This window comes from Vibrio coralliilyticus ATCC BAA-450, from assembly GCF_000176135.1.
Classification (GTDB): Bacteria; Pseudomonadota; Gammaproteobacteria; order Enterobacterales; family Vibrionaceae; genus Vibrio; species Vibrio coralliilyticus.
In genome coordinates this window covers 403,701-452,132 of record NZ_ACZN01000013.1, presented here as the reverse complement: position 1 = coordinate 452,132, position 48,432 = coordinate 403,701, and the positions used below count along the sequence as shown (strand labels likewise).

Here is a 48,432-nt window from a genome sequence, read left to right as displayed (position 1 = left end):
AAGAATTAATTGAAATCTTGCACTTTTCTTCATTTATGAAGAAAGCGCATCTAGAAAAAGAGAAGCTTCGGCTTCTCTTTTTTGATTTTTGGTTATAAAAAAAATTGTCCGATAACTTCACTCACTCACCAATTCCTCTTTTCTTTATCCTTTAAAACAAACAGTTATCAAGGCTTATTTCATTACCATTTTTATGGTTAAGTGCGTAAGTGTTTTGTGCAGGCTTTTTCCTATTTTTGATATAACAAATCAGTCTTAATACCTCCAAAAATGCAACTGGTAATAAGAACAATTATTGTTTATATTTTTCTCCTAGGTTGTATTACGGGTTTCATTTATGTACGTTTGTTTGTGTCACGGAGTTTCTGACAAGAAAATCAAAAAGTTAGCTTTAGAAGAAGGCATAACTGATATCAGAGGCATAAAGAAATGTACCGCGCTTGGCAGCCAATGTGGCAAATGTGTCAAGATGGCGAAGGAAATCCTTAATGAAACAGGCGTAGTACAGTACCAAAAAGCGAGCTAAAACAGTCTCGTGGCTTTTTGACACCTTCTCAATTGGTTCTACAGTTTAATTGGAGCCAAAGAGGAGGTTTTTGTCATGAAAGGCGATCCAATCATTATTCAACATCTCAATAAAATCCTTGGCAATGAGTTAGTTGCCATTAATCAATATTTCCTTCATGCACGAATGTATAAAGACTGGGGCTTAAAGCATCTAGCCGATAAGGAGTATCACGAATCCATCGATGAAATGAATCATGCGGATCATTTGATTGAACGTATTCTGTTTCTTGAAGGCGTCCCTAACTTGCAAGATCTTGGTAAGTTAATGATAGGCGAAGATACCAAAGAGATGCTGGAGTGCGACCTTAAGTTAGAAATGGCCGCGATACCTGATCTAAAAGCTGCCATTGCTTACGCAGAAGACACACACGATTATGTATCCAGAGATCTGTTTCAGGATATATTGGAAGATGAAGAAGAACACGTAGACTGGCTTGAAACGCAACTTGGTTTGATCGACATGACAGGTATTCAAAATTACTTGCAGGCTCAATATGTTGATGAAGATGATGACTAGTCAGAATTAGAACAATCCCGGGCAGCGTGCGATACGCTGCTCTATTCCTACCAGCTTACCTCCACTTGTATCACATTTTTCTTGCTTAAATTGCATTCATTCTGTACTATTCGTGCTCCTTAAAACTCGGTCAATTATCTTTAGTTCCTTGCTTCCTCTGGACGACCGGGCCAATTGTGGAAGCTGAATAATCCGTAAGGAGCAACCAATGCGTCATTACGAAATCGTATTCATGGTGCACCCTGATCAAAGCGAGCAAGTTGCTGGCATGATCGAGCGTTACACTGGTTCTATCACTGAAGCTGGCGGTACTATCCACCGTCTAGAAGACTGGGGTCGTCGTCAACTGGCTTACCCAATCAACAAGCTTCACAAAGCTCACTACGTTCTAATGAACGTTGAAGCTGACCAAGCTGTAATCGATGAGCTAGAAACTGCTTTCCGTTTCAACGATGCAGTTCTACGTAACATGATCATGCGTACTAAAGCGGCTATCACTGAGCAATCTATCATGCTTAAGCAGAAAGAAGAGCGTGCTCCTCGTCGCGAAGAGCGTACTGAAGCTAAGCCAGAAGCAGCTGCTGAGTAATTACTACTCAGAATTAGTACTCAGTCTAGATAACTCACGAGTTTACTCGGATGTGTTTATTTAGGCAGACAACTTTTTTAAATTTAAGATCAGGAGATAGCCCATGGCTCGTTTCTTCCGTCGTCGTAAATTCTGCCGTTTCACTGCAGAAGGCGTACAAGAGATTGATTACAAAGACGTAGCAACTCTTAAAAACTACATCACTGAAGCTGGTAAAATTGTACCTAGCCGTATCACTGGTACAAGCGCTAAGTATCAACGTCAACTAGCTCGCGCTATCAAGCGTTCTCGCTACCTAGCTCTACTACCGTACACTGACAAGCATCAGTAATCGGTCGTTTTATTAAGAAAGAGGATTAAGCAATGCAAGTTATTCTACTTGATAAAATCGGTAACCTAGGTGGTCTTGGTGACACTGTAAACGTTAAATCTGGCTACGCTCGTAACTTCCTTATCCCTCAAGCTAAGGCAGTTATGGCAACTAAAGCTAACGTTGAAATGTTCGAAGCTCGTCGTGCTGAACTAGAAGCTAAAGTTGCTGAGCAACTAGCTGCTTCAGAAGCTCGCGCTGAGAAAGTTAACGCTCTAGAAGCTGTTGTTATCGCTTCTAAAGCTGGTGACGAAGGTAAACTGTTCGGTTCTATCGGTACTCGTGACATCGCTGAAGCAATCACTGCTGCTGGCGTTGAAGTTGCGAAAAGCGAAGTTCGTCTTCCAGAAGGCGCACTACGTAACACTGGTGAGTTCGAGATCAGCGTTCAACTTCACTCTGAAGTTTTCGCGACAGTTAACCTACAAGTTGTTGCTGCTGAGTAATTCAGTATCAAGACGTATTTTAAAAGCACCTCTTAGAGGTGCTTTTTTTATGTCTGGTGTTTGGAGAGTAAGACTAGAATAAGAACAGCAAGTTGACAGAAAAAATGCTGTCTGCTTTTTTCAGCCCTTCTGGCACTCGGTCGTGATATTGACGAGTGTAGGCGAGTTTAAGGGCGATATCTTCTGTGATGTTGTTGGTCACGTTGATATCGGTATCCGCCCTTAGGTTACTGTCACCGGCGACGAGAGTGACGCCTGCTGCTACGCTGAGGTTTTTCAGTACCTGCCAGCTTGAATTGACGTTGCCTCGGAAAATCGCTTCTCTCACCGTTTCTTCGAACACGATATCACTGTCGCCAATCTCATCGGTATTTGGTTCCTGATAGCGAAAACCTGGACCCAGTTCTAACTCCAGTACAAACACCTCGGTATTGGAAAACTGATAACCCAAACCGCCTGAAAGTGTGTAGTCCTTAAAGTAGGCACTGTAGCGAGAATCTACGCCTTTGAAACTGCCATAAAGATAAGTCTTAGGGCTGAGTTTGTAGTCGCTTTGCGCAGTGTAGGTTGACTGACGTTTATCTTCTTCCCCATCTTTATAGAGTAGGTAGTACTTCCACTCACCGCTGGTTCTGTAGCGGCCAGAGAGGTATTCAGCACTGAGTCTAGAGTTGAGAGAGCGCGAGTCTGAGTTTCCGGTGTGCGACTGATAACCGAATTCGACTTCGGTGTCCCAGGGGGAGGGTATCTCAATATCGGTTTGACTTTGTACCGCCTCATCCGCATAGACCACGGAACTGCACAGCAGGCCTGCACTCATGAGCCAAAGTTTCGCCACTCATTACCTCTTATTTGATGGGAAAATTGGGGGGAATAGTAGAGGGTATTCACTCTAATTCCGTCAGTTCTAAGTTAATTCTACACGAGAAGCTTTCAAACTCCTTGTTTATTACAGACATCCGTCTCATTCTGGCTATAATGAGCGGCACAAGTAAGTTGTTGAGCAAGAGCATGGCAGATTCCAGAACAGACAATCGTAATCAAAAACCAGCAGACGCCCAAGTGGATGCAATCAAGGTTCCTCCGCATTCGTTGGAAGCTGAGCAGTCCGTTATTGGTGGTTTGTTGCTTGATAATGAGCGCTGGGATACGGTCGCCGAACGCGTGGTAGCAAAAGACTTCTACAGTCGTCCGCATCGTTTGATGTTTGAAGCGTCGCAGGCGATTTTAGAAGAAAGCCAGCCTCTTGATCTTATTACGCTTTCCGAATTCTTAGAGCAGCGTGAGCAACTTGATGATGTCGGTGGTTTCGCCTATTTAGCAGACTTGGTCAAAAACACCCCAAGTGCAGCGAACATTAACGCTTATGCGGACATTGTCGCAGAACGTGCTCTGACGCGTGAACTGATTGGGGTCGCGAACGAGATTGCTGATGCGGGTTACGATCCTCAGGGACGTACATCGGAAGATTTGCTCGACATGGCAGAAAGTAAGGTTTTCGCTATCGCCGAATCACGCACTACTGAAAGCGAAGGCCCACAGAACGTTGACAACATTCTGGAAAAGACGCTTGAGCGTATCGAAATCCTGTATAAGTCACCGCAAGATGGTGTCACAGGGGTGACGACTGGCTTCACTGACCTGAATAAGAAAACCGCAGGCTTGCAAGGCTCGGATCTGGTGATTGTTGCCGCGCGTCCGTCGATGGGTAAAACGACCTTTGCGATGAACTTGGTAGAAAATGCGGCCATGGCACATGATAAACCTGTTCTAGTATTCTCTCTTGAGATGCCGTCTGAACAGCTGATGATGCGTTCCTTAGCATCGCTTTCCCGTGTTGACCAAACCAAGATTCGTACCGGTCAGCTGGATGATGAGGATTGGGCGCGTATTTCTTCTACTATGGGACTGTTGATGGAGAAAAAGAATATCTTCATTGATGATAGCTCTGGCCTGACGCCAACCGAAGTCCGCTCACGAGCACGACGCATTGCGCGTGACCATGGTGGCTTGTCGATGATCATGGTCGACTACCTTCAGTTGATGCGTGTCCCTTCCCTTGCTGACAATCGTACTTTGGAAATCGCTGAAATTTCCCGTTCACTGAAAGCGCTGGCTAAAGAGCTCAACGTGCCAGTGGTCGCACTGTCGCAGCTCAACCGTTCCTTGGAGCAACGTGCCGATAAACGCCCAGTTAACTCTGACTTGCGTGAATCAGGCTCGATTGAGCAGGATGCCGACTTGATTATGTTCATCTACCGTGACGAAGTGTATCACCCGGACAGCCCGATGAAAGGCACGGCGGAAATCATCCTAGGTAAGCAGCGTAATGGCCCGATTGGTTCGGTACGTTTGACCTTCCAAGGTCAGTGGTCTCGATTTGATAATTATGCTGGTCCAGCGTTTGATGTGGATGAAGAGTAACGCATGAGTTATATGAAAGCGGCAACCGCCTTTATCGATTTAGATGCGTTGCAACACAACCTGAAACAGATTAAATCTCAGGCACCAAACAGCAAAATCATGGCGGTGGTGAAAGCCAACAGTTATGGTCATGGTTTGAGACATGTTGCTAAGCATGCTACGGATGCGGATGCGTTTGGCGTTGCGCGGATTGAAGAGGCGTTGCAACTTCGTGCTTGTGGCGTGGTGACTCCGATTTTATTGCTCGAAGGTTTTTATTCTCCGGGCGATTTACCTGTCTTAGTGACCAACAACATTCAAACCGTTGTGCATTGTGAAGAGCAGCTTGAAGCTCTTGAGCAAGCCGAGCTGGATACCCCTGTTGTGGTCTGGCTTAAAATCGATAGTGGCATGCACCGTCTCGGGGTCAGACCGGAGCAATACACGGACTTTGTCTCTCGCCTCAAGGCGTGTCGTAATGTCGCTAAGCCACTGCGTTATATGAGTCATTTTGGTTGTGCTGATGAGTTGGATAAGTCCACTACGACAGAACAAACTGAATTGTTCTTGGCCCTTACCGATGGTTGTGAAGGAGAGCGTTCACTGGCGGCTTCTGCGGGCTTGCTGGCTTGGCAGAACAGTCAACTCGATTGGGTTAGGCCTGGAATTATCATGTATGGTGTGTCGCCTTTTAACGATAAAACGGCACAGCAGATGGGCTATCAACCAGTCATGACGCTAAAGTCGCATCTCATTGCGGTGCGTGACGTAAAAGCTGGTGAGAGCGTCGGCTATGGCGGGATGTGGACCAGCCAGCGTGACACCAAAGTCGGTGTTATTGCTATTGGCTACGGTGATGGTTACCCGAGAACCGCGCCTAATGGCACCCCAGTGTTAGTCAATGGTCGCAAAGTACCGATTGCGGGAAGAGTGTCGATGGACATGTTGACGGTTGATCTCGGTCCAGATGCCAATGATAAGGTAGGGGATGAGGCAATCCTTTGGGGACAAAGTCTTCCTGCTGAAGAGGTGGCCTGCCATATTGGCACCATTGCTTACGAATTGGTGACTAAACTGACATCGCGAGTTGAAATGGAATATTCCAAATAGCTCACATCGAACCTTTCGTTTTAGGCTGGCTTATTAAGCCAGCCTTTTTATTATTCGCCCTGAATCGTCGCAACTAGGGTGCGGCTTCCGCCATAATCACGATGCTCTCCAAGGTATATTCCTTGCCATGTCCCTAAAGCTAATCGTCCGTTGCTAATGGGTATCATCACGCTGCACCCTAAGGTCGACGCTTTTATGTGGGCGGGCATGTCATCATCACCTTCATAGGTATGCTTGTAGTAAGGGGCACGCTCCGGTACAAATTGGTTAAAGTGCTTTTCCATATCATGACGCACCGTTGGGTCGGCGTTTTCGTTAATGGTCAGGCTTGCAGAAGTATGTTGGATAAATAACTGTAATATTCCGACAGGAAAATCCGCTATTTCTGGAATTTGTTGTTCTATTTCATCGGTGATGAGATGAAATCCGCGTTTTCTCGCGCTCAATTGAATACTCTTCTGAGCCCACATATGGCATCCTCTATAATCTATTTGGCAAATTCAACCTAAGGCGGTAAGGTGAGTGCCAATAGCTAGTCATGGGTTTGAGTGTAACTAAATCACTTAACGTGACTTAACTCAATGATGGTGCAGCCACACTGGTTCATAATTGCACCTTGAAAATTTATTACAAAGTTCTGGCTGCTTGTTGCAATGCGAGAACCGAACTATTTTTGCTTAATCGGGGATTCTACTGGCTGTCGTTTATCTTATTATCCAGCCAACCAATGTAGAATAAAACCTACTGTAACATCGGGATAGTAACCATGTTGAAAAATATCAATCCAACGCAAACATCAGCTTGGAACGCGCTGACTGCGCACTTCGAATCGGCTCAAGATATGGATCTTAAAGAGCTGTTTGCTCAAGACGCTGCGCGTTTTGACAAATTCTCTACGCGTTTCGGTAGCGACATTCTTGTTGATTACTCTAAGAACCTAATCAACGAAGAAACTATGAAGCACCTATTCGCATTAGCTGGCGAAACTGAGCTTAAAGCAGCAATCGAAGCGATGTTCAGTGGTGAAGCAATCAACCAAACTGAAGGCCGCGCCGTACTCCACACAGCACTGCGTAACCGTAGTAACACTCCTGTTATGGTTGATGGCGAAGATGTCATGCCTGCTGTAAATGCCGTGCTAGAAAAAATGAAGTCTTTCACTGAACGTGTTATCGGCGGCGAGTGGAAAGGTTACACTGGTAAAGCGATTACTGATGTCGTGAATATTGGTATCGGCGGTTCTGATCTTGGTCCTTACATGGTGACTGAAGCTCTAGCTCCGTACACAAACCACCTAAATCTACATTTCGTTTCGAACGTTGATGGTACACACATCGTTGAGACGCTTAAGAAAGTAAACCCAGAAACGACACTATTCTTAGTCGCGTCTAAGACGTTTACTACACAAGAGACTATGACCAATGCACACAGTGCTCGTGATTGGTTCCTCGAGTCAGCAGGTGATGAAGCACACGTAGCGAAGCACTTCGCAGCGCTTTCTACCAACGCACCAGCAGTGTCTGAGTTTGGTATCGACACCGACAACATGTTCGAGTTCTGGGACTGGGTTGGCGGTCGTTACTCGCTATGGTCAGCTATCGGTCTTTCAATTGCCCTTGCGGTAGGTTACGACAACTTTGTTGAGTTGCTAGATGGCGCTCATGAAATGGATAACCACTTTGCATCTACTGAGCTAGAAAGCAATATCCCTGTGATCCTAGCGCTGGTGGGCCTGTGGTACAACAACTTCCATGGTGCTGAGTCTGAAGCGATTCTTCCATACGATCAGTACATGCATCGTTTTGCAGCTTACTTCCAACAGGGCAACATGGAGTCTAACGGTAAGTACGTTGACCGTGACGGCAATGCAGTGACTTACCAAACAGGCCCAATTATCTGGGGTGAGCCTGGTACTAACGGTCAGCACGCTTTCTACCAGCTGATTCACCAAGGCACTAAGCTGATCCCTTGTGACTTTATTGCACCTGCTATCAGTCATAACCCTGCAGGCGATCACCACCAGAAGCTTATGTCTAACTTCTTTGCCCAAACTGAAGCGCTTGCTTTTGGTAAGTCGGAAGAGACAGTTAAAGCGGAATTTGCCAAAGCAGGTAAGAGTGAAGAAGAAGCAGCGACGCTAGCACCATTCAAAGTGTTTGAAGGTAACCGACCAACTAACTCGATCCTAGTCAAGCAAATCACACCACGTACGCTAGGTAATCTGATTGCAATGTACGAGCACAAGATCTTCGTCCAAGGTGTTATCTGGAATATCTTCAGCTTCGATCAGTGGGGTGTTGAGTTAGGTAAACAATTGGCTAACCAAATCCTACCTGAGTTAGCTGATGAGTCGGAAATCAGTTCTCACGACAGCTCAACGAATGGTCTGATTAACGCATTCAAAGCTTACAAAGCATAAGCTGATCCGAACTAAGTAAAAACGCCAACCTGTCGGGTTGGCGTTTTTGTTTTGGAGGGATGTCAGATCACATTCGATCTTATTGGTCTACTAATCTGAATTCTTATACTGTGGTATCGATACTAGATTTAGTATCCGTACTCGCGGTGAATTTCTGGCTGAGCAAAGCGACCATCTGATCGTAATACTGCATGTTTGGCTTGTTTCCAAGTAGCTTACACAATTCATTGCCAGTTGGGCTAAAGCGGTAGTAGAGAAGTCGAACCCCTTTGCTGTGCGCTTGAAGTGACAACTGCTTGCCCTGATAGTTAAGCGGTAAAGGGGAATCGAGCTCAATTTCACCTGACTCCAACTCAGTACCATGCATCAGGCCAAGTTCAAATAAGACCAACAGGCTGGAGTAGGGAAGCTGAAAATTACCAACGTTGATATTGCCAGTAATATTACGCTTACCGAAGCTGAAAATCCCTCCTTGTGCCCGATAACCAATCAACAGCTTACGACTGGTATCGCCACCAAAACTGCACGCTAAAGAGGCGGCACGCTGCAACGTCTGCGCTTCTTTTGGAGACATATCCTGTAGCACCTTTAACGCTTTCATTGAGGTTGAGCCTGGGTTAGTGACTTCGCGCTTTAACACTTGTGCCCATAGTCGCTGCATTGAGGAGTTGTGTACTTCCTGAGCCATATTGAAGAAGCGGTGTAGCCAATCCTGATCGGGGTCGCCCGCGGTTTCATCTTTACAGGACAGATGAGCGAGCTTAAGGATTTGTTCGAGGTTTTTCTGTTTCTGCTCTTTGTAACGGCGCTCGCGAATGAGAGCGCGTTCTAATGCGGTTTTTTCTGGTGAGTCTTTTTGTAATAAGGCATCCAAACCATGGGTTTGCGCAATGTTCATCACCCGGCTGGCACTATCTTTGATATAGGTTTGCTTTTTCTCATGCCGTGATTCAGCGCTGGACTCGTGCTCTATAACCACTGGCTTTTGCTTTTCCGACATGTGAATTCCTTGCCCATCAAAGTGTTAAACGTATTTATTAAATTTACCTCTTAACCTGATTGGCTGCCAGAGGAACTATGTGAGCAAGCTTTGAAAATTGGCGCTATGCCAAATGATAATAAGTTGTTAAAATTGTTATCGATGTTTTTGAGGGGCTTATGAAGTTTTTAAATGAGAATAAACTGAAAAAGCACCTGTCAATTGCCCTACTATTTCTGGTTTATCTAGCCGTCTTGGTATATCTCTCTAGATACATATAAAGAAAAGCGGATAATTAACAGGTTGCTTTTATGTTAATCAATATTAGTAGTCATCGTACTCTTCGATAGCGGTGCCTTCTAAAACGTAACCTGTTTCAGCCAGATCATGGTTGATGGTTTCCGTTTTCAGCGTACCGACCACGTAAATAACATCCCACAGCTCTTGCACTGGCGCCCCTTTAGGGAACTTCACGTAGATGATCTGGTTCGGCGGTGGTGGTGGCACGTGAATACATGCACCAAAGTATGGCACCAATAAGAATTCGGTGACTTTGTCCTCATCCCCTTCTAACGGAATGACAAAGCCAGGTATTTTAACCTTACTGCCGTTGAGTTCCTGGCGAACCTTACCCACCAAGGATTGCTTGGCTGCCTGACCAGAGTGATCAGTCACTGGCATACCGTACGAATCGAACTGTTTTCGTTCACTCTCCGGGATCAGATCGATCCAGTCCAGTTTGAGAATATCTTCTTTAGCACTAACCAGAGAGGGCGTCATGAAGCTCATGGCTAGCATGACGACTAAGATTATCTTTTTCATGTTTAAACCCGAATTGTCATCCCATCACTAAGGGATTGTCTGTATGCACGGAACGCTGGAATAAAGCCGATTACAGTACCTGCTAACTGCACAGCTGCAAGCAATATCCACTCATAATGGGATATGGCTACCATCTCAATATTAATTCCATACTGTTGTTGAATTACTGGTGCAACGGTGGCCAATAGCGCATATAAACCTACTACACCCACAGCTAAGCCAACTAAGGTTAAGGCACTGGCTTCGAGAATTAACAGCGACAATACATGCCGTGGCCTCGCTCCCATCGCCCTTAGAATAGCCATCTCTCGACGTCGTTCCTGCAAACTAGTCAGCAAACTCGACAACATTCCCAGAAGTCCGGCGATAACGACGAATACTGAAACCGCCATCAGGGCTTGTTCTGCTACTGACATCATGCCCCACAATTCGTGCAGCGCAACACCCGGCATAATGGCACTCAGTGGCTCTTTAGGGTAGGTGTTGATCTGGCGCTGTAGAGCAAAAGTCTGAATTTTAGAATTCAGGCCAAGAAGCATGGCAGTGATTTGTTTTGGCTGGAAGTTCTGTTTTTCAAGATGCTCAGCACTTGGTGTATTACCTAAGTGGGCGCCAGACTCCCAGCCAACGTGAATCGCCTCAATCGCCTCGAGTGATACATGTACGGTTTTATCTACCGGGGTGCCTGTCGGGGCTAGGATACCAACAACTTTAAATGGCAGGTTGTCATGGCGACTGAATCCAACGTCACTGATGCCGTGGGCAATAATGATTTCTGTGCCTATCTTGTACCCCAGAGAGCGGGCGACATCAGAGCCAATGACGGTCTCAAATAAACCTTCAAATTCGCGTCCCTCAGCGATGGCAATGTTTTGTTTTTTGCCATATCGATAGTGCTCAAAATAGCTGTGGTTGGTGCCCATCACGCGGAAACCTTTGTGTGAGTCTCCGAGTGAAATAGGGATCGCCCACTTCACAGAACGATGATGGCTGAATTCCTGATAACTCTTCCAGTCAATGTTATTGGTGGCGTTGCCGATGCGAAACACTGAGTAGAGCAGCAAGTTTACTTGACCAGAGCGTCCACCGACGATCAGGTCAGTCCCTGAGATAGTATTGGCAAAGCTGCTTTTGGATTGGGTACGGATTCTTTCTACCCCCAGCAGTAAGATGACCGAAATAGCGACGGTTAATATGGTCAGAATGGCAGTGACACGGCGGTTACGGACACTCTTCCAGGCAAGCATAAATGTTGGGGTCATTGTTGAGCTCCTGCCTGATTGATTTGATTAAGGTTTAAGGTACGGTCGAACAGGCTTTCCAGTGTCGGATCATGGCTGACAAACAACAGGGTTGATTGAGCCTGATTGACCTGCTCAAGGAGCAACTCGATAAATGCGGTGCGGTTGTCGTAGTCGAGCGAAGATGTGGGTTCATCGGCAATGATCAGAGCCGGTTTGCCAATCAGAGCACGAGCGGCTGCGACACGCTGTTGCTGACCAATACTCAGTTCTACGACAGGTTTATCCATCAGATGTGCAGGCAGATGAAGTTTTTCCAGAAGTTGAGTGGCGTCTTCAACCAGCGATGTATCGACCTGTGATTTGCGCTGTGCGGAAAACTGGCAGGGCAGGATGACATTTTCAATCACGTTGAGATAGGGCAATAAATTAAATTGCTGAAATATATAGCCAATATGATCGGCACGGAACTTGTCGCGCTGGCTACCTTTCATTTGATTGAGATCTTGACCTAAAACACGTAACTGACCGCTGCTGGTGGTGTTAATACCAGTAAGCAGTCCGAGTAAGGTGGATTTGCCACAGCCACTGGGGCCTTTAATAAAGAGGTGCTCGCCTTTAGTGATATGCAGTTGTTTGATATCGAGTGTCGGAGTTTGATTCCCGGGCCAAGTAAAGGTTACCTGCTCCAGCTCAACAACGCTGTTACTTCTGTTTTCTACCATCGGATCAACCTGAACGAATAGACCTGATAGCCACAAGCTATCAGGTCTTTTTAGACTTAAAGCGAAATCTTAGTGTTGTCTGCAGACAGTTCAAGTGCTGTTTGCACTTTATCTGTCAGTAGGTTAACGCTGATAGATTCTGTCGTTGGGAAAGCCTTGAACCATTGTGTATCGATAGAAGAAAGGGCGTTGATGTCGTCACACTTGAAGTGATATTCGACAGTAAACTCGCCATGGCCACCTTGATGTTCATCATGGTGTTCGTGACCTTCGTGACCTTCGTGACCTTCGTGACCTTCGTGATCATCATGGTCATCGTGGTGTTTGTGCTCATCATGATGCTCGTTATGCTTTTCGTGGTCGTGGTCGTGGTCGTGGTCGTGGTCGTGGTCGTGGTCGTCAGCACCTAATGTGTGGGTTACTGACTGATGCTCAACCTTACAACCTGCTGCTGATGCAAGAGTGAAAATAGAATCTGCATTTTCTAGTTTAGTGACTGCGTCTTTTAGGGCTTTTTCTTGTTCTGCTGTTTTTGGAGCATGTTCAAAGCCCACAACATCAGCACCAGGAGCTGTAATTTCCATTAGAAGCTCTTTACCATCTTGAGCGATGTTTAGCTCAACGTGGCCGTGCACGTGAGCTTCGTGTTGACGGAATCCTTCTTCAGCGAAAGCGGTAGTACTTAGGGCAAGACCAACCAGTGTTGCAATTTTTGTCATTGAGTTCATTGTGAATCCTAATAAAGTGTTTTGATAAAATATATGGCTATTGATATGAAACAGCACGTAAAAAATCTGGGTTAACTGATCAATCTCATCGGGGGAGATCGTGCTTGATAGGCAAAGGCTGGCTGCTGGTAGAAGTGGTAATCATCCCGCACGACGAATACATCTGGTAATGAGGTATCGATGAGTGCCAGAGATAAATAGCTCATGCCGTGTTGTGCGCAAGAGAATAGCTGGCAGTGATGATCACTGTGATGTGCAGACGAGATATCGTATTGGTGGTCGATGTAGGCGAAACCCATCCATAGCATCAGCACAATGCCACACAAGGCAAGCGCGGCTGAGCGTCTGGTTAGATTAGGATGAGTTGGAATCACAGCGTTTCATTCAATACGAAAAAAGAGCTGTTATGTTATAACAACTCTTCGGGAAACGCTAAGATCAAATGAGATTAGATATTATCTTTAATCAGGGTCAGAACCTGTTGAATTTCGTCACTATTTAGTGCGCCTTCTTTAACAAACAGGACGTTACCTTGCTTGTCTTGCACTACGATAGCAGACGATTCTTCCTGAAGTTCCCAAGCACCGGCAACCACACCCTCTTCATCAAGTACCATTGAAGACCATGGGAATTCTTTTTTGCTGTCTTCTGCTGAGGATTTTACAAACGAGCCTGTTCCCCAGATAGCATCATCTTGGTTAATGATGGACGTGGTCTGGTAGCTTTCCGCTGGGAATTTAGCCGCTGTAATGGCTGACATGAGTGGTGCATTCAGCTCTTTCGAACTGCTGCGTCCGGCGATGGCTTGGATCACACGTACCTTGCCTAACATGTCCTGAGAAGACCATTGTTGATAAGTCGTATCATTGTCCTTGACCATAATTTCACCATAGCTGGCCACTTCAACGGTCGGAACTGCCTGGCCGACAGTGATGTTATGCGCCAGTGCAAACATGGGAGAGCATGCTACTGCCAAAGCTATTAGAGTCTTGTTTTTCATTATTTTGTTCCTTCTTAGTAAGCGGAAAAAGTATATACCGAAAAATTCTCAGTCGCTGAAGAAAACCAATTGTGTTAATGATTTGTTGTTTATTTGTGATCTTGCTTCTTGTTGGTCTTGGATTAATGTGTATGATGTATTGTAAGCCTATCAGGAAGAGAGGCTGAACCAAGGAAAGGTTCATATCGCAAATGGATATTGAGGTAGTTATGCTGCGCGAATTTACGAAATATCGACCACGTCAGGTGGCACGCTTTGTTAAGACGTTATTCAAGGGACAGTTTGTCATTTCAGGAATTGGTGAGTTTAGATTTGATAACGGTAAAGTCCTGATGCCGGACATAAAAGATAAAAAGAAAATGAATACCTTCAAGGAAATCAATCAGGCCATTACGGTGTTACCTGTGTAGGAAAATAAAAAGTCGCCCAATTGGGCGACTTTTTGCTTTATAGCGTTTAGTTTTCTGGCGGGAAGCACACGCCAGTGCCGCCTAACCCACAATAGCCATTTGGATTCTTGGCTAAATACTGCTGATGGTAGCTTTCCGCATAATAGTAGCGACCAGCAGGCAGGATTTCGGTGGTAATAGACGAGGTTTCTTGTCCGAGCAACGCTTGATATTCGTCTCTTGATTGTATTGCTGCCTGATATTGTTCGTCGCTATGCACGTAAATAGCAGAACGGTACTGGGTGCCTAAGTCGTTGCCCTGACGCATTCCTTGAGTTGGGTTATGACGCTCCCAAAATTTTTGCAGCAGTTGGTTAAGGCTAATGACTGCAGGGTCAAAAACAATCCGCACCACTTCAGTATGACCTGTCTGACCTGAGCAGACTTCTTCGTAGGTTGGGTTAGGTGTAAAGCCACCAGCGTATCCCACCGAAGTACTGATCACGCCCTCAAGTTGCCAAAACAGACGCTCTGCGCCCCAAAAACATCCCATGCCGAACACGATTTCTTCGCAGCCTTCAGCAGGTGGTGCGGTTAAACTGGATTGATTGACAAAGTGTGTGTCGTCAATAGCTAGTGGCTGCTCACGCCCCGGCAAAGCCTGCTGAGCAGTGATCATGGTTTGTTTGTCGAGCATAGTGAATATCCTTAAATTAACAATCTTGAGAGTAGACCGCCTAATTGACTGTTTTCGTACAGACTTATTTTATGAGTGGCGTTATTATTCCGTTACGATTTTGAGGTAGTAAATAGAACATGATAAGAAAGTCATTACCAGCCCTTCTCCTTCTCAGCAGTTTTCCTGTTTTTGCACAGGAGATCGATGTGTCCGTCGAGGGCTTGTCAGGTGAACTGGAAAAGAATGTTGACGCTTATCTTTCGTCTATACCTGCCGAAGAGTATAACACCAGCCTTCGTTTTCAAGCCCGATTAGAAAAGAGCCTGACCGAAGCGCTCAACGCGCTGGGCTACTACCATCCTGATTTTTCTTTTCAGATCGTTGATGAAGACAGTGAGCTGATTGTTACAGTCACTCCGGGTGAACCCGTCACGATCAAAGAAGTCGATATCCAAATCACTGGTGAGGCCAGCGACGATCGATCATTTAAGGCCTTGATTCGCAAAAGTGGCCTTAAGGAAGGCCAAATCCTCAACCATAGTCAGTATGATGGCCTGAAGTCTGGGATTCGCAATCTGGCTTTGCAGAAAGGCTACTTTGAGGGCGATTTCACCGCCAGTCGTCTTGAGGTTGCACCTGATCTCAATCAAGCCTTTATACGTCTTCATTTTGATAGTGGCATACGTTACTCGTTTGGCGAGAACCTGATCACGGGCAGTCAAATCGAACAAGATCGGGTTAACTCTTTATCGCCTTATCAGCAAGGCGACCCTTATCAGGTTTCTGAGGTCGGCGCTTACAACCAGAACCTGTCAAACACAGACTGGTTCTCATCGGTATTTGTGGAACCAGACTTGTCTATGCTGGGCAAGAGCAGAGAGCTACCAATGAAAGTGTCTTTGGCACCACAGGCAAAAAATAAGTTGGAAACCGGCCTTGGTTACTCTACCGATGTGGGCGTTCGAGGCTCTCTGAAATGGAAGAAGCCTTGGGTCAACTCTCGTGGTCATAGTTTTGACAGCAGTTTTTCTCTCTCTAACCCAGAACAGACCATTACGGCCGGCTATCGGATTCCGCTTGAAGATGCATTAAATGAGTACTACCGCATTCGCTATGGTATGAAAAACGTCGACAATCGAGATACGAAAAGTCTCGAGTCCAATCTTGCGCTGGAGCGGCATTGGGCCTTGGACAATGGTTGGCATAGAACCGTGTTTGTTCGTTACCTATTGGAAAACTATGAGCAAGGTCTGCAAGATGACTCTGGGCAATTCCTTTTACCCGGGATCACATACAGTCGTAGTCGTATTCGTGGTGGCGCGATGCCACGCTGGGGGGATCGCCAAAGCCTGACTATCGAATATGGTGATGATAGCTTGATATCAGAAACACGTGTACTGCGCCTCCAGGCGGGCACGTCATGGATCCGTAGTGCAGGGCGCAACCATCGCGGTATTTTGCGTCTAGATGGAGGCGCTAACTTAGCAGATGATTTTGATAAATTGTCTCCGTCACTGCGCTTCTTCGCTGGTGGTGACAACAATTTGCGTGGTTATGGATATGAGTCTATTTCCCCGAAAGACAGCAGCGGCGCATTGACGGGTGCCAAATACATCGCCACCTCATCTTTAGAGTATCAATACCGAGTGTATGGTAACTGGTGGGGGGCGGTGTTTTATGATTACGGTGACGCTTTTAATGATAACCCCGACTTTAAACGTGGCACTGGTTTTGGTGTCCGCTGGGCCTCGCCTGTGGGTCCAATCCGTCTTGATTTTGCCTGGGGCCTTGATGCCACTCCGGGTGACGAATTTAAAATCCATTTCACGTTAGGGCCTGAACTATGACCAAGGTTGTTTTTAAATGGTCTAAGTGGCTGTCTATCTCATTGATCAGCTTATTGGTGGCGATTGCCATTGCCTTAGCGGCAGTACTGTTTACAACTCCGGGGCTTAAACTGGTGCTGTGGGGAGCAGAAAAGTTTGTGCCTCAGTTGAAAGTCGAGTCCTATTCAGGGGCGATTTTTCCGCGCTTTACACTTAATGGTGTTGTGTTTAAAGATGACTCATTTAACGTCGATGTGCAGGCTCGCTCAATCACGTTGGCGGTTAATGCTGCTTGCCTGACAGAGCCTAGCGTTTGTGTCGATGAACTCGCGGTAGATGGCCTTAAATTTGATATGCCGGAATTGCCGCAGAGCACCGCAACGCCGGGTGAACCTGTGGCTGAAGAAAATGGTCCAGTGACAGCGCCTGTACCCATTAAAGTCAAACGCGTTGCCTTGACCGACATATCTCTGGATATTCTAGGTAATCAGGTCAACTGGCAGTCTTTCACCACTGGATTAGCGTTTCAGGGCAATCGTCTACGAATCAACAAAACGGCGCTCGACTCCATTCGCGTCGCACTGGCACCAAGTGATACCAGTGAAGCAGCCCCTGCTGCAAGTCCTTCTACGGATGCTAACGCACCGATAGCCTTACCAAACATTACCTTACCGCTGCAAATTGAAGTAGTGCGATTGGATGTGAATGATTTTGAGCTGCAACAACCCACTCCTGTAGTCGTGAACCATCTGGGGTTGGAGGCGAGTGCGGCCCGCTCCCAAGTTAAGGTTGATACTCTTGAGTTGGATATGCCTGAAGTCGAAGGTCATCTGAGTACAACGGTGACCCTAGCAGACGACTATCCGTTGGTTCTGGAGCTGAATGCCAAAGTGAAGCAGGAGATAGCGGATGGACAGACAGTCAAACTGCATGCGACCGGAAGTGTTGCTGACTTGGCGCTAAAGGCAGACTTCGGTGGTTTAGCGAAGGCACATCTTGAAGCGGCACTGCAGCCACTAAATGCTGAACTTCCTTTTGAACTGACTTTGCGTGATGGTGATCTTCAATGGCCGTTGAAAGGGCAAGGTGATTATTTTGCCACAATACGCAACTTGCATACTCAAGGTTCGCTAAACGGCTACAGTGTTGAGCTCGATTCGGCTCTGAAAGGCAAGCAAATACCTGATGTTGACCTGACTCTACAGGGCAAAGGGGATTTAAACCAAATCGATCTTCAGTCCCTCTCTATACAAACTTTAGGTGGGGAGGTGAGTGGTACGGTGATGGCCAATTGGCAAGCGCCGATTAACTGGGCAGCAAACCTTTCACTGAAGGACATTCAACCGGGCCTACAGTGGCAGCAGGCGGAAGGTAATATTAGCGGCAAATTAGCCACTACAGGTTCACTGACAGAGCAAGGTGGTTGGCAGGTTGAGTTACCAACATTAGATATTGACGGCATTTTGCGAGATTACCCGCTGAACATAGAAGGTGCGCTGTCTGCTTCCGATAAAGCGGGCACTGGTGAGCTCAAGATTGATACGCCACGCTTAGTCCTATCTCATGGACCGAATAACCTGACGGCTAAAGGTGATGTTGAACAAAACCTAAACATGCAGCTAGCCGTTGATTTTCCGGATATCGCTAAGTCCGTCCCTGATGTAAAAGGCAGTGCACAAGGTCAGATTAAGCTTACTGGTAAGCTGGATAAACCTCTGGTTGGTGTTGATCTCAATGTGAAAGCTATTAAGTGGCAGCAAGATGTGCAGGTAGAGGGTGTTTCGCTGCAAGGGCAGATCTCTCCAATGCCTTTACCTTCCGGCGAATTGCAGCTCAACGTTGCCAACGCCAAGTACCAAGATTATCTGATTGATAAAGTGTTATTAAATTTTGATGGCGAGCAACAGCAGCACGCATTGACTCTGGATCTTGAGTCAAACATCGCCTCAACGAAATTGGCGATTAAAGGTGCGTTGCAAGATAAGCCTGAGTTGATGTGGAAAGGTGCGTTAGAGCGCATGTCATTGACCTCAGAGCAAGGTACGTGGAATTTGAATCAACCGACTCAGTTAGAGTTTCTCATCGACTCACAACAAGCTTTCGTTGCGGCCCATTGTTGGTTACAAGCTGATGCTTCGATTTGTCTCGATCAGGATGTGAACGCGGGTCAAAGTGGCGAAGCGCATCTTTCCATCAAACAATTCGATTTTGAGCAGGTTAAAGCGTTTGTGCCTCAAGCGATTAAATTAGAGGGTGGTGTTAATGCCACAGCGATGGCGAAATGGGCACCAGAGCAAGCGCCGCAAGTCGTGATGAAGTTAGAAATGCCAAAAGGGTCGGTCACGCAAAATAATGAGCAACCTGTGCACCTTGGCTGGGAGTCACTTAAGCTCAATGCTTCTCTGGCAGAAAATTCCTTACACGCTGATTGGCTGCTCGATGTGGCTGACAATGGAGACATTTCAGGTGAGCTGAATATTCCGGATGTGCTAGCGAAAGATAAGCAAATCGACGGGCGGCTTGGGTTAACCACATTTAACCTCGACTTTCTTGCGCCTATTCTTGGTGATTACAGCAAGCTTAAATCAAACATTGCCACTGAACTGACTTTCTCAGGACCAGTCATGCAGCCTAAGGTGCAAGGTCAGTTTGTAGTGGATGATATTTTGCTCAAAGGTGAAATTACTCCCGTTGAGATTGATTCGGGTAAATTGACCGTTAATTTCTCGGGTTACGATGCCACGCTGGCCGCTGCGATCGATACACCTGATGGCAAACTAGAAGTTGCGGGCGATGCCGACTGGCGAGACCTGAAAGATTGGCAAACCAATGTGCGCGTGTTTGCCGAAGAGCTATTGGTTGATGTACCACCTATGGCAAAAATAAAGGTGGTGCCTGACATGACCATATCCGCTTCGCCTAAGCAGGCTCGCATTGACGGTAACATCTCTCTGCCTTGGGGACGGATAGTGGTAGAAGAATTGCCACCAAGTGCGATTGGGGTGTCTAAAGATCAGGTGATTCTTAACGATCAGTTAGAGCCAGAGCAAGAAACTGCCAGTGTTCCATTCAGTGTCCAGACCAACATCAATATCAAAATTGGGGATGATTTTAAGCTGTCTGCGTTTGGTCTTGAGGGGGGACTGTCAGGTAACCTCAATGTTGCTCAGCGTGATAAAGGGCCATTTGTAACCGGAGAAGTGAACATTGTTGACGGTTCGTACCGTTCCTTCGGTCAGGACCTTTTGATTAAGCAAGGTAAGATCCTGATGAACGGCCCGGTTGACCAACCTTATGTCCAGATCACCGCGATCCGAAATCCGGACAATACTCAGGATGAAGTGACGGCTGGTGTCAGGGTGACGGGGCCTGCTGATGAGCCAAGTGTGACCATTTTCTCTGAACCTGCGATGCCGCAGGCTAATGCACTGTCTTACTTACTACGTGGGCAGAATATTGATGGTGAATCTGGTGGCAACTCAATGACGACCACGCTGATAGGATTGAGTCTGGCACAAAGTGGTCGTGTCGTGGGTCAAATTGGTGAAGCGTTTGGTGTTCAGGACTTGCAAGTTGACACCGCGGGCTCTGGTGATGACTCGCAAGTGACGGTCAGTGGTTATGTTCTACCGGGTTTGCAGGTTAAATATGGTGTTGGCATCTTTGACTCAGTGGGTGAGTTCACGGTGCGTTATCGTCTGATGCAGGATCTGTACGTGGAGGCGATGTCAGGTCTGGACAGTGCTGTCGATCTGCTGTATCAGTTTGAGTTCAATTAATCATTAAGTTAGGTGGCAGGATGCAACATTTACTCTTTGTGTATGGAACCCTACGTCAGGGCGAAAGTAACCATAATTTTTTGGCTGATAGCCAATGCTTGGGGCATTTTGAAACACCGCCGCACTACGCTTTGTATGATTTGGGCACCTATCCAGCAGTAATCGAAGGTCATGATACGATTCTAGGTGAAGTGTACCTGATTGATGATGAGACTCTGGCTAGGGTGGATAAACTCGAAGACGTGCCCGTCGAATATCGACGCGAGCAGATTGAGACACCTTTTGGTGAAGCTTGGATATACTTGTATCAAGACGGTAGCATGCTCGATACCATCATTTCATCAGGGGATTGGTGTCAGAGGGTTTAGCTGCTATAGCCATGGAAAAAGAGCCAGCATTGCTGGCTCTTTTTATTATTTCTGTGCGCGTTCGTAAGACTCTAGAATCTCTTTGCGAGCTGACTCTACGTCTTCCCAACCGTCGACTTTTACCCACTTGCCAGACTCAAGCTCTTTGTAACGCTCAAAGAAGTGCGTGATCTGTGCTTTTAGCAGCTCAGGCAGGTCGTTTACGTCTTTGATGTGATCGTATTCTTTTGACAGCTTAGTGTGTGGTACCGCCACTACTTTCGCATCTTCACCAGACTCATCCGTCATTTTTAGAACACCGACTGGACGGCAGCGGATTACTGAACCAGGCATCAGAGGGTGTGGTGTTGGAACCAAAACGTCTACCGGATCACCGTCTAGAGACAGAGTGTGGTTTACGTAACCATAGTTACATGGGTAGAACATAGGTGCAGACATAAAGCGGTCGACGAACACAGCACCTGAATCTTTGTCTACTTCATATTTGATTGGATCAGCGTTAGCTGGGATTTCAATCACTACATAGAGGTCATCAGGAAGAGACTTACCTGCTGGTACGTTGTTTAAACTCATTAAGAAAGTTCCTTTTTTAGTTTGTACCTCAATGAGGCACACGGGCTGAATATAAGACCGGAATACCTTACTGCTAAACTCGGTTTTATGTAAACCAACTAAGGCGAGATTTTGCTCAAGAAAATGTGAAAAAGGCGCTCGAAAGCGCCTTTATATTTAATCTTCTGGATGGCGTTCTAAGAACTCTTCCACTTTTTTGACCATGTTTTTTGAGCCAACAAAGAAAGGCACACGTTGGTGCAGTTCGGTTGGTTTGAGGTCCATGATACGAGTTTTACCATCAGACGCTACACCGCCAGCTTGCTCAATGATATAAGCCATTGGATTGCATTCGTATAGCAAACGCAGCTTACCGTTTGGATGGCTTTGCGTACTTGGGTAGAGGTAGATACCACCCTTAAGCAGGTTGCGGTGGAAATCGGCAACCAGTGAACCGATATAGCGCGATGTATATGGGCGATGCTCACTTGGCTCGTTTTCCTGACAGTATTTGATGTACTTCTTCACACCCATCGGGAAGCGAATGTAGTTACCTTCGTTGATCGAGTAGATGGTACCGTCTTCAGGAATCATCATGTTTTCATGAGACAGGCAGAATGTGCCCAGAGATGGATCGTAGGTAAAGCCATTGACGCCTTTACCAGTTGTGTACACCAACATCGTTGAAGAGCCGTAGATTACGTAACCGGCAGCGACCTGCTTGTGGCCTGGCTGAAGGAAATCTTCTTCTGTCGGTGGGGTGCCAATAGGTGACACACGACGGTAAATCGAGAAGATGGTACCGACTGACACGTTGACATCGATGTTTGAAGACCCATCTAGCGGATCCATCAGGACCACGTATTTCGCGTTTTTGTTCAGCTCTTTATTGAACGCAACGGCTTCGTCTTCTTCTTCACTGGCAACACCACAAACTTGATCACGGGCTTCTAGCGCTGCTTTAAACTTTTCATTCGCGTAAACATCCAGCTTCTGCTGGTCTTCACCCTGTACGTTCTCAGTACCGACTGCACCGGTAATGTCACCAAGACCAGCTGCGTTGATTTCGCGGTTAACGATTTTTGCAGCAAGTCGGATAGAAGAAAGTAGGGATGATAGATCACCGCTAGCGTGGGGGAAGTCCGCTTGTTTCTCAACAATGAACTCGCCAAGGGTGCGCATTCCAGACATGATTTTTCCTTTAAGTCGCTTCAATATAGGGGGATTGGCGTTGGTGATCTCTGACGGATCTTAGATTTCGCCTAAGCCTAGTCTAAGAGTTAGATCTTTTTATTGGTAATGAACTAACTGACTGAGATCTCGTTTTATTTGTCGACTTGATAACGCTTTTCATCTGCTTGTTTGAAGCCATACGAATTGAATAACGCGTATAACACGCAATCATTTGCGTTCGTGTGACGTAAAAACAGTGAGTAAAGTAGTTCGCTTTTCTGCGTATAATCGCCATAATGTCAGCTCAGTTTTCGCCTTGGAGAAGGTCGTTTATGCATATTCATATCTTGGGAATTTGTGGCACATTTATGGGAGGTGCGGCAATTTTAGCTCGTCAATTAGGTCATAAAGTGACGGGCAGTGACGCCAACGTTTATCCACCAATGAGCACATTGTTGGAGTCTCAAGGTATTGAAATCATTGAAGGCTTTGACCCTTCTCAGCTTAACCCAGCACCTGATCTGGTTGTGATCGGAAATGCGATGAGTCGAGGCAACCCATGTGTCGAGCACGTACTCAACAGTAACCTGAGATACACCTCAGGCCCACAGTGGCTGCAGGAGTTTCTTCTCCATGACCGCTGGGTGCTGGCTGTCTCAGGAACCCATGGTAAAACCACTACTTCCAGCATGCTGGCGTGGATTTTGGAAGACTGTGGCTACCAACCTGGCTTCCTTGTTGGTGGGGTGCTGGGCAACTTTGGGGTTTCAGCGCGTTTGGGCGAAAGTATGTTTTTTGTCGTTGAAGCTGATGAATACGACAGTGCTTTTTTCGATAAGCGTTCTAAGTTCGTGCATTACCATCCTCGCACGTTAGTTATGAACAATTTGGAGTTTGATCATGCGGATATCTTCGATGATCTGGAAGCGATCAAGCGCCAATTCCATCACTTAGTCAGAACCGTGCCGGGTAATGGTAGAATCCTTGCTCCGCAAGGCGATTCAGCAATTGCCGATGTATTACAGCGTGGTTGCTGGAGCGAAACGGAGTTCAGCGGCGAACAAGGTGACTGGCGAGCGGAGAAACAAGTCGCCGATGGTTCAATATTCACAGTTTTCTTCCAAGGGGAAGCCGTTGGGACTGTGAAGTGGGATCTGGTGGGCGATCATAACGTCGATAACGCCTTGATGGCCATCGCAGCGGCTCGTCACGTGGGTGTTACTCCGGATTTAGCCTGTCAGTCGCTGGCGAAATTCATCAATACCAAACGTCGACTTGAGCTAAAAGGTGAAGTGAATCAGATTACGGTTTACGATGACTTCGCTCATCACCCTACGGCGATTGAACTTACTGTGGGTGGATTGCGTAATAAGGTTGGCAAACAACGTATCTTAGCTGTACTTGAACCTCGTAGTGCGACGATGAAACGTGGCGTGCACAAAGAAACATTGGCGGCGTCCCTTGCTCAGGCCGACGTCGTCTTCCTTTATCAACCAGATAATATCGAATGGTCTGTCGAGGACATTGCCCAGCAATGTCAGCAGTCGGCTTATGCGTCAGACAGTGTTGATGCGTTAGTCCAGATGGTGACAGAACAGGCTCAACCGGGCGATCAAATTCTGGTGATGAGCAATGGTGGGTTTGAAGGCATCCACGACAAGCTGCTGGCTAAACTCGCCGAATCGATTAATGTAGTAGTATGAACAATGAGAAAAACAAAGCAATTACACTCGCTTTTACGGGGGCTTCTGGCGCACCGTACGGGCTTAGATTGCTTGAGTGTCTGCTAGCCGCCGGCTATCAGGTACATTTGCTGATATCGTCAGCAGCTCGAGTTGTGTTAGCAACTGAGCATGATATGAAATTGCCGGCGAACCCAGAGTCTGCTCAAAAAACGTTGGTCGCCCACTTAAACTGTGATGCCGAAAAGCTGATAGTCTACGGTAAAGACGACTGGTTCTCTCCTGTGGCTTCTGGGTCTGCGGCGCCAAAACAGATGGTTGTGTGTCCTTGCTCTGCAGGCAGTGTCGCTGCCATCGCACATGGTATGTCCGACAATCTCATCGAGCGCGCGGCTGATGTGGTGATGAAAGAGCGCGGGCAGTTGTTGCTGGTTGTGCGTGAAACACCATTCTCTACGTTGCATCTAGAGAATATGCATAAGTTGTCGCAGATGGGCGTCACCATTATGCCTGCGGCACCGGGCTTCTATCATCAGCCTAAGTCTATTGACGATCTGGTCGACTTTATGGTGGCGAGAATTCTCGATCATCTTGATGTTGAACAGGGGCTTGTCCCACGTTGGGGATATGACCAGCGTGCTTAATTCTGGCTAATTGATAACATTACGATTACAATTCAGCCGACACTCATCGGGGAGCTATTCATCGCACAGATGAAGCTGAGATTGGGCAAAGCCCAGGACCCGTGTACCTGAACCAGATAATGCTGGCGTAGGAATTGAGTCTGAACATTTGCCCTGCCAATGTTTCCTCAAGCCTGTGCCGCTCAACCAAGGAGAGAGCGAGCAGTGAAAACCACTTTAAGCACCATCGCCGTTGCCACACTGACATCTTTTTCTGCATTGGCAGCAGATAACACCCTTACCGTTTATACCTACGATTCTTTTGCTGCGGACTGGGGCCCGGGCCCGAAAGTGGAAAAAGCGTTTGAAGCACAATGTGGCTGTGATGTGAACTTTGTCGCTCTTGATGATGGCGTTTCTATTCTTAACCGCCTGCGCCTCGAAGGGGACAACAGCAAAGCTGATATTGTGTTAGGTTTGGACAATAACCTGATGGCAGAAGCGCAGAAAACTGGCCTATTAGCCGAGCACAAGGTTGATACCAAATCGGTCAATCTGCCTAACGGTTGGGAAGACAGTACTTTTGTGCCGTATGACTTCGGTTACTTTGCGTTTGTCTACAACAAAGAAAAGCTCACCAATCCACCAAAGAGCCTTAAAGAGCTGGTGGAATCTCGCGATGATCTGAAAGTGATTTATCAGGATCCCCGTACGTCAACGCCGGGCCAAGGCCTGATGCTGTGGATGAAATCTGTCTATGGCGATGACGTTACCCCGGCATGGCAACAACTGGCTAAGAAAACCGTCACTGTGACCAAAGGTTGGTCTGAGGCTTACTCTATGTTCCTTGAAGGTGAGTCAGACATGGTGTTGTCTTACACGACTTCACCGGCTTATCACCTGATCGCGGAAAGCGACAGCAAATACGCTGCCGCTGATTTTACAGAAGGCCATTACACTCAAGTTGAGGTTGCGGCTAAAGTAAAAGCATCGAAAAATGAAAAGTTAGCCGATGAATTTATGACGTTTATCCTTAGCGACGACTTCCAGTCTTTGATGCCAACAGGTAACTGGATGTACCCAGTAACTGAAGTCGCACTGCCTGAAGGCTTTGAGACACTGACGGTACCTGAAAAAGCCTTGAGCTTTAGCGCAGCAGAAGTGGCGCAAAACCGAAAATCCTGGATACGTGAGTGGCAAAGCGCCTTAACCTTCTAAGGAGACGCTTTGCGTAGTATTCCAAAATTGGGACTCTGGGTCGCGATTGCTATCGCGGCCTTTGTTGTTTCTGCTCTCGGTGCTTTATTAGTTGCCGCCCCATCTCTGAATATCGCTCAGGTTTGGTCAGACCCTTATTATCGGCATGTCACCAAGTTCAGCTTTTACCAGTCGTTCCTGTCGACTCTGCTCAGTGTTGGCTTAGCCATCCCAGTCGCGCACGCACTATCTCGGCGTACCTTTCCTGGTAAATCTTTGCTGCTTAAGCTGTTTGCTACCACATTAGTACTGCCTGTGCTGGTTGGGGTGTTTGGCTTACTGGCGATTTATGGCAATAGCGGTCTGATATCGTCAGCTTTTGTATGGTTTGATTCTAAACTGCCATTTTCGATTTACGGTCTGAACGGTATTTTACTTGCGCATGTGTTTTTTAACCTGCCTTATGCGACGCGCTTGCTATTGCAATCATTGGAGTCTATTCCGGCTGAACAGCATAAACTGTGTGCTCATCTAGGTATGGACCATTGGCATAAATTTAAGTGGGTCGAATGGCCTCGCTTGCGTCAGCAGTTGCCGCACGTGTGTGGCTTGGTGTTTATGCTGTGTTTTACTAGTTTCGCGACGGTAATGGCGCTCGGTGGTGGGCCGAAATCGACCACGATAGAACTGGCGATTTATCAAGCGATCAAATTCGATTTTGACTTGCAGGCAGGGGCATTACTGGCGATATGGCAGATGCTACTGTGTGGCATTATGGCGTTGGCAGTGCAGCGTTTGACCAAGCCTGTGGCGGTGAGTTCTGGTACACAAGGTCACAACCTTTATATGGCAAAGGATTCGATCTGGTCACGTATCTGGGATTGGAGTTGGATTGGCCTGAGTATACTATTAGTGCTGCCACCTTTACTGATGGTGGTGCTCAGTGGCATCAACTCAGAAGCCCTATCAGTGTTTACGGATCAACGATTTTGGCTGGCGTTATGGTCGTCACTTAAAGTGGCAACATTGGCGAGCGGTATCGCGCTTTCGGCAGGGATTGCAATATTGCTGACCAGCCGTCGATTGCGTTTGAATGCAAAAAACCGTCATGCGGATCAGATTGAGTTACTGGGAACGATCATTCTTGTCACGCCCGGTTTGGTGATATCTACTGGGTTATTCTTGCTACTGCGGTCTTTTACAGATGTGTTTAGTCTGGCGTTTTTTATTGTGGTCGCGGTGAATGCTTTGATGGGCTTGCCTTACGTGATCAAAACCTTGTCACAGCCGATGCTGCATATCGAGCAGCAATACCAATACGTATGCGCAAGTCTAGGTATGAAAGGCTGGCAGCGCTTTCGCGTTGTTGAGTGGCGAGCACTGAAAAAGCCAATGGCTCATGCTTTCGCGATCAGCTTTATGTTTGCGGTGGGAGATTTAAGTGCGATTGCCCTGTTTGGTAGCCAGGAGTTCCGCACGCTGCCGTTGTATCTTTTCCAATTGCTGGGCAGTTATCAGATGGATGCAGCAGCTGTAGTGTCAGTTACTCTGTTACTGCTCAGTGTTGGCTGTTTTGCACTGATTGAAACCCTGTTTAAGGCAAACTCTAAGGTGACTTATGCTGACCCTCAATGATGTTCGTTACTATTACCATCAGGATCTATTCCATTTTGATTTACATATTGAGCAGGGAAGTCTGGTCGCATTGATGGGGCCGAGTGGGGCGGGTAAATCAACGTTACTGGCCTTGGTCGCGGGCTTTATCGAACCTGAAAGTGGTAGCATCAAAGCTGGTGAATTAGAGATTGTGGGCAAAGAGCCTCACCAACGTCCTTTTGCGATGCTATTTCAGGAGCATAACCTGTTTGCCCACCTCTCAGTACGAGAAAACATAGGATTGGGCCTGCACCCTGGGTTGAATCTCAACTCTGAGCAAGCCAGTCAGGTGGAACACGCAGCGATGCAGGTCGGTATTGCGGACTATTTGGATCGTTTACCTGAGCAATTGTCGGGCGGACAGCGTCAGCGTGTCGCATTGGCTCGTTGCTTTGTTCAGCCTCATCCAATCTGGTTGCTTGATGAACCTTTCTCTGCGCTTGATCCGGTGTTGCGTGAAGAGATGCTCGGACTGGTCAAGCAGTTAGCCGCAGAGCGCAATATTACCGTGGTGATGGTGACTCATCATATCAGTGACGCTAAAGCTATAGCTTCGCATTTTGCCTTTGTTGACCAAGGAAAGGTGGCGGTTGCTGATACAATTGAACATTTAACCCAGCAACATAGCCACGTTGCGCTCAGCGGGTTTGTTAAAGCGGGTGAATAGCTACTCCTAAGGGCAAAAAAATGGGCTGATGCGTTTGCATCAGCCCATTTTTATCTAAAGCAGCTTGCTTAAATCTCTTCGTCGTTGAGCTCTTTGAGCACTTGGAAGATTTCACGGAACGCTTTAGCTGGTTTACCCGCTTTTTTCTCTTTTGCCGCCTGACGTGCCAATTGGCGTAAACGCTGGCGATCCGCTTGTGGATATAGCTCCATTACATCAGCAATGGCATCATCGCCTTCTTCAACGACACGATCGCGTAACTGTTCCAGCTTGTGCAGTGCAGCAGTCGCTTGAGAGTGCTTGTTACGTACTTTGTCTAGTGCCGCCTGAAGTGGTTCAGGATCTTCGAAACGCATCAGCTTACCAATGTATTGTAACTGGCGACGACGAGCTTCATTTTTAAAGCGTTGTGCGTCTTTAATTGCTTCTGCAAGGTCTTCACTTAACGGGAATTTTTCTAACACTGAAGGTTTAAGACTGGCGAGTTCTTCACCCAGTTTTTGTAACTCTTCCATGTCACGTTTCATTTCGGTTTTACTGACCCAAATGATTTCCTCTTCCTCTTCCCATGGCGCTTTTTGATTCTTACGGGCCATCTTTCTGCCTTAATTTGAACATCTATTTCTCTATTTTAACAAGAATCATGGGGAGAAAGCGAAATTCTTGTTATTCTAGGGACAACAGACCTTAAGCATGAAGAAGATATGGACGTAAGACAGCAAGTCGCTCAGCAGCGTGTTGAGCTTGAGGCCGCCGTTGCGAAAGCACTGGAAATGGCCGCGGAAAAATCCGATGGCGCTGAAGTCGCGATCACCAAAACCACTGGCCTGAGTGTGTCAACACGCATGTGCGAAGTGGAAAACGTTGAATTTAACAGCGATGGCGCTTTGGGGATTACTGTTTACCGTGGTCAGCGCAAAGGCAGTGCGTCTACCTCCGATCTCAGTGAAAAAGCCATTCAACAGACGGTGATGGCAGCGCTTGATATTGCCAATTACACTTCAGAAGATCCATGCGCTGGCCCAGCTCCTAAAGAGCTGATGGTAAAAGAAATTCCTGATCTTGACTTGTTTCACCCTGACACGCCAGACCCAGATCATGCTGCCGAGATTGCGATTGCTGCTGAGCAACAAGCGTTATCCTTCAGTGACAAAATCAAACAAAGCGATGGTGCGAGTTACGACAGCCACTATGGTTTGAAGGTCTATGGTAACAGCCACGGTTTGCTTGCTAGCTATGCCTCTAGCCGCCACAGTACCAGCTGTTGTGTGATTGGTCAGGGTGAAAGTGGCGTCATGGAGCGAGATTACAGTTATACAGTCGCACGCCATAAAGATGACCTTTGGACGCCTGAGTCAGTCGGCCTGAAAGCGGCAGAGAAAACCATCAGTCGCCTTGATGCGCAAAAGCTCAAGACAGGTAAGTACCCTGTGATGTTTGCAGCTGATGTGGCAACGGGTTTACTTGGACATCTAGTGATGGCAATCAGTGGCGGTAACCTGTATCGCAAGTCGTCATTCTTACTTGATCATTTAGGCCAACAGGTACTGCCAGACTGGTTTAATGTCTCTGAAAAACCTCATGTGCTACGCGGTTTAGCGTCGAGCCCATTTGATAGCGAAGGTGTTAGAACACAAGATCGTGAAATCATTACCGACGGTGTGCTCGCGACATACCTATTAACCAGCTATGCCGCGCGTAAAATGGACATGGCGCCAACTGGTCATGCTGGTGGTATTCATAACTGGTTTGTTCAGTCGACGGGGCAAGACTTTGAGCAGATGCTTAAAGAACTGGGAACGGGCTTCCTTGTCACCGAAGTGATGGGGCAGGGCGTTAATATCGTCACCGGTGATTACTCAAGAGGAGCGGCAGGCTTCTGGGTAGAGAATGGTCAAATCCAATATCCTGTTTCTGAAGTGACAATCGCCAGCAACCTGAGAGATATGTTTAATCAGATTGTCGCGGTTGGGAATGATGTTGAAACCCGATCACAAATCCAGACGGGTTCGATTCTGATTGAATCTATGAAAGTGGCGGGTGAGTAACACACTCGGTTTTACCACTGATACAAATTGAAAGGGTTGGCGTTTTAGAGCCAACCCTTTTTTGTTCTCTGTTCTATTATTACCTCTCAAACAATTCAGTGTGCAGCTTCTGAATCGCTAGCTTTGCGTCTGACTCATCAACTAAGAAACACAGGTTGTGAGGGCTTGCGCCGTAGCAGATCATTCTCAAGTTAAACTCTTCTAGTGTGCCAAATACTTGCTTTGCATAACCTTTGCTCTCACTCATATTGTTGCCGATCAGCGCGACCAGACACAGGTTATGTTCTACTTCCACTGTACATAGTTCTTCCAGTTCAAGACGTGCGGCTTCAGGTAACTGAGGTGCACCACCAGATGTGTCGGTTTGGTCAAGCGTTAGACTGACACTGATCTCTGACGTGGTGATCAAATCTACAGAGATCTTGTGCTTCGCCAGAATTTCAAACACCTTGGCCAGAAAGCCGTAAGCGTGGAACATCTGCGCGCTGCGCAACGTCACCATGGTCTGGTTACATCGTAAAGCCAGAGCACGAAAGAGAGGCGAGCTCTCGACTTGATGGCGAATCCAAGTTCCGCCTTTTTCAGGTTGTTTTGAGGAGCCGACAAACACAGGAATATCATGGCGAAGAGCAGGGATTAGCGTCGAAGGGTGAAGGATCTTGGCGCCAAAATTGGCCATTTCAGAGGCTTCACTGAAGCTGATCTCTGAGATGGGAGAGGCTTTTGGGGCAATACGTGGGTCAGTGGTATAAATGCCCGGTACATCGGTCCAAATCTCGAGTCCCTGAGCTTCAACCGCTTCTGCAATAAGTGCGGCACTGTAATCGCTGCCGCCTCGACCGAGTGTCGTGGTATTGCCATCTGCATCGGCACCGATAAAGCCTTGAGTTACCACAACCTGTTGTTGGCATAACGGGATAAGTGAAGCTTGCGCTTGTTGACGAATAGTGGTCAGTTCAGGTTCTGCTTTACCAAAATTATCATCTGTGCGTAGTACGTCACGAATATCAAAGCGTACCGCATTGATACCACGTTCCCTCATTAACTGGGCCAACAGATGTGTAGACATCAGTTCACCACAGGCGACAAGGTGATCGGTCAGTTTGGTACTTGACTGAATCGAGGCGGCTTCTGCCAAACTTGTGACGGTATCTAGAATGGAATAGACCTCGCTGGCCGCTTGAGTTGCATCTTCTAGTTGATTAAGTACCGCATCATGAATACTGGCGAGTTTGGTTAGAATCGCACTGCGCTCTGTGTGATCTTGAACTCCATTCGCGAGTTCGACTAATAAGTTTGTCACGCCTGAACAGGCACTACTGACGACCAACTTTGTGTTTGGGTTTTGCTCAATGATCGCAGCACAGCGACTCATGGCTTCAAAGTTAGCGACACTGGTTCCACCAAATTTAGCAACGTTAAAATTGCCCACGGCATTTCTCCCACAACTTCCTGAAAGTAAATAAGTAATCCTTGCTTGAAGAGAGAGTGAGCGTATAGAGAGGTTTTATTGTGTAAGGTTTACCTCAGAAGCTCTTCACCAGACTGAGCTGATGACAGTTGATGGGAGTCAACCCAAGTCAACCGACAGATCAAAACCACAACGTTGATCTACCTCGGCACTACTCCCCCTCAGTGATTTGTATCGGAGTTGTGGCTCCACAAAACACCTACCTGGGTAGTGCTCCTCTTCTGCAAAATGCATTCATATGGCGGCATAAAAATTCACCATACAGTCTGCATTGAACGTTTTTATGTGACCTTTGTCAACGGGAAAGTGTCACTTTAATCGGTTTACTAATTAACAAACTTGTGACAGTGGTTTGACCTGAGAACTTTCGGCCAATTGCTGCCTGTGTCGATTTGTTTTAATGTAAAGACAAATAAGTAGAAAGTAGACCCGTTTCAAGGAGCGAACAATGACGATTCAAAGCTTTATCCCCCCTCACCGTATTCTCATGGGCCCTGGTCCTTCGGATATTTCTCCTCAAGTTTTGCAGGCTTTGAGTCGCCCTACTGTAGGCCATCTTGATCCCTTGTTCATCAAAATGATGGATGAACTAAAACAGCTACTCAAATACGCTTTTCAAACCAAAAATGAATTCACTATTGCCGTTTCAGCGCCGGGCAGTGCAGGTATGGAAACCTGTTTTGTTAACCTGATTGAACCGGGTGAGAAGGTGATCGTCTGTCGCAATGGCGTGTTTGGCGAGCGCATGCGCGAAAATGTGGTTCGAGCGGGCGGTGTAGCGGTCGTTGTTGATGATGAATGGGGGACTCCTGTTTCGGTCGATAAAGTTGATCAAGCGCTGAAAGACCATCCTGATGCTAAAATCTTGTCATTCGTTCACGCAGAAACATCGACAGGCGCATGTAGTGATGCAGAAGCATTAGGTAAGCTTGCAAAAGCTCACGGTGTGCTAACGATTGTTGATGCAGTAACCTCTTTAGGTGGTGTACCGCTTAAAGTCGATGAATGGCAGCTGGATGCGGTGTATTCAGGCAGTCAGAAATGTTTATCTTGTGTTCCGGGTTTATCACCAGTGACGTTTTCACCTCTGGCCATTGAGAAGATTCAGGCTCGACAAACACCTGTTCAGAGCTGGTTTTTAGATCAAAGCCTAGTATTAGGCTATTGGAGCGGAGAAGGAAAACGTAGCTACCATCATACTGCGCCTGTAAACAGCCTTTATGCACTGCATGAGTCTCTATTAATCCTTAAAAATGAAGGGCTAGAGAATGCTTGGCAGCGTCATAGTGATATGCATGAAAAGCTGAAGTTGGGGCTCGAAAAGTTGGGTTTTGAATTTGTTGTTGCTGCAGAGTCACGTTTGCCTCAGCTTAATGCGGTCTACATTCCTCAAGGTGTTGATGACGCAGGGGTTCGTAACCATTTATTGGAAAACTACAATCTCGAAATTGGTGCAGGTTTGGGGGCGTTAGCGGGTAAGGCATGGCGTATCGGCATTATGGGTTATGGCGCTCGTGCAGAAAATGTTGCGCTTTGTTTGAGAGCACTAGAAGAGTCACTGAGGCAGTAACTTCCATAAAAAATGAGTTGAAAGGCGACGCATAAAGCGTCGCCTTTTTTACTTGGCTACTTTTTCATTATCTGCTTTTAGCGCATCGATATCTGGAGCTATGTATTGCACCTGTGAGAAATCTCGCTCAGGGAACAAGTATTGCGCTTCACTGCGAATTTGCTCGGCACGCTCACTATCTCCAAGGCCTTGGTAAGCCAGGATCAGGTTGTTGTAAAACGCGGGTCTTGGCTTCTCTTTAATAATTTTCAGTGACCAGTCAATGTATGGCTGGATGAATTTCGCCTCCTGACGATAAAGGCCAATATTGAGATAAGTGCTATAAATATCCCAGTCATACCTGTCTTTCCAAACTATTGGATTGCTGACTTGATTGAGTAAGTCAGGATTTTTAGGGTTCGATGTTTCAAACTGAGTGAGTACGTAGTTAGTGTGCAGCGCTGTCAGCATATAGAAACTGGTTATGATTGGCACGACTAAGCTCATCACTCGGAACAGTGTTTTAGTCACAATGCTGAATGACGCAAAACGATACGAGCGAGCGCGTTGATCAATCCAGAAAAGCAGAACCACAAAGGTTATCCAGTGAATCGCAGAGTGGTAGAACGGATATTCCAGCTGGCTATGAAGCACTATTGGCACAAATAAGGCAAACATCGCGAGGCGAGTGCCTTTTTTAGCATTGTAGATCCTTACTAAAACCATCACCGCAGCGAGCACTATAGCGACAACCGGAAGCAACCCTCCCTCTGCTCCCCAATAAAGCAACTCATTGTGAGGGTGATCCATCGAAGCAAGCCCCGGATGATAGTTGGGGTTCAACTGATGCTGACGGGCGGTATAGACAATGTATTCTGGTTCAAAGCGCCCGTAGCCGTATCCGGTAAAGGGTTTCTCAATCAACATGTCGAGTGTTTGAGGAAAGGTGTATTGTCTCGGACTCTCAAGGTTAGCCCGCTTGGCCGCTAGAGACTCTCCATCAGTTAGCAAGTTGATGCTGCTACCAATCGATAGGCCTAGCAAAATGGCTGTTAACCAGCCCCAAAAACGTTTTTTAGTTGCAAAGCGATACAGATACGACAGCAGCAATACAACGGCGAGAAATGCACCGAGCCAGCCCGTTCGAGAAGCGATGATGATCAAGAGAGGGACGGTGACTACCGGCATCAGATAAAGCAACGAAACTTCGCTGAGGTGGCGGTTGTACTTCTTTGGGTGGCGAGTGAGTAGATAGCCTGACAGAGCCAATCCTGTGGCGAGAAAGCTGGCCATGACATTTGGCTGCTGAAAAATACCGTAAGGGCGATTCTGTACTGTATCGTAGCCAAATAAGTTGTCAGGTTGTAGGACTAGATATTGAAACCAGCCAAACAGTGCCTGCATAAAAGCCGCGATGGTGATAAACCACAATAAACGCTGTTTCTGCTTATTGCTGAAGCGAAATTGTTGAAGAACAAAAAACAGCCCGTATCCGGCCCACAACCCGAGTAGCTTACCTTGGGATAGAGAAAAGTCTGAGTGAGGGAAAAATACCGGTATTGTGAGCAATACACAGCAAAGAAACAGCCCAATTGTCAGTTTGTTGTATCTGACCACACCTTGGGTACCGACCTGATACAATCCTATCGCCAAAGAGAAACTGACTGCTAGCCAAGTCGTCGTATTAAAAGAGAGCGCGAGCCCGGCACCACCCGGATTAGGCGTAAAAATGTGCATTGCGAGCAAAAATACGACTGCTAGAGAAACAAGAAACGGTTTAATGAGCGGTAGTTTAGGTGCTTGTGGCTCTAGACTTGTCCCTGCCAAATGGATGGTTGCCATTGATTATTGCGTCCTTCAAAAGAAAACAGACCATATTATGGTCTGCTTAATTTACTACTTTTCTTTATTTTAACATAGACTTGAGGAATCGCGCGGTGTGTGAACCTTTTACCTTAGCCACTTCTTCCGGTGTTCCTTCAGCAATAATTTCACCGCCACCTTGGCCACCTTCAGGGCCTAAATCGACAATCCAGTCTGAGGTTTTAATCACATCAAGGTTATGTTCGATGACCACCACTGTATTACCGTGATCACGTAGTCGATGCAGTACAGTGAGTAACTGCTGAATATCATGGAAGTGTAGGCCTGTGGTTGGCTCATCTAAAATATAAAGCGTTTTACCAGTATCACGCTTGGATAGTTCTCGGGCAAGTTTGACACGTTGCGCTTCACCACCGGATAAGGTGGTCGCCGCTTGACCAAGACGAATATAAGAAAGCCCGACGTCCATAAGTGTTTGCAGCTTACGGGCTATGACTGGCACAGGGTCGAAGAACTCACGTGCATCTTCAACCGTCATTCCAAGCACTTCATCAATGGTCTTGCCTTTGTAGTGAACTTCGAGTGTTTCACGGTTGTAGCGTTTGCCTTTACACACATCACATGGGACGTAGACATCCGGCAGGAAGTGCATTTCCACTTTAATAACCCCATCACCCTGACAGGCTTCACAGCGGCCACCACGTACGTTGAAACTGAAGCGGCCGGGTTTATAGCCTCGAGAGCGGGCTTCTTGTGTTCCAGCAAACAGCTCTCGAATTGGTGTAAAGATACCAGTGTAAGTCGCTGGGTTAGACCGTGGTGTACGCCCAATTGGGCTCTGGTCAATATCGATGACTTTATCAAAGTGTTCCAACCCTTTAATTTTCTGGTAAGGAGATGGAGTCGCTGTCGTCGCACCGTTTAGCTGAGTGTGTGCAATCTTGAAAAAAGTATCATTGATCAGAGTGGATTTACCTGAGCCTGAAACCCCTGTCACACAGGTGAACAAACCGACAGGTATAGTTAAGCTGACATCTTTAAGGTTGTTGCCAGTTGCCCCAATCAGCTGTACCACTTTTTTCTTGTCGATAGGTGTGCGTTTCTCAGGTATCGCAATTTGTTTAACGCCACTGAGGTACTGGCCTGTTAGGGATTCAGGGGTAGCGACAATGTCTTCCATTGTTCCTTCTGCGACCACACTTCCGCCGTGAACACCAGCTCCCGGACCAATATCGATCACATGATCGGCGATGCGAATCGCATCTTCGTCATGTTCAACGACCAAAACAGTATTGCCCAAGTCACGCAGGTGAGTCAGTGTTTTTAGCAGCCTCTCGTTGTCTCGCTGGTGAAGTCCGATAGATGGCTCATCGAGTACGTACATTACACCGACAAGACCTGCGCCAATCTGGCTTGCCAGTCGAATACGTTGCGCTTCACCACCAGATAGCGTTTCAGCGCTACGGGAAAGGTTGAGGTAATTGAGACCGACGTTGACTAAGAACTGGAGACGATCGTTGATTTCTTTCATTACCTTTTCAGCGATTTGCGCTCTCTGGCCTTCTAGCTCCAATGACGCAAAGAAACTCAACGCATCTGCGATACTGAGCTCAACAATTTCAGGTAAGGTTGTGTCGCCTATGAATACATTACGAGCTTCTAAACGTAAGCGACTGCCTTCGCAGCTAGAGCAAGTTCGAGTTGAAATGTACTTAGCTAGGTCTTCACGTACAGCATTAGATTCGGTATCACGATAGCGTCGCTCAAGGGTGTTGAGTATGCCTTCAAATGGATGACGTTTGACGCGGATATCGCCGCGATCGTTGATGTACTTAAATTCGATCTCTGTGCGTCCGGAGCCTGTGAGTACCACATCTCGCATTTTCTTCGATAAGGACTTAAAAGGCGCTTTTAGATCAAAGTCATAGTGTTCTGCCAAAGATGACAGCATTTGGAAGTAATAGTAGTTTTTCTGATCCCAACCTCGGATCGCACCTTCGGCGAGACTTAAAGAGTCATCGAGAATGACTCTGTCGGGATCAAAATATTGCTGGACGCCAAGGCCGTCACAGGTGTGGCAGGCGCCTGCTGGATTATTGAAGGAAAAGAGTCGAGGCTCTAGCTCTTGCATGCTGTAACCACAATGTGGACAGGCAAAGTTAGCGGAGAAGACGACTTCTGAGCCATCTCCATCCATCGGAGCCACGACCGCGATGCCACCGGACAATTCGAGAGTCGTCTCAAAGGATTCCGCCAGCCTCTGTTGTAAATCATCGCGCACCTTAAAGCGATCGACTACGACTTCAATGGTGTGTTTTTTATGCAATTCTAAGGTTGGTGGATCGGATAGATCGCAAGTTTCACCATCGATACGAGCGCGAATAAAGCCTTGTGCAGCAAGGTTCTCCAATGTTTTAACGTGCTCGCCTTTACGCTCTTTAACAATTGGCGCAAGGAGAATCATTTTGGATCCTTCCGGAAGCTCCAAAACTTTGTCGACCATTTGTGAGATGGTTTGAGCTGTCAATGGCACATGATGTTCAGGACAACGAGGCTCGCCAACACGTGCGTACAATAGACGTAGGTAGTCATACACTTCAGTAATGGTACCAACGGTTGAGCGAGGGTTGTGCGACGTTGATTTTTGTTCAATGGAAATGGCTGGTGATAAGCCCTCAATATGATCGACATCGGGCTTTTCCATCAAAGACAAAAACTGGCGAGCGTAGGCCGATAAGGATTCAACATAGCGACGTTGACCTTCCGCATACAGGGTGTCGAAGGCAAGTGATGATTTACCTGAACCTGATAAACCTGTAATCACGATGAGTTTATCTCGTGGAATGGTTAGGTTCACATTTTTTAAGTTATGGGTGCGTGCGCCGCGAACTTCGATCTGATCCATTGCTCTCGCTCAATGTAAAAACAAGTGGGCTAAGTATTACATAGAGTGATAAATGTTCAAAGAAAATACTGGATAAAAAAACAGTAACAGAAAGGCCGCTCAATTGAGCGGCCTTTGAAGCATGTTTAGCGTAAAGCGATTAAGCTTCTTTTGTCGTCTTTTGTTTATCCAGTTCTGACTTTTTGCTATCCGTTAGGTAAAGGTTCTCAAAGCAGTAGTTGGTTGCTTCGATGTATCCTTCAACGCTACCACAATCAAAGCGTTTCCCTTTGAATTTGTATGCCAGTACGCACCCGGCCTTGGCCTGTTTCAGAAGTGCATCGGTGATCTGGATTTCACCACCTTTACCCGGCTCAGTATTTTCGATCAGCTCGAAAATATCTGGAGTTAAGATGTAGCGGCCAATGATAGCTAGATTGCTTGGCGCAGTGCCAGGTTCTGGCTTTTCAACCATGTCATCGACGCGATAAATGTCGTCTTTGATCATCTCACCAGAAATCACACCGTATTTATGCGTCTCGTCAGCAGGTACTTCTTGTACTGCCACTATAGAGCAGCGGAACTGCTTAAACAAAGCGACCATTTGAGCCAGTACACCTTCTTGTTCGTTGACGCAAAGATCGTCTGCGAGTACCACAGCGAACGGCTCATCACCGACTAGCTCGCGCCCAGTCAAAATTGCATGGCCTAACCCTTTCATTTCACGTTGACGAATGTAAGTGAAGTTAGCGCTTTCGATAATGTCACGAATATCGACCAGCAGTTGTTCTTTATTTGTTCCGCTGATTTGATGCTCCAATTCGTAGTTTTTGTCGAAATGGTCCATGATCGAGTGCTTACCACGGCCAGTGACAATACACATGCCATCCATGCCCGCCTGAATGGCTTCTTCAACACCGTACTCGATAAGCGGTTTGTTGACGACTGGCATCATTTCTTTAGGCATAGATTTAGTTGCAGGAAGAAAGCGAGTTCCGTAGCCAGCAGCCGGGAAAAGGCACTTTTTGATCATGTTTAAACCCTATATCTTTAATTAATCTATTATAGCTGGCGCAACCTTATCACTTTTTGCGTGAATGGATAATGAATGTTAAAGACAAAATGTGAGTTTTTGCGCATCGGATTAGATTTAAGACAGCATATGTTGATTAGCCCAAGCAATGGCTTGGACACGATTTTTAACGGAAAGCTTTTTGAAAATCTGATAAAGGTGGGACTTAACAGTAAACTCACTAATAAACAGATCCTCTGCGATTTGCATATTGGACGCCCCAGTTTTTAAACAGCGTAGAATCTGAATTTCACGTGAGGTTAAATCCACAGTTGCAGGGGCTGTCTGGCTAAGCACAACATGACGATAGTAATGCAGTAGCTGAGCTGCGACTTTACGGGGCAACCAGTTTTGACTGTTGATTATCTCACCACACCCTTTAGCGATGGCTTCAACGGAGTCATCTTGATAAAACAATCCTTTCAAGTTGCCAAAGCACAGTAGCTCTTCTGTAGTAAGTCTTTTTTCTACATTAAAGATTATGGTTTCAAACATTTTATTCGATAGAGGCAAATCTCGAATCTGATTATTGAGCTTTCTGTAGTTTTGGTAATCTATCATTAGAATTTTATGTTTGTGTTGCTGCATGGCAAGCATCAACTCGTTTGGTTCAATGTGCGGAATATCAACACCGAGCTGCTTCTCTATTTGATGAATGAAACGGTTGTTTTGAGAGCTGTCTTCACAGAGAAAGTAGATGGTTCTGGTATAGATGTTTTTAGTCATAAGGTTCTTCATTCGGTTTAATTAGGTGTGTTGGCAGAGTGAATGAGAATTCCGACTGGTGCGAGTTTGGTTTACAGGATTGCGTTTAATTTCATGTTAGCTAGTAACTAATAAATCTATCACTCAATCAATAGATTGAATTTACTCGAAAATAATTTTGCTTTGAGTAGGGTGAATGAGTTTGTGAACTCATTGTGTGGATTGCAATTTGTTCACAGACTAAAGCGTGTTATCCTTATGCGCTATTTTTAGATCAATACAGAATTTGGACGGAGCGAATCATGGCGAGCCGTGGAGTCAACAAAGTTATTTTAGTCGGTAATCTGGGATCAGATCCGGAAGTACGTTATATGCCAAGCGGTGGCGCTGTAGCAAACATCACGATTGCGACGTCTGAAAGCTGGCGTGATAAAGCAACAGGTGAGCAACGCGAAAAAACAGAGTGGCACCGTGTATCTCTGTTTGGCAAGCTGGCTGAAGTTGCAGGTGAGTACTTACGCAAAGGTTCTCAGGTTTATATTGAAGGTCAACTGCAGACACGTAAATGGCAAGACCAGAATGGTCAGGATCGCTATAGCACTGAAGTTGTGGTTCAAGGGTTCAATGGTGTTATGCAGATGCTAGGTGGTCGTGCTCAAGGTGGCGCACCGGGTCAATCAATGGGCCAGCCTCAGCAGCAAGGTGGTTGGGGTCAACCTCAGCAACCAGCAATGCAACAAAGCCAACCTGCTCAGGCTCAGCAACCATACTCTCAGCCTCAACAGCAGAACCAAAATCAGCCTCAGTATAATGAGCCACCAATGGATTTTGATGACGATATCCCATTCTAACTCATTGAATCCTGAAAAAAGCCGCGAATTTCGCGGCTTTTTTATATAGTTAAAAAACAGACTAATCAGTTAGTAGTATCTCGGCCTAGGTACTCTGACTGAGCATGGATGTTGCACAATCTAATTCAAGAAAGGAATTCTTCTTATATGAGGTATACACCCACCTTAAAACTGAGCACTCGCCTAGTTGCGTTTGTCACCGTTATAGTGACCAGTGCGATGTTCATCCTATTTTTAGGTGGGACACTATCTTTCAAGCGCTTAGGGCAAGAGTATCTAGATCATTCTCTACAGGGAATTGTTGAGGTGTTGGATAAAGAGATGGAAGACCCTGATGCCGCATATTCCCTTCAACGTTGGATGCCTAAGATGCTTCAGGCTTCCAATATTGTTGAAATGAAACTGCTGTCTGACAATGGGGTGATCTATCGCTATAAGGACACTTCATCGAAAGTCGACAAAGCGCTTCTTTACGACGTGGAATATCAACTCGAGCGCAATGTCGGTTACCGACTTCAGTTTAAAGCGGTGCCTCCCTATATTGGCTATGGATACTCCCTTGAGGCTTTATGGTCGATCACTTTGGCGGTGGCGTTGATCATCTTTTGCTTGATGCGGGGCGTAAAATGGCTGAGAGAGCAGTTGGCAGGGTCTGAGCTCCTTGAAGAGCGAGGGCGAATGATCTTGGCTGGAAGAGTCGAGGAATACGCCAAAGGCGATGTCAAAGAATGGCCATATACAGCCAGCGAAGCATTGGACTGCCTGATAGAGGAGTTACAGGACGCTCGCCAAGAGCGAAGTCGCTTTGATACCTTCATTCGCACGCAAACCTTTCTCGATCAACTGACTGGTACCGCAAATCGTGTATTGTTTGACAGTAAGCTTGAAGCCGCATTGTCAGAGCACGGTTCGCATGGTGGAGTATTGCTGCTGAGAATAGATGACTGGGACCAATTGCAAGAAGAGTCGGGTAAGTCTGTTGCTGATGATTTCGTGGTCGATATTGGTGAAAACCTAAATAATATTATTCAGCGCTATCCTGACGTTATCCTTTCACGTTATTACGAATCAGACTTTGCCATATTTGCTCCTCACTTAAGCAGTAAAGATATTTCACAAATAGCAGTGAATAGCTTAAAGCAACTGACAAAATTGTCCCCACCTAGTCCACTAGATAAGGAAAACTGGGTGCATATTGGTATTAGTATGTATCGCGAAGGTGAAAGTCAGGGGCGTATTTTAGATGAGGTAGAAACAGCGCTCAAAAGCGCACAGTTACAACGAGTCAATACTTGGAATAAATTTAACAAGCTTGTCACGCATGAGGATGAGCGGGGCAGCGTACGTTGGCGTACTCTATTCGATTTAGTGCTAAAGCCTGAAAAGCTCTATATATACCATCAGCCTTGTTATTTATTAGATTCACACCGAGACCGAATATTTGAACATTCTGAGCTGTTTGTCCGTATTAACGATCCCGATAAAGGTTTAATAAAAGCATCAAGATTTAACTCAGCAATAGAGTCTGTTGGCTATGAGTCGATTCTCGACCGTGCTGTTTTTTCGACGGTCGTCAAATTTTTGAAAGTCTCAAAGAAAAGAATATGTTACTCTGTAAATCTTCACGTTGTGCCGTTTTCTGAGCGAGATTATCTGAAATGGTTTCGTTATGAACTACTACAATTGACAGCAGAGCAGCGAAAGTTATTAATTTTTGAATTCGCAGAAGCAAGGTTAGTAAAACACTTGGATTATATGCGCCCGGTAATAAAGATGATTTCCGGATTAGGCTGTAGAGTTTCGGTAGGTCAAGCTGGACGATCAATTGTCAGTACACATTATTTAAAAGATCTACCGGTCGACTTTTTAAAATTGCATAGGAGCTTGGTAAAGCAAATAGATCAGCGAGATGAGAATCAGTTATTCGTGCGTAGCCTGTTAGGTGCTTGTGAAGGACTTAAAACTCAAGTTATTGCCGTTGGTGTCGACAATAAACAAGAGTATAAAACGATGCTGGCTTTAGGAGTACAAGGCGTTCAAGGACGTTATTTTCAGTCCGAGCAACAGTTATTACCTGAAGTTGAAACTGAGAAAAAAGTCATGGCGACCACTAAAGTTCAGATCGGTCGCCGTAATCGATGGCGAAAAGTTAGTAGTAAATGAACATTCAGTCTTTGATCGGAAAGCTTAAGCACAACAAAAAGGTCGGCCATAAACTGACCGTCGTTGTTCAACCCGGTGAATTGTATTTTTCAGCGTTGGTTGACCATGCGCTGCCGTCTAAGGTGGTGGTGGAGGGGGGCGCTTGGCAAGAGACGCTACTCAAAACGCTGATACAGGCTAAATTACCTGAGATTCATCTCGATATCGTTCTCAATTCTAAGTTTTACCAAACCTATCAAATCGATAAGCCTAACATTCCAGAGGCAGAACTAGCGGGTGCCTTGCCGTTTTTACTTAAAGACCTAATCAGCGAAAAAGTGACGGACATTGTTGCGGATGCGGCCGAGCTTCCCGTTGGTAATAAACTTCAGGTTTATGTTGTGCCTAAGAGTCTGATCTTCGGACTACAGCAACAGCTGTCTGCTCATCATATCCAGCTTGATCGTGTTTTAGTCGAAGATGAAGTTTGGGGTGTGTCGGCTGGTGAAGTTTCGCATTTTTTATTACTGCAGCGCAGCAAACAAAGCAGTTTCCGAGTTAGCGCCTTTGTTGACCATCACTGTGCGTTTCAAAGAACCATTCGAGGGGTTGCATCTCCGCTAACAGGTGTTGCCACCAGCGTCCTGCAACTTGATGGTATTGCATTAGAGCTACAACGTTCGATTGACTATCTATCGTCGCAGCTACGCGGTGCTTCTCTGCATCAGATGAAAGTTTGTTGTGATGAAGAAGATCAACCTGAGCTGGTGGGGGCGTTAAGTGAGCGTTTAAGCGTTAAAGTCGCTGCGCTAAGTGAGGATGACAGAGAGTCAGGCGATATTCTGATTGAATTTTCAGAGCAATTGAGCGAGCAAGCGGTCAATCTCTATCCAGATTCACTTAAGCCGAAGAAGGAAAACTTTACTCTTACTAATGTTGTGTTTGCATGGGGAGCGGTAGCGGCCATTTTGCTTACCTCATTCGCTTACCTCCATTTTCAGCAAAGCACGCTAAATCAAGAGCTAGAAGATTTCCAAATCCAGCAGAGAGAGTTTGAGCAGCAGTTGGCAAGCTTGAATGAACGTTTGGCCAAGCATAAGCCATCTGCTGCTAAAGTTGCCGCAGTGGCGAGATTAAAACTGGATATTCAGGCTAAACGGGCTTCGTTAAAAGCTGTCGATGAATTTGATGACTCTCAACAGATAGGTTACTCAGGTGTAATGCGCGCACTGGCGGAATTGGGTCGGGAAGACATCTCGCTAAACCATATTTTTATTGATGCAAATACCATGGATTTGCAGGGGTTGGCACGAGAAGCAAAAGCTATCCCAAACTGGGTGAATCAATTCCAGTCGGAAGTCAATTTAGTGGGGCGGACATTTGAAAAGCTGCGCATTGGTCGTAACGATGACGACATTGTGACGTTTGAACTTATCACTAAGCAGGAGTCGAAATAATGCAACAGCTATGGCTTCAACTAAACGATAAGTTTCAAACTCTGAGCTTGCGAGAGAAATGGCTGCTTACGCTTTGTGGCTTGGTGGTCCTCAGCGTTATGCTTCTAATTTGGTTGATTGAACCGACGGTGAAAGCAAATCATGCGCTGTCTGGGCAACTGAGTTCGACTAAGCAGACGGTTCAACGCTTAGAAGGCGATATTTTACTTGCCACAGCAAAGCTAAATAAAGACCCCAACCAAAATATTGACCTCGAATTTAAGAAGTTATTGACTGAAAGTCAGCAACTGTCAGAGCAGTTAGCACAGATTATTGAAAACCTGATTTCCCCTAGCCAAATGGCGCGGTTACTGGAAGATGTACTAGCAGGCACTAAAGGCCTTAAGCTAGTTTCATTAGAGTCTATGACAGCGGAACCCATTACAGGGGGAGCAGACAACCAGACACGAACAGGCTATTACTTGCATCCGGTAAGGCTAGAGTTAACTGGGAGCTATTTCTCTATTCTGACTTATCTCAACACACTAGAGTCTCTGCCTGTCAATTATTACTGGAGAAGTTTCAGTTATACCGTCGAAGTATACCCTACCGCACGACTGGTGCTGGAAGTGTACACGTTAGGCACGAGACAGGAGTTCATCGGTGGTTAGATTATTACTTGTGACTGTTGCGTTTTTTTCATCGGTGGTCAGTGCATCTCAGGACCCAACAGCTCCGCTTGGTTGGCAGAAGCCTCGGGAGGCCAAGCCAGCAACCAAGATTGTTCAGCAGCCAGTGCCTATGCTGCAAAGTATTGTTTGCCGAGATGCTGGGCATTGTCGCGCGGTGTTAAACAATCAGGTAGCTTTGGTCGGAGAAACGGTGAATGGATATAAAGTGACAAGCATTGAACCGGAGCTGGTCAGGCTCTCTCGAGCAGGCAAGCAGTGGGAATTAGAGCTTTTTACTCTGGATATAAAACAATAAGGTTATTGGAATCGTATGCGTAAACTCGTTGTAGCAATGACTGTTGCATCATTAGTGGGTTGTTCAATGGGCCATCGGGAGCCTGTTGAAGTTAAAGATGCGCTGAATGAAGCGATAAATCAGTCAGGCAGTCGCAGTCTGGATGAGCTTCCGCCTTCTGTAGAGGCTGATTTAATGCCAGAGCTGGATAGTGGGCTAGCAGCTCTCGAAACAGTAAAGCGTTTTCGAATTCAAGCGAATGATGTCGAAGCCAAAGCCTTTTTTGCCAGTTTGGTGAGAGGAACTGAATTTAGTGTTGCACTGCATCCAGAGGTATCCGGCAATATTACCGTTAATTTAACGGACGTGACTCTAGATGAAGTCTTGTCCGTAGTACGCGATCTATACGGCTACCAAATTGAAAAAACTGGTAAAGTGATTCAGGTTTATCCTGCTGGGCTAAGGACAGTAACCATTCCGGTCGATTACTTACAGTTCAAGCGTAGTGGTCGCTCATTAACCTCGATTACTACTGGGACCATCACCAACAGTAGCTCATCGAGTTCGTCATCTTCTAGCTCAGATTCAGATACCTCCGGTACAGGCAGTTCGAACACCAGTTCAGCTAAGGGCGGCACTGAAATTGAAACGACCAGTGAAAGTGACTTTTGGCCACAGCTGGAACAAGCCGTGAGTCAGTTAATTGGTTCAGGTCAAGGGCAGAGTGTTGTTATTACACCACAGGCTGGTGTGATTACTGTTCGCGCATTCCCCGATGAAATTCGCGAAGTGCGAAGCTTTATTGGTGTCTCTCAGCAACGACTGCATCGCCAAGTGATTTTGGAAGCTAAGATTCTCGAAGTCACTTTGAGTGACGGCTATCAGCAAGGTATCGATTGGTCAAAAGCCTTCACGTCGAACGGGACAAATTACACCATAGGTCAGGGAACTCCGACGACAACCGGTACGCCGGCAACATTGCCAGGTTTGGATACGATTGGCACCCTACTGGGCGGACAGACAAACTTAGTGATTTCCAGTGGCAGTTTTGATGCAGTGATCAGTTTTATGGCCACTCAGGGTGATTTGAACGTACTTTCTAGTCCTCGTGTCACGGCGTCAAACAATCAGAAAGCCGTAATCAAAGTTGGGACTGACAGCTACTTTGTGACAGACTTCTCGACTAATGTTGACACAAGCAGCACGACATCTACCACGAGTACCGATATTGAGTTGACGCCATTCTTCTCGGGCATATCCCTTGATGTCACCCCGCAAATTGATAATGACGGCAGTGTTCTATTACATGTCCACCCAGCGGTGATTGACGTAACGGAAGAAAATAAAGAGATCACTAATGGCACGTCTACAGTCTCTTTGCCACTAGCGACCAGCTCCATTCGTGAATCGGACTCTGTTATTCGTGCACAAGATGGCGATGTGGTGGTTATTGGTGGCTTAATGAAATCCAACACATTGGATAGAACATCCAAAGTCCCGTTTTTAGGTGATGTCCCCGCTCTGGGGCATCTGTTCCGCAACACTACGCAATATACTGAAAAAACAGAATTAGTCATTCTATTGAAGCCGACAGTTGTGGGTGTAAATACTTGGCAGAAAGAGATTGAACGTTCACGAGATTTACTTCAAGAATGGTTTCCTGATGAGCAGTAGCACATGTATTTGGAGCATTTTGGTTTAACTCAATTTCCTTTTCATCTGACCCCAAATACGGAGCTTTTTTTGGGGTTGGAGCCTCACTATGAGGCCATTCAAACCGTTCAGTCGGCAATTGAAATGGGGGAAGGGCTGATAAAGGTGACGGGTGAAGTCGGCACAGGAAAGACCATGGTATGTCGCATTCTAGTCAATCAACTTGAGCAAGATGTGCAGCTGGTTTATCTGCCAAATCCTGCCCTTAATGGTGATGAGTTAAGACGAGCCATCGCGACTGAGTTGGCCGTTGATTCAGTAGACTCGACCAACTTAGTTGAAGAGATTCAAGCTAAACTTATTGAATTAGCTCGGGGTGGATTGCCTGTTGTGCTGTTTGTCGATGAAGCTCAGGCGCTGAGTGATGAAGCTCTAGAAGTACTGCGTTTGTTTGGCAACCTAGAAACCGAATACAACAAGCTAATACAGATCGTTTTGTTTGGCCAACCGGAACTGGATGAGAGATTAGAGCAACATCATCTTCGCCAGTTCCGTCAACGGATAACTTTCAGTGCACGACTAAGAACGCTAACAATTGCTGAGGTGGTCGCCTACATTGACAACCGATTAGAGAAGTCGGGTGGGGAGGATGGAATCTTTACTGTCAGCCAGAAAAAAGCGATTTGGAAAGCCAGCCACGGGATTCCAAGACTGGTGAATCAAATCTGTCACAAGTGCCTAGTATTAGCGTGTAGCCAACGTAGCTTGAGCGTCAATAATGAACAGCTGTTTAGCGCCATTCACGATACGTATGACAGCTGTAAACCGAAATTTAAAAGCCCGTTAATTTGGGGCTGGAGTTTATCATGAGTGCGATTAACAATGCGCTGTCTGAGCTGGCTAGTAACCATTCGCATAAGCCAGAGCAGGTTGTCAAAGCGCAAGTCAAACCTGTTAAACAGCTCAAAGTGTTGCCCTGGGTGATCGGCAGCTTTGGGTTAAGTCTTGCTGTTGGTGGGTGGGCTCTTTCTACGCAGTCCCCAGAATTGCCGCAACAACCAGTCTCTGTCACTGTCGCTGAGCCCACAATCCAAATAGCCTCTCCGACGTCTAAACCTTCTGAGAGCAGTGGCGTTATTTATAACCCTCAATCTCGTACCGTGAATAAGCCTACCAAACCTGCGCCTGTCATCGAGGAAGAAGCTCAGGCTCATCTACCTCAGCCTTTGCCAATAGCCGTTGCCAGTGTTTCACAGAAACCCACTCAAGTTGCACAAGGTGAAGTTGTTATTCAGCAAATTGAACTGTCACCAGCTCAACTGGC

At 46.4% G+C, this 48,432-nt stretch carries 45 protein-coding genes and 2 riboswitches (1 of these 47 cut by a window edge); of the genes, 27 read left to right on the top strand and 18 right to left on the bottom strand.

What is annotated here, in order from left to right:
- Positions 1-337: 337 nt before the first annotated feature.
- From VIC_RS05455 to rplI, 5 genes are all read left to right on the top strand, one after another.
- Positions 338-526: a (2Fe-2S)-binding protein gene (locus VIC_RS05455; protein WP_006958359.1), complete on the top strand. Its 189-nt coding sequence runs from the start codon at positions 338-340 to the stop codon at positions 524-526.
- A gap of 75 nt (positions 527-601) precedes the next feature.
- Positions 602-1,084: a bacterioferritin gene (gene bfr, locus VIC_RS05450; RefSeq protein WP_006958356.1), complete on the top strand. Its 483-nt coding sequence runs from the start codon at positions 602-604 to the stop codon at positions 1,082-1,084.
- Between the two features lie 208 nt (positions 1,085-1,292).
- Complete coding sequence (gene rpsF, locus VIC_RS05445; RefSeq protein ID WP_006958355.1) at positions 1,293-1,673, top strand: 30S ribosomal protein S6; 381 nt, start codon at positions 1,293-1,295, stop codon at positions 1,671-1,673.
- A 103-nt stretch (positions 1,674-1,776) separates the two neighbouring features.
- The gene (gene rpsR / locus VIC_RS05440) at positions 1,777-2,004 is read left to right on the top strand and encodes a 30S ribosomal protein S18 (RefSeq protein WP_000090472.1); all 228 of its coding nucleotides are present in this window, start codon (positions 1,777-1,779) and stop codon (positions 2,002-2,004) included.
- 32 nt (positions 2,005-2,036) lie between these two features.
- Positions 2,037-2,489 (top strand): 50S ribosomal protein L9, encoded by a 453-nt coding sequence (gene rplI / locus VIC_RS05435; protein WP_006958354.1) that lies wholly within the window; start codon positions 2,037-2,039, stop codon positions 2,487-2,489.
- Between the two features lie 73 nt (positions 2,490-2,562).
- Here rplI and VIC_RS05430 read toward each other — a convergent pair whose 3' ends face one another.
- Positions 2,563-3,309 carry a DUF481 domain-containing protein gene (locus VIC_RS05430; RefSeq protein ID WP_006958351.1) on the bottom strand — a complete coding sequence of 249 codons (747 nt, stop codon included), beginning with the start codon at positions 3,307-3,309 and terminating at the stop codon, positions 2,563-2,565.
- A gap of 191 nt (positions 3,310-3,500) precedes the next feature.
- Here VIC_RS05430 and VIC_RS05425 point away from each other — a divergent pair, with 191 nt between their 5' ends.
- Positions 3,501-4,913: a replicative DNA helicase gene (locus VIC_RS05425; protein ID WP_006958349.1), complete on the top strand. Its 1,413-nt coding sequence runs from the start codon at positions 3,501-3,503 to the stop codon at positions 4,911-4,913.
- A gap of 3 nt (positions 4,914-4,916) precedes the next feature.
- A complete protein-coding gene (gene alr, locus VIC_RS05420) occupies positions 4,917-6,002 on the top strand; it encodes an alanine racemase (RefSeq protein ID WP_006958347.1) in 1,086 nt (361 codons plus the stop codon).
- Between the two features lie 50 nt (positions 6,003-6,052).
- Here the strand turns inward: alr and VIC_RS05415 are convergent, their stop codons facing one another.
- Positions 6,053-6,472: a secondary thiamine-phosphate synthase enzyme YjbQ gene (locus VIC_RS05415; RefSeq protein ID WP_006958345.1), complete on the bottom strand. Its 420-nt coding sequence runs from the start codon at positions 6,470-6,472 to the stop codon at positions 6,053-6,055.
- Positions 6,473-6,768: 296 nt separating this feature from the next.
- Here VIC_RS05415 and pgi point away from each other — a divergent pair, with 296 nt between their 5' ends.
- Positions 6,769-8,421, top strand: coding sequence for a glucose-6-phosphate isomerase (gene pgi / locus VIC_RS05410; RefSeq protein ID WP_006958343.1), 1,653 nt, complete (start codon positions 6,769-6,771; stop codon positions 8,419-8,421).
- A 103-nt stretch (positions 8,422-8,524) separates the two neighbouring features.
- On the opposite strand, the gene VIC_RS05405 is transcribed toward pgi, so the two are convergent.
- From VIC_RS05405 to VIC_RS05375, 7 genes are all read right to left on the bottom strand, one after another.
- The gene (locus tag VIC_RS05405) at positions 8,525-9,421 is read right to left on the bottom strand and encodes a TIGR03899 family protein (RefSeq protein WP_006958341.1); all 897 of its coding nucleotides are present in this window, start codon (positions 9,419-9,421) and stop codon (positions 8,525-8,527) included.
- Positions 9,422-9,724: 303 nt separating this feature from the next.
- The gene (locus tag VIC_RS05400) at positions 9,725-10,222 is read right to left on the bottom strand and encodes a DUF3299 domain-containing protein (protein WP_006958339.1); all 498 of its coding nucleotides are present in this window, start codon (positions 10,220-10,222) and stop codon (positions 9,725-9,727) included.
- Between the two features lie 2 nt (positions 10,223-10,224).
- A complete protein-coding gene (locus tag VIC_RS05395) occupies positions 10,225-11,484 on the bottom strand; it encodes an ABC transporter permease (RefSeq protein WP_006958338.1) in 1,260 nt (419 codons plus the stop codon).
- Positions 11,481-12,188, bottom strand: a complete 708-nt coding sequence (locus tag VIC_RS05390) for an ABC transporter ATP-binding protein (RefSeq protein ID WP_006958337.1) — start codon at positions 12,186-12,188, stop codon at positions 11,481-11,483. The genes VIC_RS05395 and VIC_RS05390 overlap by 4 nt, the downstream gene beginning before the upstream one ends.
- A 56-nt stretch (positions 12,189-12,244) precedes the next feature.
- The gene (zrgA, locus tag VIC_RS05385) at positions 12,245-12,916 is read right to left on the bottom strand and encodes a zinc uptake protein ZrgA (RefSeq protein WP_006958334.1); all 672 of its coding nucleotides are present in this window, start codon (positions 12,914-12,916) and stop codon (positions 12,245-12,247) included.
- A gap of 71 nt (positions 12,917-12,987) precedes the next feature.
- Complete coding sequence (locus tag VIC_RS05380; protein WP_050778591.1) at positions 12,988-13,290, bottom strand: DUF2607 family protein; 303 nt, start codon at positions 13,288-13,290, stop codon at positions 12,988-12,990.
- Positions 13,291-13,364: 74 nt separating this feature from the next.
- The gene (locus tag VIC_RS05375) at positions 13,365-13,916 is read right to left on the bottom strand and encodes a YtfJ family protein (protein ID WP_038159636.1); all 552 of its coding nucleotides are present in this window, start codon (positions 13,914-13,916) and stop codon (positions 13,365-13,367) included.
- A gap of 209 nt (positions 13,917-14,125) precedes the next feature.
- On the opposite strand from VIC_RS05375, the gene VIC_RS05370 reads away from it, so the two are divergent.
- Positions 14,126-14,326: a DUF1107 domain-containing protein gene (locus VIC_RS05370; RefSeq protein ID WP_029236268.1), complete on the top strand. Its 201-nt coding sequence runs from the start codon at positions 14,126-14,128 to the stop codon at positions 14,324-14,326.
- 46 nt (positions 14,327-14,372) lie between these two features.
- On the opposite strand, the gene msrA is transcribed toward VIC_RS05370, so the two are convergent.
- Positions 14,373-15,002: a peptide-methionine (S)-S-oxide reductase MsrA gene (msrA, locus tag VIC_RS05365; RefSeq protein WP_006958322.1), complete on the bottom strand. Its 630-nt coding sequence runs from the start codon at positions 15,000-15,002 to the stop codon at positions 14,373-14,375.
- Between the two features lie 119 nt (positions 15,003-15,121).
- Here msrA and tamA point away from each other — a divergent pair, with 119 nt between their 5' ends.
- From tamA to VIC_RS05350, 3 genes are read left to right on the top strand one after another with little or no spacing between them, the layout of a single operon-like run.
- Positions 15,122-16,831: an autotransporter assembly complex protein TamA gene (gene tamA / locus VIC_RS05360; protein WP_039951297.1), complete on the top strand. Its 1,710-nt coding sequence runs from the start codon at positions 15,122-15,124 to the stop codon at positions 16,829-16,831.
- Entirely contained in the window at positions 16,828-20,589 is a 3,762-nt protein-coding gene (tamB, locus tag VIC_RS05355) for an autotransporter assembly complex protein TamB (RefSeq protein ID WP_006958320.1), read from the top strand. The genes tamA and tamB overlap by 4 nt, the downstream gene beginning before the upstream one ends.
- A 20-nt stretch (positions 20,590-20,609) precedes the next feature.
- Complete coding sequence (locus VIC_RS05350) at positions 20,610-20,957, top strand: gamma-glutamylcyclotransferase family protein (protein ID WP_006958319.1); 348 nt, start codon at positions 20,610-20,612, stop codon at positions 20,955-20,957.
- 45 nt (positions 20,958-21,002) lie between these two features.
- On the opposite strand, the gene ppa is transcribed toward VIC_RS05350, so the two are convergent.
- The gene (gene ppa, locus VIC_RS05345; protein WP_006958318.1) at positions 21,003-21,530 is read right to left on the bottom strand and encodes an inorganic diphosphatase; all 528 of its coding nucleotides are present in this window, start codon (positions 21,528-21,530) and stop codon (positions 21,003-21,005) included.
- 156 nt (positions 21,531-21,686) lie between these two features.
- The gene (gene fbp / locus VIC_RS05340; RefSeq protein ID WP_006958317.1) at positions 21,687-22,700 is read right to left on the bottom strand and encodes a class 1 fructose-bisphosphatase; all 1,014 of its coding nucleotides are present in this window, start codon (positions 22,698-22,700) and stop codon (positions 21,687-21,689) included.
- A 314-nt stretch (positions 22,701-23,014) separates the two neighbouring features.
- Here fbp and mpl point away from each other — a divergent pair, with 314 nt between their 5' ends.
- The 5 genes from mpl to thiQ all read left to right on the top strand — a co-directional run bounded on the left by mpl (position 23,015) and on the right by thiQ (position 28,507).
- Positions 23,015-24,385, top strand: coding sequence for a UDP-N-acetylmuramate:L-alanyl-gamma-D-glutamyl-meso-diaminopimelate ligase (gene mpl / locus VIC_RS05335; RefSeq protein ID WP_006958316.1), 1,371 nt, complete (start codon positions 23,015-23,017; stop codon positions 24,383-24,385).
- On the top strand, positions 24,382-25,008 hold the full coding sequence (locus tag VIC_RS05330; RefSeq protein WP_006958315.1) for a flavin prenyltransferase UbiX: 627 nt from the start codon (positions 24,382-24,384) through the stop codon (positions 25,006-25,008). Before mpl ends, VIC_RS05330 begins: the two co-directional genes overlap by 4 nt.
- A 37-nt stretch (positions 25,009-25,045) precedes the next feature.
- A riboswitch (TPP riboswitch) is annotated at positions 25,046-25,159 on the top strand.
- A gap of 53 nt (positions 25,160-25,212) precedes the next feature.
- Complete coding sequence (thiB, locus tag VIC_RS05325) at positions 25,213-26,205, top strand: thiamine ABC transporter substrate binding subunit (RefSeq protein WP_006958314.1); 993 nt, start codon at positions 25,213-25,215, stop codon at positions 26,203-26,205.
- Between the two features lie 9 nt (positions 26,206-26,214).
- Positions 26,215-27,819 (top strand): thiamine/thiamine pyrophosphate ABC transporter permease ThiP, encoded by a 1,605-nt coding sequence (gene thiP, locus VIC_RS05320; protein ID WP_006958313.1) that lies wholly within the window; start codon positions 26,215-26,217, stop codon positions 27,817-27,819.
- Positions 27,803-28,507 (top strand): thiamine ABC transporter ATP-binding protein, encoded by a 705-nt coding sequence (gene thiQ / locus VIC_RS05315; protein WP_006958312.1) that lies wholly within the window; start codon positions 27,803-27,805, stop codon positions 28,505-28,507. Before thiP ends, thiQ begins: the two co-directional genes overlap by 17 nt.
- Before the next feature lie 68 nt (positions 28,508-28,575).
- Here the strand turns inward: thiQ and yjgA are convergent, their stop codons facing one another.
- A complete protein-coding gene (gene yjgA, locus VIC_RS05310) occupies positions 28,576-29,103 on the bottom strand; it encodes a ribosome biogenesis factor YjgA (protein ID WP_006958311.1) in 528 nt (175 codons plus the stop codon).
- 108 nt (positions 29,104-29,211) lie between these two features.
- Between yjgA and pmbA the strand changes: the two genes are divergently transcribed.
- Positions 29,212-30,555 carry a metalloprotease PmbA gene (gene pmbA, locus VIC_RS05305; RefSeq protein ID WP_006958310.1) on the top strand — a complete coding sequence of 448 codons (1,344 nt, stop codon included), beginning with the start codon at positions 29,212-29,214 and terminating at the stop codon, positions 30,553-30,555.
- 79 nt (positions 30,556-30,634) lie between these two features.
- Here the strand turns inward: pmbA and lysC are convergent, their stop codons facing one another.
- Positions 30,635-31,987, bottom strand: coding sequence for a lysine-sensitive aspartokinase 3 (lysC, locus tag VIC_RS05300; RefSeq protein WP_006958308.1), 1,353 nt, complete (start codon positions 31,985-31,987; stop codon positions 30,635-30,637).
- Positions 31,988-32,077: 90 nt separating this feature from the next.
- A riboswitch (Lysine riboswitch) is annotated at positions 32,078-32,255 on the bottom strand.
- 219 nt (positions 32,256-32,474) lie between these two features.
- On the opposite strand from lysC, the gene VIC_RS05295 reads away from it, so the two are divergent.
- Positions 32,475-33,596, top strand: a complete 1,122-nt coding sequence (locus VIC_RS05295) for a pyridoxal-phosphate-dependent aminotransferase family protein (protein ID WP_006958306.1) — start codon at positions 32,475-32,477, stop codon at positions 33,594-33,596.
- A 48-nt stretch (positions 33,597-33,644) separates the two neighbouring features.
- Here the strand turns inward: VIC_RS05295 and VIC_RS05290 are convergent, their stop codons facing one another.
- The 4 genes from VIC_RS05290 to VIC_RS05275 form a co-directional block, all read right to left on the bottom strand.
- Positions 33,645-35,417, bottom strand: a complete 1,773-nt coding sequence (locus tag VIC_RS05290; protein WP_006958304.1) for a PglL family O-oligosaccharyltransferase — start codon at positions 35,415-35,417, stop codon at positions 33,645-33,647.
- Positions 35,418-35,481: 64 nt separating this feature from the next.
- Positions 35,482-38,304 (bottom strand): excinuclease ABC subunit UvrA, encoded by a 2,823-nt coding sequence (gene uvrA / locus VIC_RS05285; protein WP_006958302.1) that lies wholly within the window; start codon positions 38,302-38,304, stop codon positions 35,482-35,484.
- A gap of 139 nt (positions 38,305-38,443) precedes the next feature.
- Positions 38,444-39,316, bottom strand: coding sequence for a UTP--glucose-1-phosphate uridylyltransferase GalU (gene galU, locus VIC_RS05280; protein ID WP_006958301.1), 873 nt, complete (start codon positions 39,314-39,316; stop codon positions 38,444-38,446).
- Positions 39,317-39,433: 117 nt separating this feature from the next.
- On the bottom strand, positions 39,434-40,081 hold the full coding sequence (locus VIC_RS05275) for a LuxR C-terminal-related transcriptional regulator (RefSeq protein ID WP_006958300.1): 648 nt from the start codon (positions 40,079-40,081) through the stop codon (positions 39,434-39,436).
- A 281-nt stretch (positions 40,082-40,362) separates the two neighbouring features.
- Between VIC_RS05275 and VIC_RS05270 the strand changes: the two genes are divergently transcribed.
- The 8 genes from VIC_RS05270 to VIC_RS05235 all read left to right on the top strand — a co-directional run.
- Positions 40,363-40,911: a single-stranded DNA-binding protein gene (locus tag VIC_RS05270; protein WP_006958299.1), complete on the top strand. Its 549-nt coding sequence runs from the start codon at positions 40,363-40,365 to the stop codon at positions 40,909-40,911.
- A gap of 147 nt (positions 40,912-41,058) precedes the next feature.
- Complete coding sequence (csrD, locus tag VIC_RS05265) at positions 41,059-43,074, top strand: RNase E specificity factor CsrD (protein ID WP_006958298.1); 2,016 nt, start codon at positions 41,059-41,061, stop codon at positions 43,072-43,074.
- Positions 43,071-44,510, top strand: a complete 1,440-nt coding sequence (locus VIC_RS05260; RefSeq protein WP_006958297.1) for a hypothetical protein — start codon at positions 43,071-43,073, stop codon at positions 44,508-44,510. Before csrD ends, VIC_RS05260 begins: the two co-directional genes overlap by 4 nt.
- Complete coding sequence (gene gspM, locus VIC_RS05255) at positions 44,510-45,160, top strand: type II secretion system protein GspM (RefSeq protein ID WP_006958296.1); 651 nt, start codon at positions 44,510-44,512, stop codon at positions 45,158-45,160. The genes VIC_RS05260 and gspM overlap by 1 nt, the downstream gene beginning before the upstream one ends.
- Positions 45,153-45,476 carry a hypothetical protein gene (locus tag VIC_RS05250; protein ID WP_006958295.1) on the top strand — a complete coding sequence of 108 codons (324 nt, stop codon included), beginning with the start codon at positions 45,153-45,155 and terminating at the stop codon, positions 45,474-45,476. Before gspM ends, VIC_RS05250 begins: the two co-directional genes overlap by 8 nt.
- A gap of 15 nt (positions 45,477-45,491) precedes the next feature.
- Positions 45,492-47,129 (top strand): pilus (MSHA type) biogenesis protein MshL, encoded by a 1,638-nt coding sequence (gene mshL, locus VIC_RS05245; RefSeq protein ID WP_006958294.1) that lies wholly within the window; start codon positions 45,492-45,494, stop codon positions 47,127-47,129.
- Between the two features lie 3 nt (positions 47,130-47,132).
- Positions 47,133-47,978, top strand: coding sequence for an ExeA family protein (locus VIC_RS05240; RefSeq protein WP_039951295.1), 846 nt, complete (start codon positions 47,133-47,135; stop codon positions 47,976-47,978).
- Positions 47,975-48,432, top strand: partial view of a tetratricopeptide repeat protein gene (locus VIC_RS05235; RefSeq protein ID WP_006958292.1) — the 5' portion only. It continues 577 nt past the right edge of the window; only the first 458 of its 1,035 coding nucleotides appear in the window; the start codon lies at positions 47,975-47,977; its stop codon lies beyond the right edge, outside the window. Before VIC_RS05240 ends, VIC_RS05235 begins: the two co-directional genes overlap by 4 nt.

Excerpts from the sequence above, each read along its gene's own strand:
- galU (WP_006958301.1), bottom strand. The coding sequence starts at position 39,316 with ATGATCAAAAAGTGCCTTTTCCCGGCTGCTGGCTACGGAACTCGCTTT.
- yjgA (WP_006958311.1), bottom strand. The coding sequence starts at position 29,103 with ATGGCCCGTAAGAATCAAAAAGCGCCATGGGAAGAGGAAGAGGAAATC.
- csrD (WP_006958298.1), top strand. The coding sequence starts at position 41,059 with ATGAGGTATACACCCACCTTAAAACTGAGCACTCGCCTAGTTGCGTTT.
- pmbA (WP_006958310.1), top strand. The coding sequence starts at position 29,212 with ATGGACGTAAGACAGCAAGTCGCTCAGCAGCGTGTTGAGCTTGAGGCC.
- VIC_RS05390 (WP_006958337.1), bottom strand. The coding sequence starts at position 12,188 with ATGGTAGAAAACAGAAGTAACAGCGTTGTTGAGCTGGAGCAGGTAACC.
- VIC_RS05395 (WP_006958338.1), bottom strand. The coding sequence starts at position 11,484 with ATGACCCCAACATTTATGCTTGCCTGGAAGAGTGTCCGTAACCGCCGT.
- rpsR (WP_000090472.1), top strand. The coding sequence starts at position 1,777 with ATGGCTCGTTTCTTCCGTCGTCGTAAATTCTGCCGTTTCACTGCAGAA.
- uvrA (WP_006958302.1), bottom strand. The coding sequence starts at position 38,304 with ATGGATCAGATCGAAGTTCGCGGCGCACGCACCCATAACTTAAAAAAT.
- mpl (WP_006958316.1), top strand. The coding sequence starts at position 23,015 with ATGCATATTCATATCTTGGGAATTTGTGGCACATTTATGGGAGGTGCG.
- VIC_RS05275 (WP_006958300.1), bottom strand. The coding sequence starts at position 40,081 with ATGACTAAAAACATCTATACCAGAACCATCTACTTTCTCTGTGAAGAC.
- VIC_RS05405 (WP_006958341.1), bottom strand. The coding sequence starts at position 9,421 with ATGTCGGAAAAGCAAAAGCCAGTGGTTATAGAGCACGAGTCCAGCGCT.
- VIC_RS05350 (WP_006958319.1), top strand. The coding sequence starts at position 20,610 with ATGCAACATTTACTCTTTGTGTATGGAACCCTACGTCAGGGCGAAAGT.
- msrA (WP_006958322.1), bottom strand. The coding sequence starts at position 15,002 with ATGCTCGACAAACAAACCATGATCACTGCTCAGCAGGCTTTGCCGGGG.
- tamA (WP_039951297.1), top strand. The coding sequence starts at position 15,122 with ATGATAAGAAAGTCATTACCAGCCCTTCTCCTTCTCAGCAGTTTTCCT.
- VIC_RS05415 (WP_006958345.1), bottom strand. The coding sequence starts at position 6,472 with ATGTGGGCTCAGAAGAGTATTCAATTGAGCGCGAGAAAACGCGGATTT.
- VIC_RS05290 (WP_006958304.1), bottom strand. The coding sequence starts at position 35,417 with ATGGCAACCATCCATTTGGCAGGGACAAGTCTAGAGCCACAAGCACCT.
- ppa (WP_006958318.1), bottom strand. The coding sequence starts at position 21,530 with ATGAGTTTAAACAACGTACCAGCAGGTAAGTCTCTTCCTGATGACCTC.
- bfr (WP_006958356.1), top strand. The coding sequence starts at position 602 with ATGAAAGGCGATCCAATCATTATTCAACATCTCAATAAAATCCTTGGC.
- mshL (WP_006958294.1), top strand. The coding sequence starts at position 45,492 with ATGCGTAAACTCGTTGTAGCAATGACTGTTGCATCATTAGTGGGTTGT.
- rpsF (WP_006958355.1), top strand. The coding sequence starts at position 1,293 with ATGCGTCATTACGAAATCGTATTCATGGTGCACCCTGATCAAAGCGAG.
- VIC_RS05370 (WP_029236268.1), top strand. The coding sequence starts at position 14,126 with ATGCTGCGCGAATTTACGAAATATCGACCACGTCAGGTGGCACGCTTT.
- VIC_RS05430 (WP_006958351.1), bottom strand. The coding sequence starts at position 3,309 with ATGAGTGCAGGCCTGCTGTGCAGTTCCGTGGTCTATGCGGATGAGGCG.
- thiQ (WP_006958312.1), top strand. The coding sequence starts at position 27,803 with ATGCTGACCCTCAATGATGTTCGTTACTATTACCATCAGGATCTATTC.
- VIC_RS05295 (WP_006958306.1), top strand. The coding sequence starts at position 32,475 with ATGACGATTCAAAGCTTTATCCCCCCTCACCGTATTCTCATGGGCCCT.
- VIC_RS05425 (WP_006958349.1), top strand. The coding sequence starts at position 3,501 with ATGGCAGATTCCAGAACAGACAATCGTAATCAAAAACCAGCAGACGCC.
- VIC_RS05270 (WP_006958299.1), top strand. The coding sequence starts at position 40,363 with ATGGCGAGCCGTGGAGTCAACAAAGTTATTTTAGTCGGTAATCTGGGA.
- pgi (WP_006958343.1), top strand. The coding sequence starts at position 6,769 with ATGTTGAAAAATATCAATCCAACGCAAACATCAGCTTGGAACGCGCTG.
- rplI (WP_006958354.1), top strand. The coding sequence starts at position 2,037 with ATGCAAGTTATTCTACTTGATAAAATCGGTAACCTAGGTGGTCTTGGT.
- VIC_RS05330 (WP_006958315.1), top strand. The coding sequence starts at position 24,382 with ATGAACAATGAGAAAAACAAAGCAATTACACTCGCTTTTACGGGGGCT.
- zrgA (WP_006958334.1), bottom strand. The coding sequence starts at position 12,916 with ATGAACTCAATGACAAAAATTGCAACACTGGTTGGTCTTGCCCTAAGT.
- alr (WP_006958347.1), top strand. The coding sequence starts at position 4,917 with ATGAGTTATATGAAAGCGGCAACCGCCTTTATCGATTTAGATGCGTTG.
- VIC_RS05240 (WP_039951295.1), top strand. The coding sequence starts at position 47,133 with ATGTATTTGGAGCATTTTGGTTTAACTCAATTTCCTTTTCATCTGACC.
- VIC_RS05260 (WP_006958297.1), top strand. The coding sequence starts at position 43,071 with ATGAACATTCAGTCTTTGATCGGAAAGCTTAAGCACAACAAAAAGGTC.
- VIC_RS05400 (WP_006958339.1), bottom strand. The coding sequence starts at position 10,222 with ATGAAAAAGATAATCTTAGTCGTCATGCTAGCCATGAGCTTCATGACG.
- gspM (WP_006958296.1), top strand. The coding sequence starts at position 44,510 with ATGCAACAGCTATGGCTTCAACTAAACGATAAGTTTCAAACTCTGAGC.
- VIC_RS05375 (WP_038159636.1), bottom strand. The coding sequence starts at position 13,916 with ATGAAAAACAAGACTCTAATAGCTTTGGCAGTAGCATGCTCTCCCATG.
- tamB (WP_006958320.1), top strand. The coding sequence starts at position 16,828 with ATGACCAAGGTTGTTTTTAAATGGTCTAAGTGGCTGTCTATCTCATTG.
- VIC_RS05455 (WP_006958359.1), top strand. The coding sequence starts at position 338 with ATGTACGTTTGTTTGTGTCACGGAGTTTCTGACAAGAAAATCAAAAAG.
- fbp (WP_006958317.1), bottom strand. The coding sequence starts at position 22,700 with ATGTCTGGAATGCGCACCCTTGGCGAGTTCATTGTTGAGAAACAAGCG.